The 57671-nt window shown below is 38.7% G+C and carries 62 protein-coding genes and 1 riboswitch (1 of these 63 cut by a window edge); of the genes, 18 read left to right on the top strand and 44 right to left on the bottom strand.

Features of this window, described 5'->3' with window-relative positions:
• The 4 genes from ACI3K6_RS16625 to ACI3K6_RS16610 form a co-directional block, all read left to right on the top strand.
• On the top strand, positions 1 to 14 hold the end of the coding sequence (locus ACI3K6_RS16625) for an L-lactate permease (protein WP_435555703.1). It extends 1699 nt beyond the left edge of the window; only the last 14 of its 1713 coding nucleotides appear in the window; its start codon lies beyond the left edge, outside the window; its stop codon occupies positions 12 to 14.
• Between the two features lie 177 nt (positions 15 to 191).
• Positions 192 to 1604, top strand: a complete 1413-nt coding sequence (glcD, locus tag ACI3K6_RS16620; RefSeq protein WP_435555702.1) for a glycolate oxidase subunit GlcD — start codon at positions 192 to 194, stop codon at positions 1602 to 1604.
• Positions 1601 to 2929: a (Fe-S)-binding protein gene (locus ACI3K6_RS16615; protein WP_435555701.1), complete on the top strand. Its 1329-nt coding sequence runs from the start codon at positions 1601 to 1603 to the stop codon at positions 2927 to 2929. Before glcD ends, ACI3K6_RS16615 begins: the two co-directional genes overlap by 4 nt.
• A gap of 270 nt (positions 2930 to 3199) precedes the next feature.
• Positions 3200 to 3736: a ribonuclease H-like YkuK family protein gene (locus ACI3K6_RS16610; protein ID WP_435555700.1), complete on the top strand. Its 537-nt coding sequence runs from the start codon at positions 3200 to 3202 to the stop codon at positions 3734 to 3736.
• A 151-nt stretch (positions 3737 to 3887) separates the two neighbouring features.
• Here ACI3K6_RS16610 and ACI3K6_RS16605 read toward each other — a convergent pair whose 3' ends face one another.
• The 7 genes from ACI3K6_RS16605 to ACI3K6_RS16575 form a co-directional block, all read right to left on the bottom strand.
• The gene (locus tag ACI3K6_RS16605; RefSeq protein ID WP_435555699.1) at positions 3888 to 5348 is read right to left on the bottom strand and encodes a PAS domain-containing sensor histidine kinase; all 1461 of its coding nucleotides are present in this window, start codon (positions 5346 to 5348) and stop codon (positions 3888 to 3890) included.
• A gap of 282 nt (positions 5349 to 5630) precedes the next feature.
• Positions 5631 to 6587, bottom strand: coding sequence for a siderophore ABC transporter substrate-binding protein (locus ACI3K6_RS16600; protein ID WP_435555698.1), 957 nt, complete (start codon positions 6585 to 6587; stop codon positions 5631 to 5633).
• Between the two features lie 19 nt (positions 6588 to 6606).
• Positions 6607 to 7368 (bottom strand): iron ABC transporter ATP-binding protein, encoded by a 762-nt coding sequence (locus tag ACI3K6_RS16595; protein ID WP_435555697.1) that lies wholly within the window; start codon positions 7366 to 7368, stop codon positions 6607 to 6609.
• Positions 7365 to 8315 (bottom strand): iron chelate uptake ABC transporter family permease subunit, encoded by a 951-nt coding sequence (locus tag ACI3K6_RS16590; protein ID WP_435555696.1) that lies wholly within the window; start codon positions 8313 to 8315, stop codon positions 7365 to 7367. The genes ACI3K6_RS16595 and ACI3K6_RS16590 overlap by 4 nt, the downstream gene beginning before the upstream one ends.
• Positions 8308 to 9258 (bottom strand): ABC transporter permease, encoded by a 951-nt coding sequence (locus ACI3K6_RS16585; protein ID WP_435555695.1) that lies wholly within the window; start codon positions 9256 to 9258, stop codon positions 8308 to 8310. The genes ACI3K6_RS16590 and ACI3K6_RS16585 overlap by 8 nt, the downstream gene beginning before the upstream one ends.
• Positions 9259 to 9450: 192 nt before the next feature.
• Positions 9451 to 10443, bottom strand: a complete 993-nt coding sequence (locus tag ACI3K6_RS16580) for a DUF418 domain-containing protein (protein WP_435555694.1) — start codon at positions 10441 to 10443, stop codon at positions 9451 to 9453.
• Between the two features lie 133 nt (positions 10444 to 10576).
• Positions 10577 to 11185 (bottom strand): methyltransferase domain-containing protein, encoded by a 609-nt coding sequence (locus ACI3K6_RS16575; protein ID WP_435555693.1) that lies wholly within the window; start codon positions 11183 to 11185, stop codon positions 10577 to 10579.
• 227 nt (positions 11186 to 11412) lie between these two features.
• Here ACI3K6_RS16575 and ACI3K6_RS16570 point away from each other — a divergent pair, with 227 nt between their 5' ends.
• The gene (locus ACI3K6_RS16570) at positions 11413 to 12234 is read left to right on the top strand and encodes a PRD domain-containing protein (RefSeq protein ID WP_435555692.1); all 822 of its coding nucleotides are present in this window, start codon (positions 11413 to 11415) and stop codon (positions 12232 to 12234) included.
• Between the two features lie 53 nt (positions 12235 to 12287).
• Here the strand turns inward: ACI3K6_RS16570 and nagE are convergent, their stop codons facing one another.
• The 6 genes from nagE to ACI3K6_RS16540 form a co-directional block, all read right to left on the bottom strand.
• Complete coding sequence (gene nagE, locus ACI3K6_RS16565) at positions 12288 to 13730, bottom strand: N-acetylglucosamine-specific PTS transporter subunit IIBC (protein WP_435555691.1); 1443 nt, start codon at positions 13728 to 13730, stop codon at positions 12288 to 12290.
• Between the two features lie 77 nt (positions 13731 to 13807).
• Positions 13808 to 14302, bottom strand: coding sequence for a PTS sugar transporter subunit IIA (locus ACI3K6_RS16560; protein WP_435555690.1), 495 nt, complete (start codon positions 14300 to 14302; stop codon positions 13808 to 13810).
• Between the two features lie 187 nt (positions 14303 to 14489).
• Entirely contained in the window at positions 14490 to 15863 is a 1374-nt protein-coding gene (locus tag ACI3K6_RS16555) for an RsmB/NOP family class I SAM-dependent RNA methyltransferase (protein WP_435555689.1), read from the bottom strand.
• Between the two features lie 240 nt (positions 15864 to 16103).
• Positions 16104 to 16850 carry an amino acid ABC transporter ATP-binding protein gene (locus ACI3K6_RS16550; RefSeq protein ID WP_435555688.1) on the bottom strand — a complete coding sequence of 249 codons (747 nt, stop codon included), beginning with the start codon at positions 16848 to 16850 and terminating at the stop codon, positions 16104 to 16106.
• 15 nt (positions 16851 to 16865) lie between these two features.
• The gene (locus ACI3K6_RS16545; protein ID WP_435555687.1) at positions 16866 to 17525 is read right to left on the bottom strand and encodes an amino acid ABC transporter permease; all 660 of its coding nucleotides are present in this window, start codon (positions 17523 to 17525) and stop codon (positions 16866 to 16868) included.
• 62 nt (positions 17526 to 17587) lie between these two features.
• A complete protein-coding gene (locus ACI3K6_RS16540) occupies positions 17588 to 18370 on the bottom strand; it encodes an amino acid ABC transporter substrate-binding protein (protein WP_435555686.1) in 783 nt (260 codons plus the stop codon).
• A gap of 384 nt (positions 18371 to 18754) precedes the next feature.
• Here ACI3K6_RS16540 and ACI3K6_RS16535 point away from each other — a divergent pair, with 384 nt between their 5' ends.
• Positions 18755 to 19966, top strand: coding sequence for an ROK family protein (locus tag ACI3K6_RS16535; RefSeq protein WP_435555685.1), 1212 nt, complete (start codon positions 18755 to 18757; stop codon positions 19964 to 19966).
• A 39-nt stretch (positions 19967 to 20005) separates the two neighbouring features.
• On the opposite strand, the gene deoD is transcribed toward ACI3K6_RS16535, so the two are convergent.
• The 7 genes from deoD to ACI3K6_RS16500 form a co-directional block, all read right to left on the bottom strand.
• Positions 20006 to 20710 (bottom strand): purine-nucleoside phosphorylase, encoded by a 705-nt coding sequence (deoD, locus tag ACI3K6_RS16530; RefSeq protein ID WP_335477145.1) that lies wholly within the window; start codon positions 20708 to 20710, stop codon positions 20006 to 20008.
• Between the two features lie 235 nt (positions 20711 to 20945).
• Positions 20946 to 22043, bottom strand: a complete 1098-nt coding sequence (locus tag ACI3K6_RS16525; RefSeq protein WP_435555684.1) for a GGDEF domain-containing protein — start codon at positions 22041 to 22043, stop codon at positions 20946 to 20948.
• A 40-nt stretch (positions 22044 to 22083) separates the two neighbouring features.
• Positions 22084 to 24366 (bottom strand): EAL domain-containing protein, encoded by a 2283-nt coding sequence (locus ACI3K6_RS16520; protein WP_435555683.1) that lies wholly within the window; start codon positions 24364 to 24366, stop codon positions 22084 to 22086.
• Positions 24367 to 24476: 110 nt separating this feature from the next.
• Positions 24477 to 24559, bottom strand: a riboswitch (cyclic di-GMP riboswitch).
• Positions 24560 to 24749: 190 nt separating this feature from the next.
• Positions 24750 to 25235: a GyrI-like domain-containing protein gene (locus ACI3K6_RS16515; protein ID WP_335477142.1), complete on the bottom strand. Its 486-nt coding sequence runs from the start codon at positions 25233 to 25235 to the stop codon at positions 24750 to 24752.
• A 203-nt stretch (positions 25236 to 25438) separates the two neighbouring features.
• A complete protein-coding gene (pabB, locus tag ACI3K6_RS16510) occupies positions 25439 to 27184 on the bottom strand; it encodes an aminodeoxychorismate synthase component I (protein ID WP_435555682.1) in 1746 nt (581 codons plus the stop codon).
• A complete protein-coding gene (locus tag ACI3K6_RS16505) occupies positions 27156 to 27770 on the bottom strand; it encodes an anthranilate synthase component II (RefSeq protein WP_435555681.1) in 615 nt (204 codons plus the stop codon). Before ACI3K6_RS16505 ends, pabB begins: the two co-directional genes overlap by 29 nt.
• Before the next feature lie 39 nt (positions 27771 to 27809).
• Positions 27810 to 29255 (bottom strand): HD-GYP domain-containing protein, encoded by a 1446-nt coding sequence (locus ACI3K6_RS16500; protein WP_435555680.1) that lies wholly within the window; start codon positions 29253 to 29255, stop codon positions 27810 to 27812.
• 550 nt (positions 29256 to 29805) lie between these two features.
• On the opposite strand from ACI3K6_RS16500, the gene ACI3K6_RS16495 reads away from it, so the two are divergent.
• Both ACI3K6_RS16495 and ACI3K6_RS16490 read left to right on the top strand, forming a co-directional pair.
• Entirely contained in the window at positions 29806 to 31275 is a 1470-nt protein-coding gene (locus tag ACI3K6_RS16495) for a M20 family peptidase (RefSeq protein ID WP_435555679.1), read from the top strand.
• A gap of 329 nt (positions 31276 to 31604) precedes the next feature.
• Positions 31605 to 32696 carry an HD-GYP domain-containing protein gene (locus tag ACI3K6_RS16490; RefSeq protein ID WP_435555678.1) on the top strand — a complete coding sequence of 364 codons (1092 nt, stop codon included), beginning with the start codon at positions 31605 to 31607 and terminating at the stop codon, positions 32694 to 32696.
• Positions 32697 to 32777: 81 nt separating this feature from the next.
• Here ACI3K6_RS16490 and ACI3K6_RS16485 read toward each other — a convergent pair whose 3' ends face one another.
• Together ACI3K6_RS16485 and ACI3K6_RS16480 are read right to left on the bottom strand one after the other, a co-directional pair.
• Positions 32778 to 34037, bottom strand: coding sequence for an MFS transporter (locus ACI3K6_RS16485; protein ID WP_435555677.1), 1260 nt, complete (start codon positions 34035 to 34037; stop codon positions 32778 to 32780).
• A gap of 107 nt (positions 34038 to 34144) precedes the next feature.
• The gene (locus ACI3K6_RS16480) at positions 34145 to 35368 is read right to left on the bottom strand and encodes a MerR family transcriptional regulator (protein WP_435555676.1); all 1224 of its coding nucleotides are present in this window, start codon (positions 35366 to 35368) and stop codon (positions 34145 to 34147) included.
• 126 nt (positions 35369 to 35494) lie between these two features.
• Between ACI3K6_RS16480 and ACI3K6_RS16475 the strand changes: the two genes are divergently transcribed.
• On the top strand, positions 35495 to 36277 hold the full coding sequence (locus tag ACI3K6_RS16475) for a GNAT family N-acetyltransferase (protein ID WP_435555675.1): 783 nt from the start codon (positions 35495 to 35497) through the stop codon (positions 36275 to 36277).
• Positions 36278 to 36298: 21 nt separating this feature from the next.
• On the opposite strand, the gene ACI3K6_RS16470 is transcribed toward ACI3K6_RS16475, so the two are convergent.
• From ACI3K6_RS16470 to ACI3K6_RS16435, 8 genes are all read right to left on the bottom strand, one after another.
• On the bottom strand, positions 36299 to 36643 hold the full coding sequence (locus ACI3K6_RS16470) for a PilZ domain-containing protein (RefSeq protein ID WP_335477133.1): 345 nt from the start codon (positions 36641 to 36643) through the stop codon (positions 36299 to 36301).
• Between the two features lie 81 nt (positions 36644 to 36724).
• The gene (gene lepB / locus ACI3K6_RS16465; RefSeq protein ID WP_435555709.1) at positions 36725 to 37258 is read right to left on the bottom strand and encodes a signal peptidase I; all 534 of its coding nucleotides are present in this window, start codon (positions 37256 to 37258) and stop codon (positions 36725 to 36727) included.
• 13 nt (positions 37259 to 37271) lie between these two features.
• Positions 37272 to 37832 (bottom strand): GNAT family N-acetyltransferase, encoded by a 561-nt coding sequence (locus tag ACI3K6_RS16460; RefSeq protein WP_435555674.1) that lies wholly within the window; start codon positions 37830 to 37832, stop codon positions 37272 to 37274.
• A gap of 215 nt (positions 37833 to 38047) precedes the next feature.
• Positions 38048 to 39181: a glycerate kinase family protein gene (locus tag ACI3K6_RS16455; RefSeq protein ID WP_435555673.1), complete on the bottom strand. Its 1134-nt coding sequence runs from the start codon at positions 39179 to 39181 to the stop codon at positions 38048 to 38050.
• A gap of 17 nt (positions 39182 to 39198) precedes the next feature.
• Complete coding sequence (locus ACI3K6_RS16450; protein ID WP_435555672.1) at positions 39199 to 40065, bottom strand: EamA family transporter; 867 nt, start codon at positions 40063 to 40065, stop codon at positions 39199 to 39201.
• 81 nt (positions 40066 to 40146) lie between these two features.
• Positions 40147 to 41544 carry an aldehyde dehydrogenase gene (locus ACI3K6_RS16445; RefSeq protein ID WP_435555671.1) on the bottom strand — a complete coding sequence of 466 codons (1398 nt, stop codon included), beginning with the start codon at positions 41542 to 41544 and terminating at the stop codon, positions 40147 to 40149.
• Positions 41545 to 41689: 145 nt separating this feature from the next.
• Positions 41690 to 42064 (bottom strand): VOC family protein, encoded by a 375-nt coding sequence (locus ACI3K6_RS16440; protein WP_335477128.1) that lies wholly within the window; start codon positions 42062 to 42064, stop codon positions 41690 to 41692.
• Between the two features lie 37 nt (positions 42065 to 42101).
• Positions 42102 to 42293, bottom strand: a complete 192-nt coding sequence (locus ACI3K6_RS16435; protein WP_335477127.1) for a hypothetical protein — start codon at positions 42291 to 42293, stop codon at positions 42102 to 42104.
• Positions 42294 to 42842: 549 nt separating this feature from the next.
• Here ACI3K6_RS16435 and ACI3K6_RS16430 point away from each other — a divergent pair.
• Positions 42843 to 43658, top strand: coding sequence for a hypothetical protein (locus ACI3K6_RS16430; RefSeq protein WP_435555670.1), 816 nt, complete (start codon positions 42843 to 42845; stop codon positions 43656 to 43658).
• A gap of 294 nt (positions 43659 to 43952) precedes the next feature.
• Here the strand turns inward: ACI3K6_RS16430 and ACI3K6_RS16425 are convergent, their stop codons facing one another.
• A complete protein-coding gene (locus ACI3K6_RS16425) occupies positions 43953 to 44249 on the bottom strand; it encodes a hypothetical protein (RefSeq protein WP_335477125.1) in 297 nt (98 codons plus the stop codon).
• A 131-nt stretch (positions 44250 to 44380) separates the two neighbouring features.
• On the opposite strand from ACI3K6_RS16425, the gene ACI3K6_RS16420 reads away from it, so the two are divergent.
• The 3 genes from ACI3K6_RS16420 to ACI3K6_RS16410 all read left to right on the top strand — a co-directional run bounded on the left by ACI3K6_RS16420 (position 44381) and on the right by ACI3K6_RS16410 (position 46171).
• A complete protein-coding gene (locus ACI3K6_RS16420; RefSeq protein ID WP_435555669.1) occupies positions 44381 to 45493 on the top strand; it encodes a site-2 protease family protein in 1113 nt (370 codons plus the stop codon).
• A 265-nt stretch (positions 45494 to 45758) separates the two neighbouring features.
• Positions 45759 to 45962 carry a helix-turn-helix transcriptional regulator gene (locus tag ACI3K6_RS16415; RefSeq protein ID WP_335477123.1) on the top strand — a complete coding sequence of 68 codons (204 nt, stop codon included), beginning with the start codon at positions 45759 to 45761 and terminating at the stop codon, positions 45960 to 45962.
• Positions 45959 to 46171 carry a hypothetical protein gene (locus ACI3K6_RS16410; protein WP_435555668.1) on the top strand — a complete coding sequence of 71 codons (213 nt, stop codon included), beginning with the start codon at positions 45959 to 45961 and terminating at the stop codon, positions 46169 to 46171. The genes ACI3K6_RS16415 and ACI3K6_RS16410 overlap by 4 nt, the downstream gene beginning before the upstream one ends.
• Before the next feature lie 128 nt (positions 46172 to 46299).
• On the opposite strand, the gene ACI3K6_RS16405 is transcribed toward ACI3K6_RS16410, so the two are convergent.
• Positions 46300 to 46818, bottom strand: a complete 519-nt coding sequence (locus tag ACI3K6_RS16405) for a YfiT family bacillithiol transferase (protein WP_335482462.1) — start codon at positions 46816 to 46818, stop codon at positions 46300 to 46302.
• 28 nt (positions 46819 to 46846) lie between these two features.
• Positions 46847 to 47194, bottom strand: a complete 348-nt coding sequence (locus ACI3K6_RS16400) for an avidin-fold protein (RefSeq protein WP_335482464.1) — start codon at positions 47192 to 47194, stop codon at positions 46847 to 46849.
• A 119-nt stretch (positions 47195 to 47313) separates the two neighbouring features.
• Between ACI3K6_RS16400 and ACI3K6_RS16395 the strand changes: the two genes are divergently transcribed.
• Positions 47314 to 47541, top strand: coding sequence for a hypothetical protein (locus tag ACI3K6_RS16395; RefSeq protein WP_435555667.1), 228 nt, complete (start codon positions 47314 to 47316; stop codon positions 47539 to 47541).
• Here ACI3K6_RS16395 and ACI3K6_RS16390 read toward each other — a convergent pair.
• A complete protein-coding gene (locus tag ACI3K6_RS16390) occupies positions 47521 to 47823 on the bottom strand; it encodes a GNAT family N-acetyltransferase (RefSeq protein ID WP_435555708.1) in 303 nt (100 codons plus the stop codon). The two genes, ACI3K6_RS16395 and ACI3K6_RS16390, sit on opposite strands and share 21 nt — an antisense overlap.
• Positions 47824 to 47857: 34 nt before the next feature.
• Positions 47858 to 48112, bottom strand: coding sequence for a hypothetical protein (locus ACI3K6_RS16385; RefSeq protein ID WP_435555666.1), 255 nt, complete (start codon positions 48110 to 48112; stop codon positions 47858 to 47860).
• Positions 48113 to 48420: 308 nt separating this feature from the next.
• On the opposite strand from ACI3K6_RS16385, the gene ACI3K6_RS16380 reads away from it, so the two are divergent.
• A complete protein-coding gene (locus ACI3K6_RS16380; RefSeq protein WP_435555665.1) occupies positions 48421 to 48816 on the top strand; it encodes a YkvA family protein in 396 nt (131 codons plus the stop codon).
• A gap of 385 nt (positions 48817 to 49201) precedes the next feature.
• Positions 49202 to 49801 carry a hypothetical protein gene (locus ACI3K6_RS16375; protein WP_435555664.1) on the top strand — a complete coding sequence of 200 codons (600 nt, stop codon included), beginning with the start codon at positions 49202 to 49204 and terminating at the stop codon, positions 49799 to 49801.
• Between the two features lie 19 nt (positions 49802 to 49820).
• Here the strand turns inward: ACI3K6_RS16375 and ACI3K6_RS16370 are convergent, their stop codons facing one another.
• Entirely contained in the window at positions 49821 to 50048 is a 228-nt protein-coding gene (locus ACI3K6_RS16370) for a hypothetical protein (RefSeq protein ID WP_435555663.1), read from the bottom strand.
• Between the two features lie 94 nt (positions 50049 to 50142).
• Entirely contained in the window at positions 50143 to 50655 is a 513-nt protein-coding gene (locus tag ACI3K6_RS16365; protein ID WP_435555662.1) for a PD-(D/E)XK nuclease family protein, read from the bottom strand.
• Positions 50656 to 50682: 27 nt separating this feature from the next.
• Between ACI3K6_RS16365 and ACI3K6_RS16360 the strand changes: the two genes are divergently transcribed.
• Positions 50683 to 51066 carry an alpha/beta hydrolase gene (locus ACI3K6_RS16360; RefSeq protein ID WP_435555661.1) on the top strand — a complete coding sequence of 128 codons (384 nt, stop codon included), beginning with the start codon at positions 50683 to 50685 and terminating at the stop codon, positions 51064 to 51066.
• Positions 51067 to 51110: 44 nt separating this feature from the next.
• On the opposite strand, the gene ACI3K6_RS16355 is transcribed toward ACI3K6_RS16360, so the two are convergent.
• The 6 genes from ACI3K6_RS16355 to ACI3K6_RS16330 all read right to left on the bottom strand — a co-directional run bounded on the left by ACI3K6_RS16355 (position 51111) and on the right by ACI3K6_RS16330 (position 54889).
• A complete protein-coding gene (locus ACI3K6_RS16355; protein WP_435555660.1) occupies positions 51111 to 51245 on the bottom strand; it encodes a hypothetical protein in 135 nt (44 codons plus the stop codon).
• Positions 51246 to 51427: 182 nt separating this feature from the next.
• Positions 51428 to 52654: a sigma-E factor regulatory protein RseB domain-containing protein gene (locus ACI3K6_RS16350; RefSeq protein ID WP_435555659.1), complete on the bottom strand. Its 1227-nt coding sequence runs from the start codon at positions 52652 to 52654 to the stop codon at positions 51428 to 51430.
• Between the two features lie 6 nt (positions 52655 to 52660).
• Positions 52661 to 53197 carry a sigma-70 family RNA polymerase sigma factor gene (locus tag ACI3K6_RS16345; protein ID WP_435555658.1) on the bottom strand — a complete coding sequence of 179 codons (537 nt, stop codon included), beginning with the start codon at positions 53195 to 53197 and terminating at the stop codon, positions 52661 to 52663.
• A gap of 254 nt (positions 53198 to 53451) precedes the next feature.
• Positions 53452 to 53847 carry a DUF3224 domain-containing protein gene (locus ACI3K6_RS16340; RefSeq protein WP_435555657.1) on the bottom strand — a complete coding sequence of 132 codons (396 nt, stop codon included), beginning with the start codon at positions 53845 to 53847 and terminating at the stop codon, positions 53452 to 53454.
• Between the two features lie 100 nt (positions 53848 to 53947).
• Positions 53948 to 54292: a cupin domain-containing protein gene (locus ACI3K6_RS16335; protein WP_435555656.1), complete on the bottom strand. Its 345-nt coding sequence runs from the start codon at positions 54290 to 54292 to the stop codon at positions 53948 to 53950.
• 72 nt (positions 54293 to 54364) lie between these two features.
• On the bottom strand, positions 54365 to 54889 hold the full coding sequence (locus ACI3K6_RS16330) for a GNAT family N-acetyltransferase (protein WP_435555655.1): 525 nt from the start codon (positions 54887 to 54889) through the stop codon (positions 54365 to 54367).
• A gap of 1107 nt (positions 54890 to 55996) precedes the next feature.
• Between ACI3K6_RS16330 and ACI3K6_RS16325 the strand changes: the two genes are divergently transcribed.
• On the top strand, positions 55997 to 56182 hold the full coding sequence (locus ACI3K6_RS16325; protein WP_435555654.1) for an aspartyl-phosphate phosphatase Spo0E family protein: 186 nt from the start codon (positions 55997 to 55999) through the stop codon (positions 56180 to 56182).
• Between the two features lie 6 nt (positions 56183 to 56188).
• Here the strand turns inward: ACI3K6_RS16325 and ACI3K6_RS16320 are convergent, their stop codons facing one another.
• Complete coding sequence (locus ACI3K6_RS16320) at positions 56189 to 57481, bottom strand: MFS transporter (RefSeq protein ID WP_435555653.1); 1293 nt, start codon at positions 57479 to 57481, stop codon at positions 56189 to 56191.
• Positions 57482 to 57671 lie beyond the last annotated feature (190 nt).

Raw genomic sequence — 57671 nt, 5'->3', positions numbered from 1 at the left:
TTATGGTCCCGTAAATAACCGTTTTTACAGAGTTAGGCTCATCCTGTTTAGGAATGAGCCTTACTGAGGTCAGAAGTGTTTTTTGATTATAAGAAATACTTGCTTTGCCCATTTATTATTTCGTTTTTAAACAACCTGAACGGTCATTGTATTTTAAAAAAATGGTTCACAACATGAATGGAGGAATCTATGTGCTTTCTAATATCGTAAAAAACAGGCTCTTATCGATTGTCTCGCAGGAAAATTTTCAAGACTCGCAGGTCGATAGACTGGTATATTCCTATGATTCCACACCCGACATGCAGTCTATGCCGGATGCGATCATTAGCCCTCGTAACACAAGGGAAATTTCAGAAGTAGTTAAGGTTTGCAACGAACATAAAATCCCGATTGTCCCACGCGGATCTGGAACGAATCTATGCGGCGGAACCTGCCCGGTTGAAGGCGGGATCGTTCTGATTTTTAAACATATGAATCAAATCCTTGAATTAGATGAAGAGAATTTAACCATCACGGTACAGCCGGGGGTTTTAACCCTTGATATCATAAATGCTGTCGAAGCGAAAGGTCTCTTCTATCCACCAGATCCAGGCTCCATGAAAATTTCAACGATTGGTGGAAATATCAATGAAAACTCAGGCGGCCTGCGCGGTCTCAAATATGGTGTAACCCGCGATTATGTCATCGGCCTTGAAGTTGTCATGCCTAATGGCGACATTGTCCGTACCGGCGGCAAACTGGCCAAAGATGTTGCTGGCTATGACCTGACACGACTGATGGTTGGTTCCGAAGGCACCCTTGGGATCCTTACAGAAGCCACACTCAAGTTGGTTCCATTACCAGAATCGAAAAAAACCTTGCTCGCTCTCTATCATGATCTGGAGGCGGCAGCAAGAACCGTCTCGAAAATCATTGCAAATAAAATCATTCCTGCCACTCTTGAATTTCTTGACCAATCCACATTGAAAGTGGTAGAAGATTATGCCAAAATCGGCCTTCCGGTTAATGCAAAGGCAGTCCTTCTTATTGAACAAGATGGACCGCCCGAGGTAGCTCATCGCGACATTGAAAAAATAACGGAAATCTGTAAGCAGGAAGGGGCATTTTCTGTTCAAATTGCTAAAACAGCTGAGGAAGCAACAGCCCTGACAACCGCACGACGTTGGGCTTTATCTGCCCTTGCTCGTTTGAAGCCGACAACCATTCTAGAAGACGCCACCGTTCCAAGGTCGGAGGTTGCCAACATGGTTAGGGCCATTGGTGAAATTGCTGAAAAATATAATGTTCATATCTGTACATTCGGCCATGCCGGCGATGGTAATCTCCACCCAACCTGTCCAACAGATGCAAGAAATCATGAGGAAATTGAGCGGGTGCATAAGGCATTTGCGGATATTTTTGAAAAAGCAGTAGAACTTGGCGGTACGATTACTGGTGAACATGGCGTCGGTATTGCCAAAGCTCCTTATCTCGAACTGAAGCTTGGCAAAGAAGGCGTTGCAGTGATGAAGGCGATCAAGCAGGCGCTAGACCCGAATAACATCATGAATCCCGGAAAAATGTTTGCCAAAGACGACAGACCAAAGTTGGTGATTGGAAAATGACGACAGCAAAGGAGCGTGAGGTCATCCAAGAACAGTTCCAGGCAAGAATGAATGAGGATGAACTTCTCAATTGTATGCGCTGCGGTTTTTGTCTCCCTGCATGCCCAACCTATAAAATGTCAGGCTACAAAGAATCGCATACCCCTCGCGGCCGAATTGCCATGATGAAGGCAGTTGTCGACGGTCTGATTGAACCGGATGAGGATTTCGAACGGTCTCTAGAGCTATGTCTCGGTTGCCTTGCCTGTGAATCGGTCTGTCCTTCCGGTGTGAAATACGGTCAATTACTTGAGGATGCCCGGGATATCGTAGCCCAAAACAAGAAATATTCCCTACCTGTACGTATGGTTCGTAAAACAGTATTTGACGGGCTATTTCCACATCCTAACCGGATGAAAAATATGACAGGATTGCTCGGATTTTACCAACGTTCCGGTCTGCAATCCATCGCGCGGAAAATTGGCTTCCTGGGACTAATCCCTGAACATTTAGCCTTGATGGAAAAAGTTCTCCCAGAATTGCCTTCAAGGAGCGAACTGAGAAATCGGCCGGAACACTTGGAGCCTGTGGGGATGAAAACTCATCGTGTCGCTTTTTTTAGCGGATGCCTGATGGATTCATTGTTTTTAAAAACAAACGATGCAACAATGAAATTGATGCAGCTTGCAGGCTGTGAAATCGTCATTCCCCAGGACCAGACCTGCTGCGGTGCCTTACACGGACACTATGGTGAAAAAACAAGCTCTAAGGATTTAGCGAAACGGAATATATCGGCCTTTGAAGAGCTGAACGTTGATTTTATTATCACCAATGCTGGAGGCTGCGGCGGCTTCCTCGTCGATTATGGGCATCTTTTAAAGGATGAACCTGAGTGGGTGGAACGAGCGAAGAATTTTTCCAATAAAATCAAAGATATTTCGGAAATCTTAGTGGCCGTGGACTTTCATAAAAAAGTAAAACTTGAACTGCCTTCACAAATTATCACGTATCAAGATTCTTGCCACCTGCGCAACGTGATGAAAACTGAGGCAGCCCCAAGAACCCTGTTGAGGTCGATTAACGGTGCAGTGTACCAAGAAATGAATGATGCTGGTCACTGCTGCGGTTCGGCTGGTATTTATAATATTATCGAATCAGAAATGTCGATGAAAATGCTCGACTACAAGATGGAACAGGCGAAGCAAACCCAAGCAGCTACGATTGTCACCGCCAACCCGGGGTGCCTGCTGCAAATGAAGCTTGGCATTGAAAAAGAAGGCCTATCTACAAAAATGCGAGGCGTTCATATCGTCGATTTATTATTGGAAGCAGTTGTGGAAATGTAAAATTCGGAAATGATGCTGGGGGAACCCTGCATCATTTTTTTATCTTGTCTTTCACCATATTATGTTTTTGTAAAAAAGGCATAGACAGCTTTCTTTCGAAATAGGGTTTACCAATATGGTTTTTATAAAAGATTCTTTTTTTGCTTGGTTTTATGGGGAATGATTATGTACGGATTGAAGAAATAATGCACGGGAGTAAGGGTTATTCCATAAAATGGTAGTAAATAAAAGAAGTCTTCTACCCTTTAGGGAAGGTTGTGATGTTGGATAATGGATATTTTAAGACAAGATGGACAATCGTTTCAAAATCTTCATGAGGTTGGGATGTCCTTTGAACAAGTTTTTAAACGGATTGTTGAATTTATGGAGAATGATTCATGTGGAAATTTTCGTTTAATGGTGGGGACCGACTCCCAGGTTCACAGAGCCCACACAACTTTTATTACCGGCATCGTAATTCAAAATATCGGAAAAGGTGTCTGGGCCTGCATTGCAAAGGTAATTGTCCCTAGGAAAATGACTCAACTACACGAACGAATATCACTTGAACTATCTTTGACCGAAGAAATTGTTTCCATGTTCACCGAAGAAAAAAAGAATGAACTCATTAACATTGTTCTGCCAAACGTATATCTAGGAGCTACCTTTACAATAGAAGGCCACATTGACATCGGTGCAGGCAACCGCAACAAAACAAGTGAATTTGTTAAGGAAATGGTCACCCGCATCGAATCCATGGGAGTCGAGCCAAAAATCAAACCAGACGCCTTCGTCGCCTCCAGCTATGCAAACCGCTATACAAAATAACGGTGCCAGTTGACCAGAATGTCCACCTCAGATGGACAAATTGTCGATTTTGTCCACGAGCGGTGCCTGTCACCAGTGTAGCTCGCACTGTATTTTTACCAGCCCAATGTCACTTATGTAGTCATCACCGATAACACTAAAATCCCATTTGCTATATATGTTCTAGTTCGACGCATACGGTTGTGCCCTGGCCTTTTTGGCTTTCGATTTTCATGGTGCCATTGTGTTCTTGGATGATTTTGTTGCTGACGGTCAGACCGAGGCCAATTCCTTTGTCTTTTGTTGTGTAGAAGGGAGTGCCGAGGAAATGCATGAGCTCGGTATCAATTCCGATCCCTTCATCTTTAAAGTTTATTTGCACTCGATTATCGCTTAGTTTTTTTACGTTGATGTTAACGATACCGCCACCCGGCATTGCTTCAATGGCGTTTTTAAGAAAGTTCACAAAGACTTGCTTTAATTGATGCGGACTACATAGAAGTATAATATCTTTCGCATGGAAGTTATTCATAATTTGAACATTATGCAGCAATGCTTGTGGATGTAAAATTTTAACTGTACTTTCTATTATTGAAAGAAGATTTACCTCTTCAAATTGAATGGCTTGTGGTTTTGCAAGTGACATAAACTCATTGACAATCAAATCAATGCGATCTAATTCATCGGTAATAATCGATAGATAATATTCTTGGGTTGCTCTATCACCAGAGCTTCTTAATAGTTTTGAAAAACCCTTTAATGAAGTTAGTGGATTACGAATTTCATGTGCCACACCAGCTGCTAACTGACCAATAATAGACAAACGATCCAGATTTCGAATCGCTTCATCATTTTTAATCCTCTCAGTAATATTTCTTCCAACAGAAACATAGGATTCAATTTCATTATTTTCATTAAAAATTGGAGTAATATTGTATTCTGCATATACAAGTTCTCCCGTAGTACTTCTCATTTTATGCTGAAATAGCAAAGGCTCTTCACTTTCTAATAACCGCTTAAGTTTTCTTTGAAAGGCCTTCACTCCATCTTTTTTGACAAAATCAAGGATACTCCTACCAATCTGATCTTCAGGAATAAGTCCAAAAACCTTTTGAAAGGATGGCGATACATAGACAATTTTTTGATCCTTTGAAAAAACCAGGATTAAATCTGAAGTATTATCAGTTATTAACTGATATAGCTCTTTCGTTCGCTTTAACTCTCTCTCAGTATTAAGTGAGTTAGTTATATCACGGTATATTGCGATAATTGCGATAATTTCACCTAATGAATTACGAAAAGGAGAATAAGAAACTGCAACATCTAGTTCAGTTCCATTTTTATGATATCGTTGAGTTACAATATTATGAAAAGATTTACCTCGTTTAACAGCCTCAATAGTATCAACCACTATATCTGGATTCAAAAATTCATAAAGCCGCTTTCCAATAATATCCTCCTCTGTATATCCAAAAATCTTCGTGTACATTTGGTTAACCCTGATATAGCGATCTTCCATATCCACCATACAAATTCCATCCGCTGTACTTTCCAGAAAAAGGTCAATTAACTCCTCTGAATCATATCCAACTAGCCCATTCTCACCCGTAAAAATCGGGAACCCATTCGACATCGCGATCTCCCCAAACACAAAAATATCCTCTTACTTCCATTTTACAAAACTTTTCGCCAAAAGGAAGTAATTATTTAGTAGATGAAAAAGAGAGTGACAATAGAGTGACACAATAGGGTGACAGGCACCGCCCGTGGACAAAATACCCTATTTTGTCCGCCCCAGGTGGACATTATGCTTTTGTCCAAAGGTTCTCTATCATTTTTACTAATAAAAACACCACTAATCTCATTTGTTTTGAAGATGTAGTGGTGTTTTTATCTGAATTTTAAGCTGTTGCTTTTATAGGGCTTCTTCGATTTCTTTGACCATTGCTTTTACTGATTTTAGACCGCCGCCACTTAGGTACCAGGCTTCTGGATCTAGGTACACAATTTTGTCATTTTTATATGCTGCTGTTTTCTTCACTAGCTCATTTTCCATTGTTTTTTTTGCGCCAGCTTCTCCGCCGATGGCTACGTTACGATCTATCACAAATAAGACGTCAGGATCTTTCTCCATGATATATTCGAATGACACGCTTTGTCCGTGGGTGGACACTTCAATTTTGTCATCTGCTGCTTTAACACCAAACACGTCATGAATAACCCCAAAACGGGAGCTTGGGCCATAAGCACTCATCTTTCCTTCAGCAGATAACAGGATTAGACCTTTTTGATCAAGCCCTGATGCCTTTTTATTTAATTTTTCAACGCTAGTATCGATATTCTTAAGTTCAGCAGCAACTTCATCTTCTTTTCCAAAAATCTCTCCAACCAATTTCATATTTTTCTCAAAAGAACTCATATAGTTGGCATAGTCTAGCCCAACATATACAGTTGGAGCAATTTCAGCGAATTGGTCATATAATTCGGCCTGACGTGCTGAGATAAAAATGACATCTGGTTTCAACGCATGGATCGCTTCGAAATCCGGCTCTTTCAAACTGCCGACATTCGTATACTTTTTATCTCCATACTTTTTCAAATATCCTGGAATAATAGCTTGAGGAACACCCGTGGGCTCAATGCCTAATTCATCAAAAGTATCCAAGATTCCAAAATCAAATACAACAATATTCTTCGGATTTTTCTTGATTACGGCTTCCCCATATTGATGCTTGATGGTGACTTCCTTCGTTTCTTCCGTCTTGTTCCCGCCCCCAGAATGTTCCTTACTGCTAGCTTCCTCCTTAGAACCACATGCCGCTAAGACCAGTATGATTGAAAAAATAATCCCTAGTAAACTCCATTTTGTCATTTTTATAAAGTCTCCTTTTCTATGAATTAAAATAAATACATATACGACAGCTGTCCATTTCCTGAATGGGTATGTCCATATCATAAATTTCCTTTAGCGCAGCCGACTGGATAATTTCATCTGTCGGTCCTTCCTTCACCACTAGGCCGTCCTTCATCGCCACAATCCAATCCGAATAAACAGAAGCAAAATTGATATCATGCAGAACAATTACAACGGTTTTTCCCAGCTCGTTGACTAGTCGACGGAGGGTTTTCATGATTTGAACGGAGTGTTTCATGTCTAAGTTGTTCAAGGGCTCATCCAGCAAAATATATTCAGTATCTTGCGCGATGACCATGGCAATAAATGCTCGCTGCCGCTGTCCGCCTGATAGCTCATCTAAGTATCTGTCCTGAAGGTCGGTCAAGTGCATATAGTCGAGCGATTGATCAACCATTCGCTCGTCCGCCTCTGTTAACCGTCCTTTCGAGTAGGGAAAGCGGCCAAAGAAAACGAGCTCACGAATCGTTAGCTTCACATTCATAGAGTTGGACTGCTTCAAAATTGAAACCCGTTTGGCAAAATCATTCGACCTCATTTTTCTGGAATCGGACTGATCAATAAGAACCTCCCCAGTGTCGGCATCAAGAAGCCGGCTGACCATAGACAACACTGTTGACTTCCCAGCCCCATTAGGACCGATGAACGAGGTAATTTTACGATTTTGGATTGTCATCGAAACATCCTTCACCACTGCTTTTTTTCCATAAAATTTTGACAGGGATAGGACCTCAATCATGCCGCTTTCCTCTCCTTCAACAGTAAATAAATGAAATAAACTCCGCCGGTGAAATTGATAATCACACTAAGCGTGGTAGAAAAGGTAAAGACCCGTTCGACCACCCACTGTCCGCCAATTAAAGCGATGATGCTTATTAAAATGGCTCCACCAATCAATGTCCTATGTTTATACGTTTTGAAAAATTGATAGGACAGATTGGCCGTTATCAATCCAAAAAAGGTGATAGGCCCAACAAGCGCGGTCGAAATGGAGATGAATATCGACACAATGACCAGCATTTGTTTCACAATGGCATCATAAGGCACCCCCAAATTGATGGCGGTCTCCCTGCCAAGCGACAGGACATCCAAATATTTCATATAACGCCATGCATAAGCCATAACCAATACTGAAATCCCTAGAGACAACCAGACTAAGTCGGAATTAATGTTGTTAAAGCTAGCAAACATACGATCTTGCACGCTCTGAAATTCATTCGGGTCAATCAACACTTGAAAAAAGGTTGTGATGCTGTTGAAAAACGTTCCAACAATAATCCCAATCAGCAATAAAAAGTAAATGGGCTGATCTCCTTTTTTAAATAAAAAGCGGTAAAGCACTAAGGCAAACAAAATCATCGCCACAATCGAAATAAAAAAGTTTACTTGCTTGTTGATAATCAACATGTGACCGGAGCCTAAAAAGAAGATAATTACTGTCTGTAACAACGTATAGAGGGAGTCCAATCCCATAATGCCTGGTGTTAAAATTCGATTATGTGTGATCGTTTGAAACACAACCGTCGAATAGGCAATAACAATACCGGTAATTCCCATAGCTAGGACCTTTAATGCCCGACGAGGCAAAGCATAATCATAGCTACCGTTTAGATCATGAAAAAGGTAAATAGTACAGCACCCTATGGCGATCAGGATAAGGGCCGCGATTTTCACAGAATTACGCATAGGCTTTCCTCCTGAAAAGAAGGTACAGGAAAATACAGCTGCCAATTACGCCAACCATGAGGCTTATTGAAATCTCGTATGGAAAAATAATTACCCTGCCTAAAATGTCGCAAACTAGTAAGAAATTCGCTCCGAGCAATGCTGTATGCGAAAGGGTTTTCTGTAAATGATCGCCTTTAAAAATCGAGATAATGTTTGGAATAATTAGCCCTAAGAAAGGAATCATTCCTACCGTTAGCACAACGGTTACTGTAATCAAAGCAACTAGAATCAGTCCGATATTCACAATCTGTCGATAGGCCAGACCGAGGTTTTTAGCGAAGTCTTCCCCCATTCCTGCAACGGTAAAGCGGTTTGCATAGAAGTATGAGATTATAAGTATCGGAATACTTATGTATAGTAGTTCATAACGGCCCTTCATTATCATCGAGAAATCACCCTGAAGCCAAGCAGACATGTTTTGAATAACATTTGCCCGGTATGCGAAAAAAGTTGTTACCGAGGATAAGATGTTTCCAAACATGAGACCAACCAGCGGAATGAAAATGGCATCCTTAAACTTAATTCGGTCTAGAATTTGCATGAACAAAATGGTTCCTGCCAAAGCAAAAATAAAAGCTACAAGCATTTTTTCAATCATTGAAGCATTCGTAAACAGCAGCATTGAAACTAATATTCCCAGTCTAGTAGCATCTAGTGTTCCAGCAGTTGTTGGCGAGACAAATTTGTTGCGGCTGAGCTGTTGCATGATTAATCCCGCAATGCTCATTCCGGCCCCTGCAAGTAAAATTGACAATAGCCTAGGAAGCCTGCTGATCAGAAAAATTTGAGTTTCATCCGAATGAATGTTCAACAGATTCTTTGGTGAAATCGAACTGACACCCACAAACAATGAGATCCCGGATAAAATGATTAGTGCACACAATAGATATCTTTTTTTCATAGCTTTCCTCTAGAATTTTTATTGATGATATTGATAATCATTATCATTTACATCACATGGATGATTATACCATCTCCTCTTTTTTAGTCAATGGCTAAATGGGAATTTTTATCAATTACATTTTAAAATAGGACATCTAGGCTATCTCTACATAAAAAAATACCCTATCTTTAATAAAGATAAGGTTCATTTTTACGATTTAATCGGCATCCGCTTTAAATAAGTAACCATCCTCCACATCCATTCAAATGGCCCAAAACGAAAATAACGCAGCCAGATGGTGCTGAAAACGAGCTGAATGACATAGATTCCTAAACAAACGAACAGTGTTTGAGTGTAAGTAATCGGGGCATTTAAGAGCCATTTGGAAATGAAGATAAAAGCAGTTTGTGCTAGATAATTCGTCAGTGCCATTCTGCCTAAATTTTTTAAAGGCGCCAATATTTTTTGAATCGTAGTGAATTGTAACAGCAAAATCATGAATCCAACATAAAACCCTGAGACGATTGGACCTATTGTGATTCCCAAATTGATAAAATGCCAAGTTTTTTCATATTCTAACGATGAACCTGTGCCAAAGGTTGTTGGAGCAAACTGGTATTGATAGATGATTCCGACCACACTTAATAGGAATGATATGCCTGTAAAAATAGCAATCTTTTTCTTGTGTTCCTCGAGCCGCTCAAATACTTGATATTGTCCGGCAGTCATTCCAAGTAACATTAATGGGACAACCATGAATAATTTTATGGAGTAATATCCGATCACCATTAGCATCAGTATTGAAAAGGTTAGATTTATTGACCTGTTACACTTATAAAACGGTAAAAGGATGAGTCCGCTAATGGCATAAACAGTCAGCGCCTCCCCTGGATGAAACCGAACATGGACTAGTCCAAATATAAATAAAACAACAATACGCCTAAAAAAAAGTACATACCCATTCTTCCCTTTTTGATTGGCTCGGGTGATAAACAAATAAACCCCCACCCCAAACAAAAACGTAAAAATAGAGTAAAATCGTCCCTCCACAAACAGATATAAAAACCGCCAATACACGGCATCTACTGATCCCGAAGCTGGAACCTGTGCCTCCAACAAAGGACCTATATTCACCAACACAATCCCCAACAACGCAAACCCCCGCAAATAATCCAACACATCAATCCGTCGACCCAACTCCATCACAAAACTCCTTTAGTGCCTTTCCCAATAATCCTATAAACCACGAACATAAACGCAATAACATGTCCACTTCAGGGGGACATTTGTCCACGGGCGGTGCCTGTCACTTTTTTTCACCTTTTTTTCACCTTTTTTAACTCGGGAACCTGTAAATTAAAAACCTTTCATTTTGATTGTGTTGATATACATATGGCACCTGCACTTCCAACACTAGGTTAAAGGCGGTGTGGTTCTCTAAAAAATAGATATAGTCCTCAGATGGATAATATAAAATCAAGTCTACTTCCCGTTCTATTTTTTCCACAGACAGTAATATATTATTAATAATCCTTCTAAAGACCTGAACGGAAAATGGGTTAAAGAAGTAAAAGCGATTGTCCTGCGGATGAATCTCGTATTCCTCCGCCAAGCAGCAACAAAACTGGACCTTATCTGGCTGACTCTTTGTTTTGTGTAAGTAACTATTTCTATTTTCCATCGCATCTCGATAGAAGGTCTCATCCATCTCAATTCCTGACACATGAGTATGAAAATAATGATGGAGGTAAAAATTTAACCGCCCTTTTCCACAGCCAAAATCAACTACCCGATCAGTACTGTTTAGAACATAATGCTTAAACAGTTCCTCTAAAGCAGCATATGGTGTCGGCTCATAGCGATGGTAATGAAACGATTTGTGAAATCCCTGCTGCTCTTCCCCGGTTTTGATATTTAACAATTTATCATAATAATATTCTTTCACGATACGACTCCTATAAAATGTCATTCCATTTTTCTTTAGATTAAACTATTTTCTCTAAAAAAGACACTAATCCAACCAGATTACATGATTTTAACAAAAGGAAAAACAGTGTCGCTTTCGAAGTGCTTTGAAACACTCCTCTTTATGTAAAAACAGGCGAATTTATCCTAATGCCTAGCCCTACCATTCTCCCGCCTAAACAGCGGAATAACAGGAGTTGGTTCCAGTTGAAAATCAAAAAAATCCTTAACAACAATGCTGTTGTCATTATTGATCAAAACGAAGAAAAAATTGCTGTTGGTGCTGGCATTGCCTATCAAAAAAAGAAAAATGATATCATTAATCCTACTAAAATTGAAAAGCTCTTTGTAATGAAGGAAAAAGAGAGGTTTCAGCAGCTTCTTCAACAAATCCCCGAGGAACATTTCGCGCTATCAGAGGAGATTATTTCCTATGCTGAAGAAATACTGCAGACTAAATTAAACGAGCACATTCATATCGCGCTTACTGACCACTTGTCTTTCGCGATGGAACGGGTCAGCGATGGAATCCATGTTAAAAATAAGCTGTTCCACGAAATCAAAATGCTTTATAAGAAGGAGTTTGACATTGGGCTGTGGGCCATACAGCATATTGAACAAAAAACAAAGCTCAAATTGCCAGTCGACGAGGCTGCCTATATTGCCCTGCATCTTCATACAGCTAAGCTTCAAGGCGGTGATATTAAGCAAACACTGCGGCAAACAGCCATTCTTCGAGACATGATTCAAACTATTAAAGACTTCCTGGGGACTGATATTGACGAGAATAATCTGTCCTACCAACGCCTTATTAGCCATCTTCGCTTTACTTTAACAAGAGCCTACAATCACACGGCACCAACCATGGATGATGAAATGCTAAAAATGATCGTAGAAAAATTTCCAAAATCGTACAGTTGTGCCAAACGGATATCAATGAATCTTTCCAGTCAGCATAATATTCGGCTTCCAGAATATGAGCTTGGGTTCGTTACCCTCCATATCGAAAGGCTGCGAACGGCCACTTAATTTAAAAAGCTTGGATGGCGTTGTACCGGCCAATCCAAGCTTTTTATTTAAATTTATTTCCTGCGGATTTTCTCTACTTCATCGGCCACAAATTGAACATTGGTACCAACAATGACTTGAATGCTATTGGGTCCAACCACTTTAATCCCCGGCACCCCAGTTGCTTTTATCTTCTTTTGATCAACGGCATTCATATCCTTAACTTCTATTCTTAAACGTGTGACGCAGTTATCAACAGACGTGACATTGGCATCCCCGCCCAAGCCTTCATAAATTTGAGCTGCCAATGCAGCAAATCTACCATCTCCTGATATGCTAGCTTCAACAGTCTCCTCATCATCCTCTTCCCGTCCCGGAGTAGCTAAGTTGAATTTCACAATGATAAAGCGGAACAAGAAGTAGTAAATGACAGCAAACACCAAACCTTGAACCAGCAGCATATATGGCTGATGTGCCAGCGGCAATCTTGAACTTAAAATAAAGTCGACAAGTCCTGCACTGAACCCAAACCCAGCAGTCCAGTGGAAAGCTGCCGCAATCATCAAGGAAATACCGGTTAAAATGGCATGAACCAAATAAAGCATGGGTGCCAAGAACATGAAAGCAAATTCAATGGGCTCAGTTACACCGGTAAAGAAGGAAGCGAATCCAGCTGCCAACATTAAGGACGCCACCTGCTTTTTCTTTTTTGTCTTAGCAGTGTGGTACATGGCAAGACCTGCCGCTGGTAAACCAAACATCATAATCGGGAAGAAGCCGGCTTGATATCTGCCTGTAATACCAAGAGTTCCTTTACCGGACCAAAAGTTACCGATATCATTAATGCCTGCCACATCAAACCAGAATACGGAGTTCAAGGCATGGTGCAATCCAGTTGGTATCAATAACCGGTTAAAGAAACCATACAAGCCTGCACCTAATGCACCTAATTTTGCAATGGCTTCACCAAATGATACTAAACCTGTAAAAATCCATGGCCATACAAAAAATAATACTAACGAAACAACCAACATCGATACAGCCGTCATGATAGGAACCAGACGTTTTCCACTGAAGAACGCCAAGGCATCCGGCAATTTCACATGACTGAAGCGGTTATACATCATCGATGCAACAATACCAGAAAGAATTCCGACGAAAGCATTTCCGATTTTTGCAAAAGCAGGGTCAACCTTTGCCGCATCTATTCCCTGCAGCATGGCGACAGTTTCAGTTTTCAGCAAGGTGGTGACGACTAGGAAAGCTACCAAACCGCTCAGGGCAGCCGAACCATCCTTTTCTTTCGCCATCCCTAGCGCAACGCCGACTGCAAAAAGAATCGGGATATTGTCAATAATAGAGCCCCCTGCTTTAATCAAAAACGCAGCAATAGGACTTCCTGCCCCCCAGCCTGTCGGGTCAATCCAATATCCAATCCCCATTAAAATAGCAGCTGCAGGTAAAACAGCAACAGGCAACATCAACGAACGGCCAATTCTTTGTAAATACCCTTTCATTTCATTTCCCCCCAAAAAGTAATAATAAATAATTCCGGCAAATGATGCAGGTATTCAATAAACTGTCTGTCTGAAAGCTACCACCTCCTTTCCTGTTGAACTAGTAAAATAACTGTTTTTCCGGCAATGGCTGTTTTTTCATTTGTTCTATTTATTTGTTTGTCACTACCATTGGTCATGACAATTGGTGTTACCGTGCTATCAGCATGCTCTTTGATAAATTCCCAATCCACTTCCATCAGTGGCAGGCCGACTGAAACTTGGTCTCCTTCCGCTACTAGAGCAGTAAAGCCCTCCCCCTTTAGAGACACCGTTTCCAAACCAATATGAATAAGGATCTCTGAACCATCCTCGGCAAGAATCCCTAGGGCGTGTTTCGACGGGGCCACCTGAATGATCTTCCCCTCAACAGGAGCTAGAATCTTTCCGCCACTTGGATATATAGCAACCCCTTCCCCAATCATTTTTTGACTGAAAACCGGATCCGGCACTTCCTCAAGAGGAATGATTTCTCCATCGACCGGTGCATAAATGCTTATTGGACTCCCTTTTTTGAATAAGTTAAACTTCATATCCACACACACCCCTTAGGTTTTTGAAAAAACAAAAAAGGCATGGGGGTATAACAAAAGGACACAAAAATCCTTTTATTTTACCACCATGCCTGATCGAATCAGTAACATGTGATCACTATGTAATTAGCTTTTATTATAAAGTAGTTTTCAAGTATTGTAAACGGTTTCATACTAAAAATTTAACTCAATAAACTCCGGTCCACCGCAGCCCCTTAGGGTAATGGTTTTTCAAAAAGTGATCAGAACATTTCCCCCATCCGAGTGAATAGCCATCTACTTCAACCAGATACCAACCTTTTTCACCTTCTGCTTGGAGGGACTCCCCCCTTAAATAAGCCTGAATTTCCCGTGAATCCACGGCAAGATTCCATTTGTGCTTAACCTGATCCCCCTTTAATGAAAGGGCTAAGGCATGAGATGGTTCAAAGCGATTTCTCTTGATTGTGCCCAAATGCCAGCCGGGCCGAACAACTTTAAGGTTGTCCAGTGATAGCATTTCCTGTGGCAAAATATATAATTGTTCGCCAAATAACAGGTAGTCACCTGTTGGTTTTTCGGTTAGCGATGTGTCCGCAAATTCCAAATAGCTCTTTAGAACTTTACGATCATTCAAGGTTTTAGCATATTGCCGCTTTGCTGGCTCTTCACCGTCTTTTTTTCGTAAAACAGCCATAAAATGTCCTTCACCACGGACTTGGTGTGGCCAGATCCTTATCGACTTATCCAGATGTGGTGCAGGATCGGATACCCAGTCGGCACGACCGTGAGCAAATCCTTCAAAAACAATACTTTCTTCCAATTCGAAGTTAGGTTCCTTCTTTAAAAATTCACTGATCGTTCCTTCATTCTCCTCTGGTGAGAACGTGCAAGTGGAGTACACCAGCCTGCCACCTGGGCGAAGCATGGTTGCAGCATGACCTAGAATTTCCTGCTGCCTTCCCGCACATACCGCAACATTCTCGGGACTCCATTCGGCGCATGCGTCTGGATCTTTACGGAACATTCCTTCTCCAGAGCACGGAGCATCTACTAAAATTCGATCGAAATAAGCCGGAAATCTCTGGGCTAGTCGAGCAGGTGTTTCATTTGTGACCACCGCATTTGTAATCCCCATGCGCTCCACGTTTTGTGAAAGGATTTTAGCCCGAGCCGGGTGAATTTCGTTCGTCAGCAAAAAGCCTTGTTGTTTCATTTTAGAAGCTAGATGAGTGGTTTTACCACCCGGAGCAGCACAAAGATCTAGGACCCGTTCACCTGGTTTCGGGTCCAACAACTCACCTGCAGCCATCGCACTTGGTTCCTGAATATAATATAATCCCGCCTCGTGGTAAGGATGCTTTCCGGGACGGTCCTCCTCTGAATAATAAAAGCCCTCCGTGACCCACGGAACCTTCTCCAAAGCAAACGGACTTACTGCCTTGAATTCCTCAATAGGAATTTTTAATGTATTCACTCGCAATCCCTGCGACCGGTGTAACTCATAGCTATGTAAAAATTCCTCATATTCCTCTTGTAATAGTTCCTGCATTTTGAGAAGAAACTCTTTCGGTAACTCCATTTTCAACACCTCAAACAAACATCAAATTGTCCTCAATGTATAACGAAATTTGACGGTAGTCAAGTTATTGATTGGTGTCGGCTTTTTGATTACGGGACTTTTTTGCTATTTTGTTGAATTCAGCCACTTTGTTGTTGAATTTACGCCTATTTTTGTTGAATTCATTCCCTATTTTTGTTGAATCCCCATTCTTCATTTCTTTCGAACAGACAAAAAAAACCAGCTCTACAGAACTGGTCTTTATTTTAAGCCCCGATTTAAAAACGCCTTCGTCCGTTCGTTGCTTGGGTTGGTAAATATCTCACTCGGGTGACCTGTTTCAATGATTTCGCCATTGTCCATAAAAATGGCTTTGTTGGCAACCTCTTTGGCGAAACCCATTTCGTGTGTGACAACAATCATCGTCATGTGCTCTTCGGCAAGGTCTTTCATAACCTGAAGAACTTCACCTGTCAACTCAGGATCCAAAGCTGAAGTTGGTTCGTCAAATAACAAAATTTCAGGATTCATCATCAAGGCACGAGCGATGGCCACCCTTTGTTTTTGCCCGCCGGAAAGATTCGCCGGATAGGCCTCAGCTCGATCAGACAACCCAATTTTCGCCAAAATTTCCTTACTTCGCTGCTGCACAGAACTCTTCGGCTCCTTTTTTACCATTTTCGGTGCGAGCTCCAGATTTTCCTTTACGGTTAAATGTGGGAATAGATTAAAGTGCTGGAACACCATCCCCATTCTTGATGTAACCCGTTTAATCTCTTGTGGTGAGGAATAAATGCCGTCCTTTACCAGATAATCACCTGATACATTAATGCTTCCGCCCTCAATTTTTTCAAGATGCACGAGGCTACGGAGCATGGTGCTTTTTCCAGATCCAGATGGACCAATCACAGCAACGACGTCATTCTTATTTACATCAAAGGTAATTTGCTTCAGAACATCCAGATTTCCATACGACTTTTTGAGGTTGGTTACTTCGATGATAGCCACTTCCACCACTCCTTTCTATTCAAATTTGAATCGTCTTTCAATCCATTTAAAAAATACAGTTAAGATCAGCGTCATCAATAAGTAAATCAAACCAGCCACGACAAATGGGGCAATCGTAAAGTCCCTGTTTACGGCTGTTTCAGCAAAGTGCAATAACTCCGGTACAGCGACTGCATATAACAAAGCAGTGTCTTTTACCAACGTTACCGATTCATTGGCAACTGCCGGTAGAGCAATCCTGAACATTTGCGGTAAAATAATCCGAGTCGTCATTTGCCATTTGTTAAAACCAAGCACTTGCGCTGCTTCATATTGCCCTTTATCAATCGCCAGCAGCCCGCCGCGGAAAATCTCAGCAAAATAAGCTGCATAGTTTAATATAAACCCTAAGCATGCTGCCACAAAACGGTCAAGCACCAGATATTGTCCAATTCCAGGAATCATCGGCAATCCAAAACAAATAAATAACAGCTGCAGTAACAGCGGCGTCCCCCGCATCATATAAACATATCCCTGCGCCAGCCAAGACAGTGGTTTAAAGTTGCTTCTTACTGCCAATGTCAATAAAAATCCAAGTGGAATGGACACAGCAATACACACGATAAATAACAGCACTGTCATTTGTGCGCCATCAAGCATCGGACCAAGGATTGAAATGAAATAATCTAACGACATAGTAGGCTTCCTCCAAAAACAAAACAGGGTTTCCCTTGGAAATCCTGCTTTGTACTAAATTCTTACTTTAATATTTTATCTTCTCCAAACCATTTTGTTGAAATATCAGCAGCAGTGCCGTCTTCGTTCATTTTATCAAGTGCATTTTGCAGCTTCTTCAGCAATGCATCATTGCCTTTTTTTACACCTACACCATATTCCTCAGGGGCAAGTGACTCATCAAGAACTTTAAAAGCACCCTTTTCTTTTGTCATGTAATAATCAATGACCACTTCATCAATAACAACGGCATCTAAGCGGCCGCTCTTTAAGTCATTCAATGCCATAACATTATCGCCAAACTCGGTAACAGTCTTAATTTTAGACTTGATTGGGTTGGCATCTAATGCATCTGATGCCGAAGAAAGAGATTGTAGACCGACAACCTTACCTTCCAAATCAGACAGCTTTGATAGTTTTGAATTAGAGAGTGTCACAACGACTTGAGCATTTTTTAAATAAGGTTTTGTAAATAGAACCTTCTTCTTACGATCATCCGTAATAGTATAACCGTTCCAAATTAAGTCAATCCGGCCACTGCTTAACTCAGACTCTTTTGTTTTCCAATCGATTGGCTGAAATTCAACTTTCATACCCATTTTTTTGGCGGCTGCCTTCGCATAGTCAATATCGAAGCCGACAATATTATTCTTCTCATCGCGGAAGCCCATTGGCGCAAATTTATCGTCAATTCCAATTACCAATGTTTTATCATCGCTTTTAGAATCCGTTGAAGAACCAGAACACGCTGTTAGTACAGTGAACAATGCACCTATTAATAAAAATAAAGCTGCTAAACGCTTCATAATCTGTTAACCACCTTTAATAGAATATCAAAATCCTTTAGTACGTTACCATATTATCATACTACCACATTATAACACTATAATATTCCGAAATACAACACAAAAATGTCTATTTCAATTAGCAAAATAAGCTTTTCCAAGAAGTACCTGAATTTTTCCAACCGTATTTTGACTGTAACGGTTTAGACTCCATTGCTTTACTCCTCTAATTGCTTAAATTCAATACATAATGCTTGTATCCATTTTGAAAAAAACTTCCATAAAAATACAGCCATTTTTTCAAATTTTCCCTCGCTTTTTATAAATATAAGAAAAACGGGTTTCTTCTTTTTTAAAACATGGGTAAAATATCTTGTAGATTGAATAATTTTCTGGAGGAACCGGATGCTCAAGGAATTTATTGGCATAACATCACCAAAAACCAAAAGTTTAAAGCTTTTATATAGTTTAATTCGTAAACTGGGACCTGTAAGAATTAATACTCTTTCAGAGCTTACCGGGTATAAGCATTCAACTTGCGCACGTTTGCTGGATGAACTGGTTCAAGAGGGATTAATTTATGACAGTGGGATTGGGGAATCGAGCGGCGGTCGGAAGCCGTTAATGTATGTGATACATCCTCATAAGAACTATGTGATCGGTGTGGAACTTACTAGTTTATATACTACCATATTATTGCTTAATCTTAATTTAGAAATCGTAGGCATTGAAAAATTAAAGATGAGCTCAGAATGTACTGGCGAATATACACTGGATTATATCACTTCATGTATTGATTCATTACTGGCAAAACACCAAATTGCAAAAGAGCAATTATTAGGAATCGGCATTGGAGTTATTGATCCTATCGACCGTGAGCAGGGAACCTTTAAGAATCCCCATTTATTTACTGCTGGGGGATGGGAAAATCTTAATATTATTGAATACTTGCAGAAAAAAAACGAGATCTTGGTGTTGCTTGATAATGGAATTAACCTTGCTGCCTTAGCCGAATATCGAAAAAATCATTGGAAAGAGACTGATAATCTCACTTTTGTCTCTAATGATTTAGGTATTCGTTATGGAGCCATCTTTCAAGGCAGAATGGTCAGTTATAAAAATGATATTGATGATGCATTCGGGCATATGACTGTTGATATTCATGGTCGCCGCTGTACCTGTGGGTCTTTTGGCTGTCTGCAAGCCTACTCTAGTATACCGGCAATCCGAGATGAAGTCGTCCGAAAAATCAAAAGAGGAAAATATTCTATCTTGCAAGAAAGGGTAACAGATTCTGGAGAGATTGACTTCCATCATATCTTAGAAGCGATTGAGGAAAAGGATCCGCTTTGTCTCGAGGTTGTCCAAGATGCGGCCTATTATTATGGTGTTGGTCTTAGCAACCTGATTTTGCTACTGCGGCCTGATGTTGTGATTTGTGGTGGGGCCTTAATACCAAAACCGCTCTTTTTCGATGTAGTCTCACAAACGGCGCAAAAGCGATTACGTCACAATACCCAAATTCAAACTAGGATCATTAAATCCACTACCGCTTATGAAATCGTTGCACAAGGAGCCGGCTGCATGATCCTTGATTATTTTACAGAAGAATATTAAAAAGGAATTTGCCTTATAGCAGCAAATTCCTTTTTCAATTTATTTAATTACTGCATCCAATGCAATCTCAATCATATCATTAAAAGTGGTTTGACGTTCTTCTGCCGTCGTTTCCTCGCCGGTTAACAGGTGGTCACTTACTGTTAATACGCCAAGAGCATTGACTCCATAACGGGCCGCAATCGTGTACAGCGCGTTTGTTTCCATTTCAACCGCAAGCACTCCATGTTCGCCCAATTTTTTATAAAGATCCATGCTTTCCCGATAGAATACATCTGATGAGAAAACATTACCCACCCGAAGGTTTAAGCCTTTTTCAACACCCGCATCGTAGGTTTTCTTAAGAAGATCCCAGCTTGCACATGGTGCGAAATCAATTCCAGAAAACTCCAAGCGGTTAATTTGTGAATCAGTGCTCGAAGTCATGGCAATAATCACATCGCGAATTTTAACATCTTTATTTAAAGCTCCACAGGTTCCAACGCGAACTAAATTCTTAACACCATAGAAGCGAATCAACTCATTTACATAAATCGAAATAGATGGATGCCCCATACCTGTTCCTTGAACCGATACTCGCTTGCCCTTATAGGTTCCAGTAAAACCAAGCATCCCACGGACGTTATTATAGCATTCCGCCCCTTCCAAAAATGTTTCGGCAATATATTTTGCACGTAAAGGATCTCCTGGAAGCAGAATGGATTCAGCAATATCTCCTTCTTTAGCACCAATATGAGTACTCAACAACAATTCCTCCTTATGTAAAAACAAAATTAGTAAATCTCTACTTTAATACTTTGTCGTATAAAGTGTAATTTATTCCATTCGGAATGTAAATAGATAAAACCATAAGTGATAAAAAGTGGGTAACCTTTCTTATTTCCACTGGATTCATTCCTTTGTATTTTTTGTACTTTTTATATTTATTAAAAAAAGAGCACAAAAAAAACCTACCTTTCCTCTTGGCAGGTGAGAATTTTTATTCTGTATTCTTTGCAATAACCGTCTGATTTTTTCCATTGTGTTTGGCTTCATATAAACAGTCATCCGTCATCTTAAAAAAGTTTTCTTTCCCACGCCCCCTATCATAAGAGGACAATCCAATACTTACTGTAACTGCCTTATGATCTAATTCCTCATGAATCATCTGGCTCACACTTTTCCGCAATTGTTCCGTCAATGCAAATGACTCAGCAATACTTTTTTCGGTAAAAATAACCGAAAATTCTTCACCGCCATATCTTGAGGCAAAATCGTTCAGTGTAATATGAGCCTTAATTTGGTCGCTTACGCGTTTTAAAACAATATCCCCCACCCAGTGTCCATAATTATCATTGACCTTTTTAAAATTATCAATATCAATAATGGCCAATTGGAGGGGCAATTGATTGTTTTCACTTTGTTCAATTAACCCTTCAAGATATTCATGAAACGTTTTATGATTATATAAATCGGTTAGAGGATCTATCTTACTGGCCCTGTCCATCAAAATATTTTTCACTAGCAATTCTTCTTGTTCTTTATTTGACTTTTCCAAGTGAATAAAAAATTGTTTCCCTCTACTAATAATACCTAATGAGATAATTGTAAAACAAATGTAGACACCAATATATAATAATAGGTCAGGTGCCGTTAAATCACGTGAGAAAGGTTTATGAAAGAAGAACATCCCTACAATGGAAATTAAGCATAATGCACTTGTAAAATAAACTTTTTCATATTCAAGGTATAATGCCGAAATAACGATTGCAATAAATAGAATAAAATGAATACCATTCACATATGGATAAAGCCAAATGTAAACCAATAATGATAATAATAATCCCAATAAACCGAAATATTCATTCCACCGTTTAAATAAACGGTATAAAATTTCAATCACAATCAACAAGGAGGTAATCATCATTGACTGCAGAAAAAGCAACTGCTTTACGTTCCTTATATAATTTTCAGTCCCTGAAGTCGTCAATAAGCCTATACATGTTAGAATCGATCCAACTAAGATTGACCACCAACTTATTTTCCGGATCAATTTATTTAACTTGGGTATCTCCATTAACGTATCTTTTTCGTTCATAATGGTTCCTCTCTATTTCTTGATAAAAGCGCGAAACTGTTTACCCTGCTGCATGATCCCATTGCGCACCCTTCACGGCCATATCATGAAGCAATATCCCAAAGCTAAAAGAATCCAGAGGTTTTGAAAATAAATAGCCTTGTCCGTAGCTACAATTAAGCGCTGTTAATATTCTTGCCTGATGCTCGTGTTCAATTCCTTCGGCAACGACCTTTAAATTTAAGTTTACTCCTAAGTCAATGATTGTTTTCACCAATGATTCTCGCTCGGAATCAGCCATTACATCAATAAACGATTTATCAATTTTTAGCGTATTTATCGGTAATTCGCGTAAAATATATAAAGATGAATAGCCTGTCCCAAAATCATCAATCGCCGTTTTTACTCCCATGGTTTTTAACTCATTTAGGATCTCTGTCGATTCTTTTACGTTTTGCATGATGCTTTCGGTAATTTCCAATTCTAGATATTCCGGTTGTAGACCTGTATCACGTAGGATATTTTGTACGGTTTTGATAAACTCATAATGTTGAAATTGTCGAACAGAAACATTTACCGATAGATACACAGGCGATAATCCCGCATCTTGCCAAGCCTTATTCTGTTGGCAGGCATTTTTCAGTACCCACTCGCCAATCATGACAATTTGCCCAGTTTCCTCAGCAATCGGGATAAACTCGGCCGGTGAAATCCATCCCAAGTCTGGGTGCTTCCAACGTAATAGGGCTTCTACACCTTTTATTTTTCTCGATTTCATTTCAATAATTGGCTGATAATACACCTCAAGCTGTTTTTTATCAATGGCTTTTCTTAGTCCATTCTCAAGCTGTATTTTGCGGGAATTCTTTTGATTCAATTCTTCATTAATAAATTTATAATTGTTTCGCCCTCTTCCTTTTGCCAAATACATGGCTACATCAGCGTTTTTATGAATCGCTTCTGCAGTATTTCCATCTTCGGGATATAAACTAATCCCAATACTTGGAGTTATAGCTACCTCATGTTCACCTATAACAAAAGGCTCGGAAAATTGCCGAATAATGGTTTTAGCCTCATATTCACATTTATTCCTGTCCGCATCAGGAAGAATAATAATAAATTCATCCCCGCCCAACCGATAAATATGATCACGCTCTCCTATAGTACCTTTTAGCTTTTCGGCAGATTTTTTTAAGACTTGATCTCCAAATAGATGCCCCAGGGAATCATTTATATTTTTAAAACGGTCCAAATCAATTAATAGAAATCCAACAATACGATTGTTTTCACTTGCCATCTCCATTATTTGGTCCAGATCCTCATTAAAGCTTGCCCGATTATTTAAGCCGGTTAATTGATCGAAATAGGCCAAAATTTGGTATTCACTCATGATGGTTTCACTTCTTTTAATAATAAAAATCTGCCTGGTCAGAATGATGGGAAAGATAATGGATAACCCAAAACTTAATAGGTTGACATGCCATTGATAGCTTTGAAGCTCCAAAATAATTAGAAATAGAACACTGACCATTGGAAAAAGAGACTCTTTGGCTTCAGGAGGTTTTTCAAGCTCCCATTTAAGTTCGGAGGATTGATCCTCCGCATATAGTCCAACCAGACCGATGACCATTATTGCTAGTAAATATAAAACATCAACCACATTTCCTGGAATATATGTATGGTGTGATAATTGAAATACATAAATGGTATCGGCAATAATTTGAATAAAAAATCCAATCGTAAGTGGGAAGATGGGAAATTTCTCATTATGATGCTGCGATAGTTGAAATAGTAATATGGTAATAAACAAAATCGTTAAATCAGTTAACGGTAAAGCCACAGCGAGAAAAGTCGCTAGGAAAGATTGACTAACAGCCCCCAATATAGGCTTAATTAAGTAATGAATACTAATCACCGTGGCACTTATCATGAAAATAAAAATATTAAATAAATGTGGATTTTTCAAAAAAGGGCCACTCCACAATTTCGTTTTATACATTAATGCAATGGAGTAAAAGATATAGCCCGCTTGCCATATAAACGAAGTGAATAAAGGAAAGTCGGTTTTTCCGGTAGTTACCTGGACAAAGAGGTAAACAAAATTGGACACTACAATCAGGAAGGATCCGATACAAAGTAGCATCCAAAAATATTTGCTTTTATCTGATATTTTCCGATAGGCTTTAAAGAGCCAAATACCGCTTAGGATTCCTCCAAATATAGGAAAAACTGCTACACCTATCGCCCTCAACGATTCAATATCTTTAAAAATCAGCGTCCAGCAAAAGTATAAAAAATTGGTCAGTAATAAGGCGATTAATGCTGCTCGTCCAGATGTAATCATCGTAATCCCTCACGTTATAAGTATGTACGTACGTTCACAATCATTTTTTCAAAAACAAAAAGAGCTATTTCCACTTTGGAAATATCTCTTCGGTTTGCAAAAGTTAACCCTTCGGTAACTCAGCCACCATAGGTTATCCCGTAGGTCTGCAGTTTTGCGTCCTCATCTTTCAATGAGTTTGCCCTGATCAAATATATTTTATTTTAACATTGATATATAGAATAATATAGTGTTTTTTAGTATACAAGTATGGTATTTATTAGTTCATAATACCTAATTTCCGCCACATGTACTAATGGTAAATACAACCATATAACCTTTGAAGTTTATATTAAAAAAACTTGTCACCCGCTTCTTTACGAGCAGGTGACAAGCCTTTACTTCTAATCATTTTGTTGCTGTTTCACTTTATTCCTCTTCAAAGGAATCACAATTCTAGTCAGCAGTTCGCTTTCTTCTACTTCGCCGGGAGAATTATAATAATATTCATAGTAGACATCGCTTCTTTCATATCCATGGTCGGCAATCCAATTGATGATTTCCTGATAGGCGGACTCCATTTCGGAATAGGGCCCCTTATACATGTAGGAAGCTACCTTACCAGGAGGAATCAGACCTGCCCTTATTTTGTCACGGTCTGGGAACAAACCAGCTACCGGGAAACCTACCTCTACCTCAACATTCTGGATATCCATGTTATAGTAGGCTGCATAAGGAGCACCAATCGGACCTTCTCCAAGCTCATTCAAATATGAGGTTATTTGCATGAAGCTTTCACCAATCAATTTTGGCAGCAGATCCATTGTCGTTTTTACCCTAATCGTTAATACAGGCTGAATCATTTGTTCAAGCAGCTCAATATTGGCCATTATTATTTCCCCCTTTTTCAAAAAACTTTGCTCATTTCTGAACAAGTTGGATTACCAAAATCTACTTTTTTGAAAAATCTATGGGAGCAAGGGATAAAAATACTTTTTGCGAGTCATATTTTACCAGTCACTTATATTTATAGTATAAAACAAAAAAAGGCACATGAAAAGGGCAACACCTAATCTTGGTAGTTGCCCCCTTCCTAATGCTCTTGTACCTGTACATCGATCCATTTCCGTACACTATTAATAAAACACACCCGCGTGCATTTTTTCAAATCGGCTTTGGTGAGAATTTTTTCATGGATTTTCCCAGATTTAATTAGCCTATTCCGATAGGTTCCTGCAAGAAGGCCACTTTCCACTGGAGGCGTCCAATACTGACCATCCATTTCTATGACAATATTCCCATTAGTGAATTCAGTCAGCTCCCCGCTCTCATTCCACAGTAACACATCAAAAACATCTTTCGGCTTATTCTGCTGAAAGTCAGAATAAATCATTCGGTTCGTTGTTTTATGATATAAAAAAGGAGAATTTTTATCGATAGGGTGTTTAGCCACCATGACCTGCAACGGTTCATCCATTGGCATAATAGACTGGCCTTCCATTATTAGTGAACCGTCACGTGATAAAAGCAAGCGAACCTTATAGCAGCCTAGTTGATTTTGCATGGCAAACTGCTGCAAAGATTCTTCCACGTTCTCTTTTTTATAAATGAAACCGAAATACTGTGCAGAATCTTCCAATCGTTTCAGATGTTCTGCCAGTAAAAAATACGTTCCATTCTCTAGTAAAATGCTTTCCAGCAATTGAAATGGCGGACGATTCTCACTCAACAATTTCGCTTTTGCCAAGATTTCTTGGTACTCTCCTTCGGCAGTAGAATCCCAAGTAACACCTCCGCCCACCCCATAGGTGGCTTCGCCGGAGTGCTGATCAATGATGACCGTTCTGATTGGAACATTAAAAACAGCTTCCTTCTGAGGAGTAATAAAACCTATTGCACCGCAATACACTTCACGTGGTGCTGTTTCTAACTCAGCAATAATGTTCATCGTACTAACCTTGGGAGCACCGGTAATGGAGCCACACGGAAACAGTGCCTTAAAGACATCAAAAATGGTGACCTGCTCGGAAACCTGCGCTGAAATGGTCGAAGTCATTTGATGCACCGTTGGGTATTGTTCAATATCAAAAAGGCTTTCCACTTCAACCGTTCCCGGTTCGGCGATCATCCCTAGATCATTGCGCAATAAATCGACAATCATCACATTTTCAGCACGGTTTTTTTCGGAGTGATAGAGCCAATTGGCATTGGTGATATCCTCATTTAAGGTCTTTCCCCGTTTTACCGTTCCTTTCATTGGCCTGGTGACGATTTTGTCCCCTTTCAAATGAAAAAATAATTCAGGTGAAGCGGATAAAATGCTGTGGTCCCCTGTATGCAGATAGGCACAATAGTTTGAGGTTTGCCCCCTTTTTAGCTTTTCAAAAAAGGCCATTTCATCTCCCTGAAATTGCGAGGTTAACCGGATTGTATAGTTAATTTGATAAGTGACGCCATCCTCAATCGATTGTTTTATCGAATCAATAGCAGCGTTATACTCTTCTATTTCGATAGAAGGCTTCCATTCTGACAAAGAGTACGTACCTGAACTGTTTAACGACAGATGGTCGGGTTCTTGAAAAATGCCAAACCAAAGTAATGGCAATTTGTTCCCTTTGTGGACCATGTACGCAGGATCAAAGGCAGGGGCACTTTCATAAGAAAGAAACCCAGCAGCATAGAATCCCTGTTCAACAGCGTCCTCCACCAACCGAAGACAAGGCTCAACCTCTTCAATCGTGTAGGCTGTAATCACACGATGAGGATTTTGAAACGTATAGGGTATTATTTTTCCATCAGAATGCGAGAATTCAAATGAGAGAATAGGTTCTGTTTTCATCAGTTTCTTCCTTATATTGCTTTGTATGTTTAAAGAAATTCTTTAGCATCTCTAAGCCATATTCTGTGAGAATAGCCTCTGGGTGAAATTGAACGGCTTCGATTGGGTATTGGTGATGGCGAATTGCCATGATCTTGTCATCCTCACTTCGGGCGGAAATTTCCAAGCACGATGGCAATACGTCCTCGTCCACGACTAATGAATGATAACGGGTGACCCGCATGGGAGATGGCAGGCCGTTGAATAACCCTTTTTTGTCATGGATGATGCTTGAGGTTTTTCCATGCATAGGCTTGCTTGATTTTTTCACCAACCCTCCAAAGGCCTGAGCAATAATTTGCTGACCCAGGCATACACCCAATATTGGAATCTCTTGATAAAAGGTTCTGACTACCTCTAAGCAAATTCCTGAAGAATCCGGGTTGCCTGGTCCTGGTGAAATGAGGATCTGGTCTGGTTTCAACTGACGGATTTCCTCCAGTGTAATGGCGTCATTCCGTTTGACAATCACCTGTTCACCAATTTTTCGAATATATTGCACTAAATTAAATGTAAATGAATCATAATTATCAATTACGAGTATCATAAGATATTTCTGTCTCCATTTCTCGTAGTATTGGAGTTATTATAATGCAGTAAGCTTATGAATCGTTTCTGGGTCTTTGATAAATTGGGATGGATACTCATATACTAATGGATTTCGTTCGCATAACCTCTCCCATGCCATCACACACTGTGGATCAAAATGAGTGCCACTATTTTCTTTAATGTATTCCATGGCTTTTTGGTGCGGCCATGGTTTCCGGTATGCTCGCTCAGAAGTTAAAGCATCATAAACATCTGCCACTGCAACAATTCTTGCAAAGTATGGAATCTTTTGACCTTTTAATTGGTCGGGATATCCAGTCCCATCCCATTTTTCATGATGGGATCGGATGATTTCCAATTCATCCTTCATGAATCCAAGATCTCTACACATATCATACCCATCAATCGGATGTCTTTCAATTCTAACCCGTTCCTCTGCAGTTAATTTGCCTGGTTTATTTAAAATCGTATCCGGGACTCTTATTTTTCCAACATCATGGACGAGCCCTCCCTGAACAATAATTCGAAGCTGTTCCGGCTTTAAGTGAAGTTCTTCTGCCAGTTTAAGAGCATACATGGTTACACGCAATGTATGCCCTGCTGTGTAGGTATCTTTCTTTTCTGTAGCTGTAACAAGAGCTTTAACACTTGGAATAATACTATGGGTAACCCGTTCAAACGGATCATTTGTAAAAAGGGAGCGAACGGAATTGACAAGCGTCCCCTTTACCGAATATTGCTTATACAAACCTATTATCATCACAATCATCGATGCTAGTAATAAGAAGTGATAAATCCACCAACTAGAGGCCCATAAAACCCCTCTTACCATGATAATTTGAGAGACAGTAATCCAGCCGGAACTGTACACTATGGCTATTTGCAATGGAAAGCGCGAATAACGATATGAATAATAATAGCGATAAATCGTAAAACCATTTAATAGAAAAACCACTGCTGTAATGAGGATATTAAGTGGTTTTACATTTAATGGGATCAAATTTGCCAAGTTTGGATACATAATTCCTACTGTTCCAAATATACACAACATAACAGTCCAAACCGAATGAAGGTACCGCTGATGTTTTGAGAAAAATTCAATAACACGATTGTCAGAAGGCAGAGCCGATAAGGACATCCAACTAGCAGCCAATAACATGCTTAATTGCGCCGATATACCTGGCAAGCGGGTACTTCCAAGTAAAAAATGCGGCGTTGATAATCCATGAATCGAAAATAGGATAGCTAAGGATAAAAAGGATAGAGATAGAAAGCTGACCTTAATATTCCGAATTCTGACTCCGACAACCCCGATGGCAATTGAAATCATACTCGCTAAAATCGATACCACGCTGACAATATAAAAATGCCCATTGGGAAACATATACATCGTGTCTTTTAGAACACCAGAATACAAAACTTCAAATACAAGATAGGGAATGATCACTGCTGCTAATGGCCCAAGATAGCTGTGTCTTTTCATAAAAACCCTCCATAAAACCTAGTCCATTAGTCTATAGTAGCATAGCGTGTTAGTAGTGAATAGAAAACTTTATCTTGAAATAGTTTTTTCCAACATTTATAGAAGGGAGCTAATTATTCACCCATTTAATACCTGATCATTTAGATCGTATATCTTAGCCATTTTTGCGCGTTTTAAGGGGCTGATTGGATGGAATAAAATCGGTATTCGATTCGGTATCGACAAGAATATTCGATATATCAACATAAATTCACCTGTTATCAACAAAAATTACCAGGTATTCAACACAAATGACCAACCTATCAACAACTGCCAATTTCTAGACACAACTTGTCCACCCACTGTGGACAAATACTCCTAATTTGTCCACGAGCGGTGCCTGTCACCACAACTGCCACCACAACATCGGTAAAAATGAAAGGGCCAGTTCCTCCAAGGAATGGCCCTTTTCACATACTCTAGTGAGCCTGCTCATAGTATTAAAACAATAGTCAAAATTTTAAAAAAATATTATAGAATAGAAGTATATGATTATGTGGGGGGAATTTATTTGAAGAAGAAGATAGTATGGATTTTGCTTGGCCTTATCCTTCTATTCATCATTGTAACTGGGTATAACACTATTACCATTAAATCAAAACAACCATCGCCTCATCCTGCTAATACCACTCTTAATCAAGAAGAAGCGGTAGAGCATTTAGCGAAAGCTATTACCTTTAAGACCGTTTCCTACCAGGATCGCAGTCAGTTTGATTTCAAGGAATTTGATAAGTTTACCGCATTTTTGCAAACAAGTTATCCGACTGTTTTTCAGAAGCTTGATTTTGAAAAGATAAATGGCTACGGCTTAGTTTTCAAATGGAAAGGGTCGGATTCTAGTAAAAATCCAGTCGGCCTGACAAGCCATTATGATGTGGTTCCCGTGTTAAAAGATACGGAATCGAAGTGGGATCAGGATCCATTTAGCGGAGCAGTGGTTGACGGAAAGATCTGGGGTCGAGGAACGTTAGATGATAAAATCGGGGTAATCGGTATTCTCCAAGCTGTGGATTACTTATTGGCAAATGACTTTACACCCGACCGGGATCTTTATTTCATGTTTGGTTTTGACGAAGAAATCGGGGGAGATGAAGGGGCGAACAAAATCGTTTCTACCTTAAAAAAGCGGGGGATCATGTTTGATTACGTCTTAGATGAAGGCGGAGCAATCGTGGAAAATATGGTTCCGGGCGTGAAGCAGCCGGTCGGTGTTGTCGGCATTTCTGAAAAAGGCTCGGCAACTGCCCAATTGACCATTGAAGGCAGTGGCGGCCATTCCTCCCAGCCAAAAGATCACACCAATATTGGCCGTATAGCAAGTGCCATCGTCAAACTGGAAGATACCCAATTTAAAGGTGAGCTCCGAGGACCGGGAAAAGATCTATTTGAATATGTGGCTCCTGAAATGAGCTTCGGTATGAAATATGTGTTTGCCAATAAAATGATTTTCAAGCCGGTCATTGAAAAAATCTTATTGCAAAAACCTGCGTCAGCAGCATTAATTCGCACTACAATTGCTCCGACTATTTTTCAATCAGGCGAGCAATATAATGCCTTACCGGAAAGGGCAACGGCTATTATTAATCTGCGCTTAATGCCTGGGGATTCTTTGCAGGATGTTAAAAAATTTATTGTCGACGCGATCGACGATGATGATATTAAGGTGACAGTCACCGGCAGTGAAGCCTCAAAAGTGTCCTCCATTGACGGCTGGCCATTTAAATCGATCCAGCAGGCTGCCCGAAATATTTATACAAATGCGGTCGTAGCCCCATACCTCATGTTTGCCGGTTCTGACGCCAAACATTATGACCAGATTGCCAAAAATACGTATCGCTTCCTGCCAGTTCAGATTACCTCCGAAGACCTAAATCGAATGCATGGAACCAATGAACATATCAGTATAGAAAACTATTTAAACGCCATTAAATTTTATGTCGAAATACTGAAGGAAGCCAGTAGGATGGAAACGGTTGATTAATTTATGTAGCTGAATATATACAAATAGGCTGTTACTCGAGCAGAGTAATTCAAACTTGAATTAGCTCTGCTTTTTAATGTGGTTGACTGTACGAAGACTCCCCACTGAAGAAGCTATCTACATTTTTTTAACAAATTTTTGCATACAGCAATCAACTTTTCTATAAAAAGTTTAATACTTTCGTGATATACTATCAATGTTTATAAAGATACCCTTCCTTATTGACAGGAAAGAAGCAATATTTAGATAGAAAAAGTTCTAGTCTATAAATTTAAATATTTTCAACTATAAACAACGATTTATTCTGTAAAGAAAAAGTAGGTGTTAAATTGCGTTTAGTATCTATAGGGAACTGCCATCCTGGAATGGTAGTCGGAAAGCCCATTTATACAGAACGTGGAAATGTTCTTATCGCAGCAGGAGTTACCCTGACAAATAGGATCATCCATCGTTTACAACAAAGAAATGTATCCGTTTTATATATTCATGATGGCTTAACCGATGATTTAGAAATTGAAGATGGTGTACCCATTGAACTTCGGGCAGAAGCGAATATTAGAATTAAAGAAACATTTGATGAACTAGTTAAAGGAAATAGTCGTGGTGGAAAGAAAATCAAACATTTCAACGTTGATAGATTGCTGAATGTTCTTGACAGCTTGCTAAATGAAGTGCAAAGAACGAAAAAAGTGTCTAAATTATTGACTGATGTGTATATTCACGATGATTATACCTTTGCTCATTGTACGAATGTTACCATTTACACATTTGCGATGGCAATGGAATTAAAATTGACGAGAGGAGAAATGAAGGCCATCGGCATGGGAGCCATGTTGCACGACATTGGAAAATTACATGTTCCTCGAGAAATTCTTAATAAAAAAGGGAGATTGACAGCAGAAGAATTTGATTTGATTAAAAAACATACTGACTTTGGTTGGGAAATTCTCCGCAATGAGCCATCTATTTTTACTTCATCTGCTATTTGTGCCTATCAGCATCACGAGAAATTAGACGGAACAGGATATCCAAAAGGATTGAAAGGGGAAGAAATCTCCCGTTTCGCTAGACATTTAGCCGTAGCAGATGTATTCGATGCATTAACTTCAAATCGAAGTTACCGAAAAGCGATGCTCCCACATGAAGCGATGGAAATCCTTTATGCAGGAACACACTCCCAATTTGATCCCTTTTATCTTAAAGCATTCCAAAAAGCTGTGGCTACCTATCCTGTTGGTGTAACTGTCACCTTGAGTACTGGAGAAACGGCTGTTGTATCGGAATATAAATTTAACGTTCCTGACCGTCCAACTGTTCGTGTGATTAAAGATCCTTACGGAAACATATTGGATCAACCATATGAGATCGCTTTATCGGATCAATTGAATATTACAATTACAGGGTGCGATGCTATTCTCTAATAAACAAAAGGTTCCTTTTTCAAGGAACCTTTTATTTATGAAAACGGTAGATCCAATAAAAAAGCCGTTCAACAACTTTTTCTAGGCTCTGGAGTTTATTACAATCTCAACACGAACTTTAGGTGTTGACCGCATCGTAAACAGCAGAAACATAATCCCACCTGCAATTGGAATAATGAAGGCTGAAACGTGGTTTAGGAGAAGGCCTGCGGTGATCATCGCTAAAGGTAACATCGTTTTCGCGATGCTAATGCCGATACTAAGCACTCGCCCCCTAAATTCATCAGGAATTTCCTTTTGCATAAAATAAGCCAACGGTACATCGATCAAGGCAATAACGGCACCTATCAGTAGCATCACGATGCAGTAATAGATGACATAAAAGACCGGATGTAATAAATAACTTTCCAGTAATACCGGAAATCCTATTAGGATCATACATACTGCCAATGTAATACTCAAATACTTTAGAAAAATCCCATAAGAAATCTTGTTGGTTAATTTTTTTACCATTAACGCCCCAAGGATGATCCCCACGGGCAAAGCGCCCTCGATGATGCCAAATTCTTTTGGACTCAGTCCCAGCACCGTATTCAAAATATAGGGCAAAGGTACCATAACCGCAAAGCCCATAAAGAAATTAAGCGAAATGAGCAAAATAAAAAGGTTGATTAGATTCTTTTTTTCCTTCAAATATTGAAACCCTTCTTTGATATCTTTGATAAATTGGACCTTTTCCGTAGCCTGCTCACCCACTTGAAAAAGTTTAAAATTAATCAACATCAACGATAATCCTGAAAGAATGAAGGAGATTCCATTAAAGATAATAAAGGTTCTTATATCAAAAAGGGCAAACACAATTCCTCCAATCATTGGCCCCATGATGGAAGAGACGGAATCAATGATTTTACTGATCGAATTAATACTCATCAGCTTTTGTTCAGATACCATATTCGGCTTTGCTGCCTCCATTCCCACCCCAAAAAATGTTGTGAACACCGTCAACAAAAAGGTTGTTACATAAATGGTGATCAGATTTAAACCAACTATACTACTAAACCAAAACACCGCTACTAATAGGAGCCCATTTAACAAATCCATTGAAACAACCAGCCGTTTTTTGTTCCATTTATCGGCAATCACACCCGCAAATGGATTGATTAACACCATCGGAATAATTCCCAAAATCAAGGTGACTGCAAAGCTTAAAGCAGATCCTGTTAATTTTAAAACATATAAACCCAATGCAAATTGGTAAATCGATGTGCCAAATAAGGAAATCGTCTTCGCTGACGAATAAATGTAAAGATTTTTCCATTCTGTTCGATTTATGGAATTCATAACATCCACCTCACCTTTTCTTTAATAAAAGTGTAAGATGTCGGGTAAACCCAGCCGCAATAGGTGGATTTCATACTTTTTCAGCTGAAAAACAAAAAAAGATAGGGTTAACCCCACCTTTTTCCGAAAAATAAATAAGAATAGATTTCTTCTCCCTGGACAAAAAAGTCTTCGAATCGTCCGCCACGGTCAATCGGTTCAGAAAGCCTTTCATCCAGTGTTTCATATCCCAATTCAGCAATTTTTTTTCTGATTTTGTTCACCATGAAATGATCCCGGTATTCGGAAGCAATTTTACTTTTTGGACTGAAATTTTTAAAAGTCAAATACGATCCTAATAGATACCCCTCCCGCTTGATGAGGTGATCTACCTCCCGAAGCAGAAACGCTTCATGTTTAAAGCTGTAATTGCTCGTTCCCGAGGAATCAATCAAAATATCGACGGTTTGGTTGGGGATAGGAATTTCCAGAAAGTCTGCACAAATAAAAAGGATTTTTCGCTTGAAATCACTTCTCTCCAGCAGGCTTTTTAAAAACTGATGCCGCTCCAGATTATGATCCACAGCAATGTAGAGACAATCCTCCGGTAATTCCTGAAGAATATTTCGAAGGAAAAAACCAACCCCTGTTCCCAGCTCAAGCAAGACCTTCTTGTGCAAATCGATTTGATGAAGCTTCCGTTTCGATACATGCAAGCTAATATTGAGATTTTCCAGAAATGTCGTGTCCGTTTCCTGAATATATTCATGGACACTGTTTGCTAGTGCACTTTCACTTTCGGGCCTTACCGGATTTCCTACTATTAATATCCCGGATTCTATGAGGTAGACCTCTCCACACTCACAGGAAAGCTTGCCATCCATGATCTGATTTCGACTAATGGTCCCGTCCAGAAGTGTGAGAGGCTCATGGCATTTATGACAGCAAAGTAGATTTAAAACACTTAGATCGATGCCCGTTGAATCGCGTTCCCTTAAAGATTTAGCGGCAAGCTGATCTATTTTTCCCTTTAACTTTTGGCTAATATTTTGTTGATCCTTAATTTCCTGTTCCACTTTTTCTACTTTATTTAAAAACAACGATTGGTAGTAAAGCTCCGTTTCATAATCTGTCAGGTTTCCAAAGCTTTTATAATGAAATATTGTTTTGATTTCATTTAGACTAAATCCCATCCCCTTAAATTCCAAAATAAGCTCCAGGTCCTTTTGACAGTTCTCGTCAAATTCGTATTGGCCGCCCTTCTTTTCTGGAACAATTAACCCCAAATCCATGTAATGCCGGATTGTATCGATACTCAAGTTATTTTCCTTACCAAATTTCCCGATTCTCATCATTCATCACCAGTGATTTTTTATTCTTACCATACAATTCTCGGTAAATCTTGAAAAGTCCTACCATTTTTATCTTGAAATTTTAGAATTATGTGTATACTCTAGTAACACAAAGGGGGAGTTGACATGATTAGAAAACTTACTGAGCAGGATCATCAACAGATAATGGCTTTTTTAAGTGAGGAGCCTTCTATTAATCTTTTTATCATCGGTGATATTGAAGCCTTCGGTTATTCTTCAGAATTTCAGGAGCTTTGGGCAGAGTTTGATGCTGAAAACAATATAAAAGCGGTGATGCTCAGATTTCATCAATCCTTTATTCCTTATGCTAAGGGGGAATTCGATATCGACGGGTTTGCTGCCATTATGAAACAGTACATCCAACCTATTTCACTTTCAGGCAAGTCCGATATCGTGGAAAAATTTGAAGGCTACGAAGGTTTGAAATTGGGTGCAAAAAGGATTACTTTCTTTGCTGAATGCCGTTCCGACGAAAATCTTAGTACTACTGATGTCGAGGTAAAAAAGGCTACCATTGCGGACGTTGATCAAATCATTGAGCTTCGCAGTTTAATAGAAGAATTCCATATAAATAAAGATGCACGCAAAATGTTAGTTCAGGTGATGGAGTCTAACTCTGGCAGAACCTATTATACTGGAGACAAAGGCATGATGACTGCATGCGTTTCTACCACCGCAGAAAATTCCATGTCAGCGATGATTGTCGGAGTTTGTACCCGGAAGGAATATCGCCGTAAGGGCTTGGCAACGGCTATCATGCAAAAGTTATTTAAGGAAGTCTTGAGTGAAGGAAAAATCCTGTGCCTTTTTTATGATAATCCCGAAGCAGGGCGCATTTACAAAAGACTTGGCTTTAAAGATATTGGGATGTGGACGATGCATCAGTAAAAATTTAAGGGATACCGTTTTTTACGTTATCCCTTGATTTTGATTAATATGATTAAAATTGAATTGGACACCGTATTCAAAGAATTGATTGTCTAAACTCCGTTTTCTAATAACCTTTCCGTAAAAAACTAACTCTCTGCCATTTAAGGTTAGCAAGATTTTATACATATTTAAGTAATTCACCGGGAATTCCACTTGGCTGGCACATCTCATTCCACCCGCACTCAAATCAATAACATAGACGACTTCCTCGTTTTCTGATATCATTTTTTGATCAAACGAAGTACTGACAAGTTCGATCGAGGCTTTCATGGGAATGTTGAATTTTACTCGGTCATATACTCTTCGACTTATCTTAGTTTTCATCGAATCACCTGGTGAGTTTTTTGTAGAAATTACATATATGGAATTATAATCTATTTCTCTCTAAAAAAATAGGTTTGCATTTTAATCTGTTCTTCTTATTTGTGAAAAAGGGAAAAAGACAAATTCTGATTGCCCAATAATTTCTGCTTTTTGGATAAAGCCTAAACCGTTCCTGCTATCCATGCTGTATAGTCTGTTGTCCCCCATCACGAAATATTGGTTCTTTGGAACTTTGATTGGTCCAAAGTCACCTGTTAATAGATTGCTCACTCTCTTTGCTAATTTCCGATTTTCCGATAGATATGGTTCGTCAAACAATACCCCATTTATAACTAATTGATCGTTTTCCATTTCAATGGTATCTCCAGGTAGACCGATTAGTCTTTTTACGTAGTTTTCATCTTCCCCTTTTATAATAATGATTTCCCCTCTTTTGAGGTCACCCCATTTATTCACAAAAACCCTTTCTTGGTTATGTAGTGTTGGTTCCATTGATGCCCCTTCCACTTCATAGGGGGAGAAAAAAAATGTCCTCACTACAGCAGCGATTCCAATCGCAATGATCATCGATTTCCCCCAGCTTTTCAACTCACGTTTTGTATGTGATTTCACCAGTAATCGCCTCCTTTCATGAATAAATGTCTGCTTTAAGAAGTCCGTAAAGCTCTATATCAACAATTCCTTTGCCTGACCACAATGTTGCTTGTCTTAGTAGTCCTTCTTTACTAAAACCATTTTTTAAAAGGACTCTTTTTGAATTCTCATTTTGCGGCATGACTTCAGCCTGAATTCGGTTAATATCTGCTTTTTCGAATAAAAATTCTATTAATACTCTTACGGCTTCAGTGGCAATCCCTTTGCCCCAATAGGATTCATTAATTAGATAGCCTACCGTGACCATATTGACTTTTTGATTGAAATCAAGCGCCTCAATGATCCCAACCAACTCATTTTGCTGAAAGATTCCCCATTTGACCCTAGTTCTTTTTAAGAAATCCCGCTCAAAATGGCCAATCATTTTTCTGACGGTTTCTTTATTGTGCTTAGGAATGATGCCGCAAAAATCAAATATCCGTTCATTGTCGTAAATAGCAAATACTGCATCGAGGTCCTGTTCAGTGATCTTTTTGAGAGTGAGAGATTCAGAGGATAAGGTCGGCATCTCTTGAAAAATAGCTTCCATGTTCATTTTAATTGGTTCACCTCATTGATATGTACGTCACTGTTTCCAGTATAAACCAATTTTGTGATTTGCTCTACTTTTTTATAGGGGCAGGTGGCTATCAGACTTCTCTCGGCACTTTTTATGGCTACCTCCCCTTGATGGACTCTTCTACAAGACTACTTCTCCATTTTTAACCAAAACAGGCGCGTAGAACCTCTCTACACGCCTGAAATCTACCACTACCTCATTATTTTAAGCATCCGGCAAACATTTTCTACAGCAAATGCCAAATTAGCTTCCCCAAACATTAAAGCTTCATCTAAAGAAGTTACTCCTTTTAAAATTCCAAAAATCCCGGTGATCCCATGTTCATATAGAGCCTCGGAACCGTCCCCCACCTTGCCGGCAAAGGCAATGACAGGAACAGAATGTTTTTTCGCAATGGTGGCTACCCCTGATGGTGTCTTGCCGAACAGGGTTTGACTATCCATGCTGCCTTCTCCAGTAAAAACATAGTCTGCGCCTATGATTCGCTCCTCTAGCCTGCTATACTCAATGACCAGGTCAATTCCTTTTTTCAATTTTGCATGTAAGAATGCCATAAGACCAGCTCCAAGTCCGCCAGCGGCCCCTGCTCCTGGCATCCACGCAATATCATGATTTAATTGTTGCTTTATCATGTTGGCATAGTGGGTGAGATTTTGATCCAACACCTTGACCATCTCAGGAGTTGCGCCTTTTTGCGGTCCAAAAATGACTGAGGCCCCGGTTCCACCGATCAGGGGATTTGTGACATCGCAGGCCACATCGATTTGAGCGATTTTTAACCTCTCATCCAATCCGCTTATATCAATCGTATGTAAGCGGTGTAGGGCCCCGCCGCCAAACTCTAATTCACCACCATTTTCATCCTTAAAGGAAACACCTAAAGCCTGGAGCATTCCGACTCCTCCATCATTGGTCGCACTACCGCCGATTCCTATTAAAAATCGACGGACTCCTTGATCCAGGGCATGTTTGATTAGTTCCCCGGTACCATAACTAGTCGTGATAAGCGGATTTCGCTCCTCCGATGTCAGTAATTCCAAACCACTTGCTCTGGCCATTTCAATGACAGCCGTTTGCCCCTCTGACAAAAGACCATATTCCGCAAATATCTGTTTTCCTAGTGGACCGATTACTTCTGTTTGAATAAGTTCCCCATTAAACAGGTTTACTAGAGATTCCAACGTCCCTTCTCCACCATCAGCCATCGGAACCAACACACATTCCGCATCAGGAAAGACCTTTTTTATACCTTTTTCCATAGCAAGAGCAGCCTTTTTCGCTGTCATACTTTCTTTAAATGAATCAGGTGCCAGCACAAACTTCATAACCATCTATCCTTTACTTACCATTTTAAGACTAATAGAATTGTTCCAGCAGTGATGACAATTCCGCCAATAATCGTATGCTTTTGCGGCTTTTCTTTTAAAAAAATAAAACTTAACAGCATGGTAAGAACAACACTAAATTTATCAATCGGAGCCACAATAGAGACTTTTCCGATCGCAATAGCGGCAAAATAACATAACCAGGATAGCCCTGTTCCAACTCCCGAGAGGATTAGAAACAAATAACCTTTTTTCGAAATTTCTTTCATTTCCTTATGAGTTCCTTGGAAAAAGACAATCGCCCAGGAGAACACCAAAATCACAATGGTCCGTAGAAAGGTCGCCACATTGGAATCTACCTCAATCATCCCCAGCTTTGCTAATATAGACGTTAGAGCCGCAAATAAAGCAGATATAATCGCGTACAAAATATAGATTTGTGAACCGGTAAATCGTCTCTTTTCTTCATTTTTTCCAATCAAAATAAATGTTCCTACGGCAATGATTGCCCCTCCTGCCATTACAAGGGGGTTGGCCGGCTCTCTTAAAACAAGAACGGAGAAAGCAATGGTTAGGACAACGCTGGATTTATCAATAGGAACAACTATAGAGACATCCCCTATTGCCAATGACTTAAAGAAAAATAGCCAGGAGAACCCCGTGGCCAAGCCAGACATGACTATAAACCCAAATTCTTTTCTGGAGATCAGCACGATATCTCCAAAATGGCCGGTAACCATCACGACCAGGAAAGACATCAGTAAAACAACAATGGTCCGGATTGCGGTGGCTAAGTTAGAGTTCAAATTCTCTATTCCAATTTTAGCTAGAATTGCTGTAAGCGCCGCAAATATGGCTGCTAATAATGCTAAAAAAATACTCATTGTTTTCTCCTTTTTCTTGTTCCGCTATAGAGTTTAACAAAAAAAGGCCAGGTTATTTGGCCAAAAACGAAGAGCAATTCCTTATTTCAAAAACCGTCGAACTAATTTTAAATTCTTATCATTGTATGGCGGGAATAACAATGGTAAATCAATTTTCGTGCTTTTCTTGAGAATGCTTTTGGCATGTGAAAAGGTCGTAAAGCTATAATGCCCGTGGTAGGCTCCAATCCCAGAGTTGCCTACACCGCCAAAAGGCAATTCAGGGTTTGCCAGGTGTGTGACTGTTTCATTAATGCTTACCCCGCCAGAAGATACTTCCGTCAACACCTTTTCTTCAACTTGTCTATCCGATGTAAAAAGATATAAGGCCAATGGTTTCGGAAGTTGGTTAATAGAGATTATGGCATCATCTAATTCCTTGTACGGTAAAATGGGCAGCAGCGGCCCAAATATTTCATCCTCCATTGATGGTGAATTCCAAGTGGCTTCAATCAAAGTTGGTTCAAAAAAGCGGGTTTCGGAATTGGTAGCTCCTCCAAAAATGATGTGATCCCTTTCTTTTTCAAGAATGTTTTTTAATCGGGCAAAATGTTTATCACTAACAATTCTCCCAAAATCGGGACTCTTTTCAATATTGGTTCCGTAAAACTTAGTAAGCGTTCGCTTCATTTCATCAATCAATGCATCTTTAACACTTTCGTGTACCAATAGATAATCCGGAGCAACACAGGTTTGCCCTGAGTTTAACGTTTTTCCCCAAACGATTCGATTAGCCGCCACTTTAATATCAGCACTTTGATCAACAATAACAGGACTCTTCCCGCCCAATTCAAGGGTGACAGGCACCAATTTTTTCGCAGCTGCTTCCATGACGATTCTTCCAACAGGAACACTTCCGGTAAAGAAAATATAATCAAAGGATGCATGGATTAATGATGTGGTCGTTTCGACTCCGCCTTGGACAGAACGTATATAGGCTCTATCAAAAATGGTATCAACCATTTCCGTTATGACAGCTGAAACATTAGGAACAACTTCTGAAGGCTTTAAAACAACACAGTTTCCGGCTGCAATCGCACCAATAAGGGGTTCAATCAACAGCTGAAAGGGGTAATTGAAGGGTCCAATAATAAGAACTGTCCCATAAGGCTCGTACCTGATCATGCTTTTTGATGGAAATAAAGCAACCGGTGTCTTCACCTTTTTAGGTTTTGCCCATTTTTTTAATCTCTTCATGGTATGGGTAATGCTATTTAACACAAATCCGACCTCGGAAGCGTACGACTCGAAAGGATGCTTTCCAAGATCTTTCCTTAGCGCTTCGTTAATTTGGGACTCGTACTGCATAATCCCCTTTTTTAATCTCTCTAGCTGCTGCAAACGAAAATCGATATTTTTTGTTTCTTGGGAATGGAAGTATTGATAATGCTCTTGAAGAATATCACTTACATTTTCTGGGGTTAATTCAGGGAAAATCATGACATTCACCACCTTCATTACTATTTTTGGCGAATCTTTATCATTTATTATAGACGTTAAAACTTCGTCTAGCTATGTTTTGGTCACCTTTTAATATAAAAAAAAGACACATTAAGTGCCTCCTTATAACTGAAAACCATTTATTCTATTTTTCCGTCACCGCAAAGTAATTCTCTTCATAATCAGCAAAATTAAATACTCTGCCTGTAGGCATGGTTACAATATCGCCGACTTTAATATTTTTACTAGACAAATCACTATGGAACTGATCAAGATTTTGTGTAAAGAACATTAAAGATGGAGTGCCAAGGTTTAATTCAGGTGCCATTTTGGCAACGAATTCCTTATTGTGCAGAATGAGCGTAGTTTCTGCGTTCTCTGTTGGGGCAATTTCAATCCATCTCATCTGACCATTATCTACCTCAGAAATCACCTTGAAGCCAACTGCTTCGGTCCAAAACTTCACTGCTTCATCTTGATTGTTCACATACAACATAATCTGTCCAACTTGATTAATCAAATCCTTCACTCCCTTTTTTATATTCCCTATTTATTGGCTAAACCAACCAAATATAAACCCCTAGTGCCAGTAAAGCCAAAAAAATAAATACGACATAGATCAAAGTTAAGTTAGTAGTATTCTGCTTGGACGATCCACTGTAATTTTCATCCGGCTTTTTCGTAACTACCAGGGTTAAAATCAATGAAATAATTAGGATTAGCACAACTAAGCCCATTATAAGTTTCATGGCTGCACCTCTTATTCATTCCTCTGATTGCTAACATCCTATAAAAAGTCAAGGCAAACAGTAAAAGCCCTATACCAAAAAGGATACCTCCAGCCACTAAAAAGCTATGAATATAGGTATTTACGATAATTTGGTAATAACCAGTATCCGCCCCATCCTGATCTACTAACAAAACTTCTGCAACTGATGTTCCAAAATGAACATTTAAAAAATCAGGATTAGTCCTCTCAAGTCCTTTAAGGAACCTATGGACATTAAAATCGTAATATTTTGCTTTGTTACTCTATCCCCTCCCTTTATATGGCTTTCCTCCTTGCTGTATTCCAAAAAAATTTCACCATTTACACAGAGCCAATAGTTTATAATTCGCCAATAGACCGGAAATCCCCTCCAGAAAGATTCATAGTTTAAATTCGTTTCCATTCAGAAGACAAGCTTAATTCCAATGGAAAGCTGTATGAATCCAAGCTTTAATCTTGAATCCCCTGCCTAATATGGTATGTTATAAATAAACTTAACTGGAACATTTTTCAAAAAGGGGGATTTCTTTTGAGAAAAATAACTATTATTTACATACTATTAATAGTTTTATTATTATCGGCATGTGGTTCAGCAAAAGTACCCATGCACACAAATGGACATCAAATGATGGATATGAAACCGGCTAGCGGAGAGGATACGTTATCAGAATGGATCACACCCGAGAGTATGAATCCCAATCAACCAGTACCTATTTCGATCCTTATAAAAGACAAAAATAACAAGCTGATAAAAAATTTTGAAACGGTTAGTACGAAGAAAATGCACTTAGTGGTCGTAAGTAAAGACCTTTCTTACTTCGCTCATATCCACCCAGCTTTAAAGGAAGATGGAAGGTTCGAAATCACGACGAAATTCCCATCAAGCGGGGATTACAAGCTTATTGCAGAAATGACACCGGTCGGGGCTAGTGATTACAGTATTGAAAATCATTGGGTAACGGTACAGGGAACTCCGCCAGAGCCAGTAACACTGGAACCAGACAAAACGCTAACAAAAGTGATCGACGGAACCAAGGTTACGCTATCTTTTGATGAGAAACTTACGGCAAAAAAAAATATCGATATGAACTTTACTTTACATGATGCCGCATCAAATAAACCAATAAAAAATTTACAACCCTATCTAGGAACGGTCGGTCATGCAGTAGCTATTGATCAGGAGGTAAAACAGTTCATGCACATTCACCCCTTATATCCAAAAGGTAAAGGCCCTAAAGTGGTCTTCATGACCTATTTCCCGACCAAGGGTGTTTATAAAGTCTGGGGGCAATTTAATGTAAATGGCCATATTTTGACTGTTCCATTTGTCCTCAACGTAGAATAGCTAAGGAGGCGGCCATCCAATCAAATCGGAAGTGGCCCCTTTTTTTTTACAACATAACAGCTGACAAACACCCACTCTTTAATTAAAGAGGTTTACGATTTTTTCATTCTCTTTAATAATTTAACTAGAAAAAAACCGATTGCCACAATACAAAGTAATATAAAAAAAGGAATAATTATATTATTAATCATGAAGAATCCTTCCTTTCACATCTTTTCATCTCAACATTTTTATACAATTTTAACTTAATCTATCATTTACCAAAAATGATAAAAGGGCATGTTATTACCCACATTAATGAAAAAACGGCGCAATAACCAGCATTATTACTGACAAGGAGACCAAGGTTACGCTAACCTTTCTCGGCAGCTTTTTTCTTCCTCCACCATTGTAAAAACCGGAAAACTGCAGCTTATTTCGATAAAAAACCAAAAGTAAAATTAAGATAGATATACCGACTAGCCACCCCCCACTTGTTTGATCTACATGTAATCCTAGGCTCTTATAGATTAACTCAGCGATTCCCCCCATTACTCCACCAAGAATGACAAGGATTATTGTTACCCGGATTAACTCCAAAATGACTCTCAACAGGATTCATTCCTTTCAAAACACATAAAAGCTTCCTTACTAGTATTTAGTATACTACATTTCCAATTTTATCCTGTATAATTTATTCAGGCATACATTGATATAGTTTTATTTTTAAAGGGGTTGTTCATTTGACGAATACGAATCAACACGGGGGTAAGAAAACTTTCCTTGGGGTAATAAGTACAATCGCAGTGTTATTACTTGGTAAATTAAAATTTGTGTTAGCTATCCTTAAATTTCTAAAACTTCATACGCTTATCAGCCTGGTTATTTCTCTAGGAACCTATGCACTTTTTTTTGGTTGGAAATTTGCAGCAGCTCTGATTTATCTGTTGTTTGTACATGAAATGGGTCATGCCTATGCTGCTAGAAAAATTAAGTTACCAGTTAGTCCGGCCATATTTATTCCATTTATGGGTGCGGTCATCGGCCTAAAGGAACTGCCGAAAAACGCAAAAGATGAGGGATTCGTTGCCTATATGGGACCTTTATTTGGATTATTGTCCTTTTTGCCGGCCTTTCTGTTATATGATCTTACACACGAACCTTTCTGGGCTTTATTGATTATTTTGGGCGGGACAATTAATCTATTTAATTTAATTCCGATAACCCCGTTAGATGGCGGGAGAATTGCTGCCGGGATCAGTACTAAGCTGTGGGCACTAGGTATCATCTTATTGTTGGCCTATTCGATAAAGACTCTAAGTGTCTTAGGTTTTTTTATTGCCTTTTTGGGAGCCTCCGAATGGTACAAAATTTATAAAAAACAAAAAAGCCTGCAAAATGATAAAAAGGAAGTTCAAGAGCTGGATCTTATGCTCATTATGTTAAAGCAGCAATCAATTGATTTGGATTCAATTCAAGGAGCGATTGATCAAGCAAAAGGAAGACTGGTCAACAAGGAAATGATTGAACAAATAAATATACTAGATTCAGAAATTAAAAAAATGAAAAGAGAGCTTTTGCTTCAACATTTATCAGGCATCCATACATTAAGTGATGAAGAAGAAAATAACAACCAGCAAACGATTGAAACAATCCGTAGAACTCTGGAGGAAAAAATCTCTGCTTATAAACAAGAAGTTGAAATTACGGAAAACTATTATCAAACCAGTAAAAAAACAAAATGGCAGTTGTTTTCCATTTATATAGGTTTAGTTCTTGCTCTGACGTTTAGTTATTATTATGGGAATAACCTTCTCTTGAACCATCCAGAGATTCAAGAAGCCATGAATAGATAAACACTAAATATACTCTTATAAACGTTGTACTTTTGCTGTACAAACATTAAAACATAGGAATTAAAGAAACAGGGTAATCACATATGAATTTACCCTGTTTTTCTTTTAGGGATACCATCATAATTTTTGAAAGTTGATAAAACGATTTGATTATCAATAGCTTTACTTCAGGATAAATGTAAAAACAATTTGACATTTGGATACACAATAATTAAAATTTAAATGTAAAAAGTTTTTTACATTTATTCGATTTTAGGTGATTTGATTGAAAAATAGCATTAGAAATGTACGAAAAGAATTAAGACTCTCGCAAGAAGAACTAGCCAATAAGTGTGGAGTTACAAGACAAACCATAAATGCCATTGAAAATAATAAATACGACCCCACTTTAACATTAGCATTTAAGCTATCTATGAATTTAAATACAAAAATTGAAAAATTATTCCATTTTGAGGAGGAGAAAAAATGAGATTACGCAAAGCAGATGAAATGGAAAAATATCAAAGTGATCAATCCGCAAAATATGGATTTATTTTTTATACCCTATCCCTATTGATTTGGTCTTTATATGATCTATTTAGCAAAGGAAATTCTGGATGGCAATTTACCATTTTATTGATAGGTTCTGCAGTTTATTTTTGGTCAAGAGTGGTTTATAGCAAAAAAATGAATTCATAACGAATAATAATTCCAAGAAAATAGGGTAAGAATTCATTAAGATTTCTCACCCTATTAACCATCATTTGCTTTTTTCATTCTGAAAGGAACAAGTTAAAGAAAAAATAAATATAATAATATCTATTGCTTTACCAGCCCTTACGGCTAATTAAAGAAGTAATATGGGCAAGATGGTGCCGGCCATGCCAAGCATAGATACCGATATTTTTTCCCACCGTTATTTCCCCTGATTCCGGATGCACGAAAGTTTTTTTCATATCCTCAGGATTTAGACTATGTAATAGTTTGACCCAACGTTTGTGCAATGTTTCAAGAAGCGTTAAGGAAATCTCAATCGGCAATGAGTAATCTGGAAGTTCGGCCCATTTCCCTTCATTATAAGGCTTGATGACTGGGTTTTCTTCAGTAAGAGCTAGTTTAAAACGGACATAAGCGTTCATATGACTATCCGCAACATGATGAACCACTTGACGAACTGTCCATCCGCCATTCCGATAAGGAGTGTCCAATTGATTATCATCCAAACTACTGACAGCTTCTCGCAATAATGCTGGTAAGCTCTCAATCTCACTAATCCAATCCTTAGTAATAACCCCCGTGATCTCTCCATCAAATTGAAATTTTCCTATTGGATACCTTTCATCCATTGCAATCCCTCCTATGTATTCCTCTAAATTAATATTTTAAGGGTTCTTCAATAATTGAATTCCCCTCTGTTGCTTCATTATCAAGCCACTTCCATTTCTCATATAGTCTAATACGCCCATCAGCTAAGATTTCAGGAGTCGATACACATTCTCCTCCTCTAAGTTCATCTTTTGTATTCACATGGTTATATCGAAACTGTAAAGATCCATCCTCTTTCACCATTCCAATCAGCAATCCTTTTACGATTTCTCCCCCGCCATATGTTGCTGAGACGATCGTTCCCTCTTGACTATATTTAAAAAAAGTCTTTGAAGAAACTTCTCCGTTTGCTGTATTTTCAATTGAAACAAATGTACGGCCATTATAATTTATCAATGTTTCTCCTCACTTTTTAAGAACTCGAACCCTTTTAATCTTCTTAAGTATGAAAATTAGTCCTTTTCGTTTTTCACAAATTACATATAATATAGAAATTTAGTTTAGTAGGTGAAAGCATGACCACAACCATCACTACCGGGATTCACGGAGCAACGTATTCTGGTACACCCTTACCAATGTTTGGTCCTTGGAATCAGGTTATTCACCACCATCCATATAGTGTACACGTGGGACATAACGTTTATTACATGGTTCCTATTTTATTCGGACATCCGCCTGCGTTCCCTTATCTGGGACCTTATGTCCCGTTTCGATATTCAACCCTACAATTTCAGGCAAAATAGAGGTTCGGATTCATTTCCAAATTCTACTGCACGTCCTGTATCTTTAAATCCTAGGCTGGTGTATAACTGTTTAGCACGCTCATTCGTCGGTACGATGCTTGTAAAAATTTCTTCCCATGGAAATTGCTTCATTTGATTTATGATCTCAAGCATTGCTGCCTTGCCATAACCCTTTCCTTGATAACGATAATCAATCATCAATCGTGTTATAAAGTAAACATTTAGAATCGGAGAAAGCCCAAACATAGTAAAACCGACCATCTTATCATCCTCATTGTAAATAGCCTTGGTTAACCCAATCGAGCTCTACTTTTGATTAAGCAATGGAAAAAGCATTTGAAGCAACATTTTCTTCAAATAATCTATATTGATCTGATTCCTCCGATTTTAAAAAGACGCATTGAAAAAAGTTTTCACTAGTAATTTCTTTTAAAGTTATTGAACTCTTCGTTGTTTCCCCTTTTTTTCCCATTTGAAGGAGTTTTGAAATTCTTCTTTTTTTAAATTCAATATACTGGATAAAATATCCTTCTAGAAAAGAATTATAACGACCGGCTTGTACTTTTTTCATGAACGGGCTTTATGAACTCCTCATAACGACCGGGCTTGTACTTTTTTCAATTGAACGGGCTTTATGAACTCTTCATAACGACTGCACTTGTACTTTTTTCAGTTGGACGGGCTTTATGAACTCTTCATAACGACCGCACTTTTGCTTTTTTCACCTGAACGGGCTTTATGAACTCTTCATAACGACTGCACTTGTACTTTTTTCAGATGAACATGCTTCATTCCCCTATCATATCGACCATGCTTCTACATGTCTCTATTCCAATCTATTACAAACTTCTTTATAATTTTTTAAAAGGGGGAAGTTCGATGGATAAGCCCATTACAAAGTTAAAAACCTTTGCAAGGAAATTAAAAAAGAATTTATTTGTCCTATATTTATCCTATAAAGATAAAAGAGTGCCTTGGTATGCAAAGCTTGTTGCCATATGTGTGGTTGCATATGCTTTTAGCCCAATCGATCTGATTCCTGATTTTATCCCGGTACTAGGTTATCTTGATGACCTCATTATCGTACCGCTAGGCATCATGCTAGCAATGAAGTTGATTCCTCCTGTTGTGATTAATGACCATAGAGCACGAGCGGAAGAAATGAAAAAAGCTGGGAAGCCTAAAAATTGGTTCACAGCTTTTCTTTTTATTCTAATCTGGCTTTTATTTGCTTATTGGGTTGGAAATTTGCTATTCTTTCACGATAAAAATTAAAACAAGAATAAAATTAAAAGTGCTGACTCTAAAATTACCTTTTGAGTCAGCACTTTTATTGTACTTTAAATTCTCTAAATAAATTAGCAATTATAATTCTTTGCTTATCTGCCTGTGTATCCCCCTATCCCCCTGATCCTTTCTTCACTTTGACAGCTGAGATCAATCACTCCTTGCAGGTCTGAAACAAATTACATCCTAGGTCTTAGATAAAAATAAATCTCACGATTGTTCAAGGATTCTTAGCAATATAGGATTATAGAATTAGATTGCAAGGGACGGAATCTTTTCATTTTAATCAATGATTTTATTAAAATAGGGCTTTTTGAAACAGAATCACATACAAAATTCTATTCGCAGGGAGTTTTGAAATGGGGGAATCAAGATGGAAGTTTATATCATTCTTTCTGATACGGGAACTTTATTTACAAAAATGATAAAAAGATTTACGAAACATCCATTAAACCACGCTTCAATCTCTTTTTCGAAGGAACTAGTAGACGAGACTTATAGCTTCGGCAGGAAACGAGCCAATAATCCTTTTATCGGGGGCTTTATTAGGGAAAATATGAACGGAGAGTTATTTCAAAGTGCAACATGTGCCATTTATAGTTGTTCTGTTTCAGAAAGGGAATATAAGCAGATGAGAAAGCTTGTCCAACAATTTGAAAAGCAGCAGCAAGACTATAAGTATAATTTAATCGGGCTTTTCGGGGTTCTGCTTAATAAAAAAATGAATAGAAAAAGAGCCTTCTTTTGTTCAGAATTTGTCGCAACGGTTTTAAATCGAGGCGGCATTGACATAAAGGGTAAACACCCAAGCTTAGTCAAACCTAATGATTTGGGAGATTGTGAAAATTTTCGATTGCTTTATAAGGGACAACTCATCTCCTATCTTCTACAATATTCGAACCAACCCACACAAGAAATTGCCAATGATACAAAGAAACAACGTAAAATATTAATATATTCAAGAGTATGCTAACTAAGCTGTTTGTTTTTTATTACAAACAGCTTAGTTTTATTGATAAATAGTTTTTAGTCATCTTTGTTTGTAGATGATTCCCATTTTTTAAGTTCTTTAATTGTTTTTTCAAATCAATTAGACCATTTTCCGTTGTTTGGATATAGTCGGTTCGCTGAGCAATGGGTATTGTTTTGCCCGTTCCCAATTTTGATGGTTTTTGCAGGAGCAGTCCTCGTTCCTTAGACTCTATCAGAACTTTCTCCATTTCATCATTCCTGAACTCTTTCAAGTTTTCCATGTCATTTACTTCAATTTTCAAGTAGAGTAATTGCTGCTCGAGTTGCAGGTAGTAGTTTTTATCACTCTGTGGCTGCCACCAAAAACCTCAGAATCCTCCAGTTGCCATTAAAATGTTTTTGAAGTCCCATGTAAAATCTCTGCCATGCAAAACCGTCCCAATCTACCACAGGCTTTGTTCTATAAGCATTAATACTACTATCAAGCTTCTCCAAGTGCACTAGATAGTCAATGAAAATAGGATGACTTACGCCATTTTCCCGGCCACGCTCTAATACTTCAAGTATCCTTTCGCGTGTAAACGGAAAATAGCCTGCATCCTGAACTGAGTGGTAATGACTTTGATCCGCTATCTTATAATAGATTGGCAATTGAACTAAATCAGGATAAGCGATCCTTACTTCTTCACGATACCGGTTCAGCTGATCTGAGTGGTTTTTAGTATATGTTTTGTCTTCTATTAAAATGGCATATGTATCGTTTACGATCGCAAGAATATCTAACGCTTGGAATTGCCTAATAATTTCAATACTTTTTATTATAGGAACAGGATACCCATGAACGTTAAAAAGCATTGTTATTTATGTGCCAGTGCTTAGAATTTGGACGGTCCATTTTTTAGTGAGCTTGTTTATGATAAAAAGACTAATGATTTTGCGGCGAACGACAAGTCTTATACAACCCCACTTCTGAACATTTATACTGACGATGTTTGGAAACAGCTTAACAGTAATTCCACTTATGCGGCAAACAAAGCCGCCGATCAAAATTGTAAAGAAGCCTATTCCGTTTATTTTAAAGGTGCCAAACACTTAAGTCTTACCGATTTATCACTTGTTTCTCCTATTCTTGCTAATACACTCCAAGGCGGTAAGGCAACGATTGATAAATATTACTGCCTGGAAGCTGAAAATAAACTTATTCTTCAATTCTTTGATTATACACTGAAGGGGAAGGAACGCTTTACATCTGAAGGTATACGATAACGAAAAACCTGCTTACACTACGTAAGCAGGCTTTTCCGTTTTCACTATTCACTATTTTGAGTGGTATTAAAAAAGTTGGCTTGTTCTTTTTCATTTGCTTTTGACTTATGATTGTTTTTACCCATTTTTCCATCTGATTCATAACTTAAATTTTTCAGTGTCTTTTTATCTTTTTCCATCAATACTTCCCCCTTTCAAGGGTAGTTTATCCCTCACAATCTTTATTTATTAAATTAAAGGTAAAGAGAGAGGTTTATTAGCATATATTAAACCCATTTATAATCACTAAGGCTGCATCACTTTTTCAGGCTAACGGGATTTGTGTGCTCTCCTCCATAACGACCTAAAAATCAATATGAGTTTATCTCTCCATTTTATTAATGAACCCTGACTTGGATTTTGCCACAAAAGACCAACCTTCTACAGAAGGTATGCTTTCTAACATATTTTGGCTTTCTCTAGAAATAACAGTGGTATGGTCTCTATTCGCAGGATTCCCGGTTAATCCATTCTGTCGATTTTCAGTAATGTTCCTTGACACTTTCCCTTGATACATAGTTTGTTTTTTATAACCATTTAAATTTGGAACAAATTTTTTACTGTCAATAGGGACATTTACTTCAAGTTTTGTTGGGTGTAAATAATCAACTATTTTTCCAGACTCATCATAAGTCTCATATTTAACTAATATTCCTGTATCTTTATCTACCCAAAACCGAAAAGTAGCAGCTTTATGTTTGACCTTCGCGTAACTGTTTAACATCCCTTTAATAACAAGGGTGTTATGGCCCAATAATTCTTCATTCTGCTTTTCAATGTTCCATTTATTTAGATCTCTAGTGTAGTTAGAAGCAATTTCATAGGGAAATAAGGAACTTTGAGCCTCGCCAATTAAGGGCCTTTCCCTCATATTTGTTACATTAATTCCGTCATTATCTACACGAAAAGCCTCCCCTATTGTTAATGTATTGGAGGAGAAATTTTCCAGTTGGTAGTCCATTTCCAAATAATCACCTTTGCTTTCATCTAAGTCCCACAATTTTCCTCCAGTATAATAATGATAGAGTACCTGGCTCGGTCCATTGTCTAAGTTTGTTATTTTACTAAAGCCCCCTGCATTCTTATGTAAACTTAATTCATACTCAATAATCATAGTAAGCGGACTATTATCATAATGCATTTTAAATGAACCTTTGGCCGTCTCAAAATAGTCAACAGTATTCAGCATTTTGGTTAAGATTTCTTCTTTCGTCATATTCTTGATATTTTCTTTCTGTTTAGGCGGCACAATGATATCCTTATTTGCCTTTTTGATCTCCTCTTCATGGTAGCTTGCCTGGTTATTCTGGGCTTTTTCAAAAAAGTGCATTTGTTTTCCGACAAAGTAGGCAATTCCTATAAAAAGGATGGTAGTAACGGTGACACTCAAAAGGACATTAAAACCGTTTAGGATGGAGGTTTCCCGTTTTTGAACTCTGCCCTGCTTAATCGACTCTAATACCTTTTGTTGATGGGCTTCGGTGAAATGTATATCCTGGAAAACTGTTTTATCCATTTTGCTTTTTATTTTATTCCACTTATTTTCCATTATGTTTCACACTCCCTCTAAATCATCTTTTAGTTTTAGGCGACCCCTATGCAATCTAGTTTTTATCGTATTTGGATTCGTTTTTAATAAAGTAGCTATTTCTTCAATGGAAAACTCATGATAATAGTATAGAATAATGACTTCCCTTAACTTTACGGGTAGCTTCATCACCTGATATGAAATCCGATCATTTTCATACTCAGGCCTTTGTTCCCAGCCAGAATGCGTATTTTTGAAGGTAAAATAATCTACCATTACTATATTTTTATAAGACCAGCTTTTTAGAACATCTTTACATTTATTTATGGTGATTTTGATGAGCCACGTTTTATAAGATGACTCATTTCGAAAAGTATCCATTTTTTCATAGCATTTTATAAAAACATCTTGCGCTACATCCTCAGCAAGGTGATTTTGCTTTAGGTAAGAGTAGGCAATTCTCATGACATCATTCCCATAGGTCACCATTAACCACTTTAGTTTTTCCTCACGAGTGAAGGAATCAGGCGGTTCTAGGTTAGACCCATTTACATCTTCAAGCATATTTATCCTCACAGCCTTAGTTTTTTTGTAATATAGACGATTCCAAATCTGGAAAGGTTCTATTAAGCAAATTTTTTGTTATGGAAAAATATTAGGAAAAAAATCGAAAGGAAAACGATGATTTAAAGAGGAAAGTAATCAGATATTAATGTAAATTTCATAGAGAATCGAGGTGTCTAAAGAGGGAATAGTTTTTCTAGTATGACAAAAAGGACATTCCTGAATATACAGAGATGCCCTTTTCACTAATTTTGTTAGAAATTAAAGTCTAGAATCATCTTACTCGCTTCGCCGGTAAATCTATAATTATAGGTCCCTTTTAAGCTTTTTAAGTCCCCGGTAGCTTTGATGATGGTTCCTGGAGAATCTAGATTTCCTTTATCAAAGATACCTTGTTCTATAGCCGTGAATGTCCCCTGTTTTCCCTTATAAGTTCCTTCGAAATGCAGATACCCGGAAATTTTTGAAGTGGCCAAGTGAACATCGTCTATAGAGGAATCTATATAAAATAATAAATATTCAACAAAAGCTTTTCCTGCTAATTCACCTTCAATATCATATTCGACATGGGCAATATTAACAGGAAATTCCTTTCTAGTGTCATCTACTGGCTTTTCATCCCATTTACTTACTCTAAATGATACCTCCATTCATAAATCTCCCTTCACTATTAGTAGTTATTCACCTTCAGTATAATATCCAAAAAGTGCCATTATCAATAATATTTATAAGAAATTAACATTAAACCACTTATTTATCGATTAAAACTCTATCTCCCTTGCTATTAGGCTGCGATATGACTAAAAACTCCACATCCCCATTTGATTCATTCATCATTTGATGGGGAACCAAAGGTGGGATTTCGATTCCTTCATTAGGATTTAAAATAATTCGCTCGTTATTCACTTCTATTGTGGCTCTACCAGATAAAACAAAGAAAAATTGCTGTGCTTGTTTGTGATAGTGCCTTACTTCTGAAGTATTTGCCGGCATGCGTTCATGGATGACACTTACATTATTATTTTTAACTAAATGCCACCCATCACATTGGTCTCCCCATATGTAATGTTCGGCGTTCTGTTTACTTATCTTCATTTCTGCTACTCCTAACATTAAATAGATAAAATACATTTATCCCCAATAAAGAAATACACTTGAACCACGGTTCTATAAATAGATCCAAAACCTCTTTATAATGTTACCATCTTCCATAACATAGTCCGTGTCTGGAACACCACCATTATTCATGATTGTTTTTGCCGATCCGATATTACTCTCGTCGCAGACAACAAGGGCTTCTTGTATTCCTAATTCCCTGGCTTTTTCTAAGGCAAGGGATAAGAGTTTTGTTGCATATCCTTTTTTCCTCTCAGATGGACGGATACCGTAACCAATATGCCCTCCACTGTTAAATAACTTATCTGTCAGTCGGTGACGAATATTTACTGCTCCAATGATCTTTTTATTTTTATTGATTAACCAGAAGGTAGAATCAGGAACCCAATTGGCTGGGATATTTTTACCCTGCTCTGCATCAAGTAAAGATTGTATCATTTCCGGAAAATTTGCAGGATCCTTACCAATGACCCAAGGAATCATTTCCTCCCCGCTATCTTTCCATTCCTGGTAAAACTCTTGATATTCAGATTTTAATTCCACTGTTGGTTTTGTTAAAAATACTGTTGGTTCCATGTGATTCACCTTCTTACTAAAATTTAAGCTTTCCTATAAGCCCTGCGTTCAGCATATTCCCTACATAAATCACAAACATGAATTGTATTAATAAAGCTTTTTCTGGCTCCCAACTTATCTCAAAACTTCGGACACAACACTAGATTTTTTTCTCCTGTCCGTTGATGCTCTGACTTCAGACACAACCATCGGTGGTTTTCTCTCGTCTGTCCGAAGTTGCTCTGACTTTAGACACAACCATTGGCGTTTTCTCCTCTTCTGTCCGAAGTTGCTCTGACTTCAGACACAACCACCGGTGGTTTTCTCTCGTCTGTCCGAAGTTGCTCTGACTTCAGACACAACCATCGGCGTTTTCTCCTCTTCTGTCCGAAGTTGCTCTGACTTCAGACACAACCATCAGTGGTTTTCTCTCGTCTGTCCGAAGTTGCTCTGACTTCAGACACAACCATCGGCGTTTTCTCCTCTTCTGTCCGAAGTTGCTCTGACTTCAGACACAACCATCAGTGGTTTTCTCTCGTCTGTCCGAAGTTGCTCTGACTTCAGACACAACCATCGTTTTTTTCTCCTCTTCTGTCCGAAGTTGCTCTGACTTCAGACACAATTATAGGTGGTTTTTTCTCGTCTGTCCGAAATTGCTCTGACTTCAGACACAATCATCGGTTGTTTTTTCTCGTCTGTCCGAAATTGCTCTGACTTCAGACACAACCATCGGTGGTTTCTCCGCTCCTGTCCGAAGTTGCTCTGACTTCAGACACAACCATCGGTGGTTTTCTCTCTTCTGTCCGAAGTTGCTCTGACTTCAGACACAACCATCGGTGGTTTTCTCTCGTCTGTCCGAAGTTGCTCTGACTTCAGACACAACCATCGGTGGTTTTCTCCTCTTCTTCCGAAGTTGCTCTGACTTCAGACACAACCATCGGTGGTTTTCTCCCGTCTGTCCGAAGTTCCTCTGACTTCGGACACCAACCATGAATTTATTACTTAGTGAGAACCCGTTACTTGCTTTTAAAACATTCCTCTCTCTGTTTTTTAAGAATTTGTTAAGGAAAAACTTCTAAAATATTACAGTATTAATTATTTATACAATAGTAAAATGGGGCAAATAAAATGCTTAAAATACTTCTTATCCATCAAAAGAGAAAATTAAAAAATCATATGGAACTATTACGAAATGAAATGATGCGACTTGGACTAAAAGAAGGATTAAGCAATAAGCGAACCGTTCAAGTTAGTAAAAAGTTGGATCGGGCTATTTTAAAGTACCAATCACTTAACAAATTACTTAAAAAATGATTGACCTTACACCTTGCCAGTCACTTGCAGTTTCCTTTCATGCACCTTTTCATTTTCTGCACGATGTTCTTTAATGAGCAGTCCGCCTGCTAATCCAAATAGAGAAAAGATGACGGGAATCATAAAGCCATAATGGTAACCAATTTGGCTCCCGGCTGATTGAAAATGATCGATGATTTTCCCAAAAATACTTGGTAACAGGATCGCACTAATAAATCCGCCAGTATTTGCGAAGCCTGAAACAACCCCCACTTCTTTCAACGGAAAGGCATGGCGCACAAAGGCAAACGTTAAAGGGTTTGCTCCATTTCCAAAACCAATTATGAAAAAAAGAACAAATAATAAAACAACTGGCGGTTTGCCGCCAAACAATGGGAACGCAGCCCAACCTAAACACATGATCAAATGCATAACAACATATGGGAGCCTGATCGTCCCTAAACGATTGGTGACCCAACTGATTAGCAGGGAACCACTTATTGCCCCAATAAGACCCACCATGACAAGCTGACTTGCATTCGATCTTGTCATCTCATATACATGCATCCCATAGGGGACAGCCCATGAACCAATAAAGCCCACATATGTACCAACCACTCCAAAGTGACATAAAAAGGCAGCCCATGCCTTTCGATCTAAGAAAATCCGTCGCAGCAAATCAAACGTTTTTTCATGATTCTGCTTTTTCCCCACAGGCGTAATGACAGTATAGTTCTTTATAAACTTTTTTGGTTGTACGGCGATGACATAATATAGAAGGATTCCACAAAGAAAAATAATGATGCCCGTAATAAAGAAGGGTGGCCTCCAGCCCAGCATCATAATCCATGCTGAAAAAGGAACGCTTGCCAGTAAAAAACCAAGGCTTCCCATTATGCCAGCAAAGCCTATTAATCTGACAAACTCATTGACTTTAAACCATTGGCTTAAGATTAAAACCAAATTGATCCATATCGCTGCATCCCCTATACCGGCCAATAACCTTGCTAGTAAAAGGGCGTATTCATTCCAGGAAACACTATATAATAGTGTACCTAGCCCACTAATCATCGTTCCAAGAATGAGAAACAAATTGGGGCCGTAACGATCGGACAAAATGCCAATCGGAATTTGCAAAGCCGCATAGGCAAAAAATTGAACACTTGCCAGCAAACCAATCATGGATGCTGAAACATCAAATTCTTTCATTAATTTATCTGGAATTAATCCAGGGGCTGTTCGCTGACTGATAATCAAAAAATAGGCAAATAGAACAGTACCAAATACTACCCATCTAAACTTACTCTCTTGTTTTTCCAAAAAATTTCGTCTCCCTGTATTCTACTAAGGATAAATCCCATGTATAAAAATAAGCTTGAGTCAAAAACTCTAAACTTTTATAAATCTTAATTCAAAAACACTAACATTTGTAGTTTTTATTTTTCCTATGTCAAAAAAACAGTCTGCTACTTGAGTACTATAAACAAAAAAAAAACGGAATACAATGGGT

This window comes from Neobacillus solisequens (assembly GCF_051233465.1).
Classification (GTDB): domain Bacteria; phylum Bacillota; class Bacilli; order Bacillales; family Cytobacillaceae; genus Neobacillus.
This window is presented reverse-complemented; position numbering and strand designations above follow the sequence as displayed.

What these genes read in the sequence shown, in the direction of transcription:
- ACI3K6_RS16350 (WP_435555659.1), bottom strand. Translation starts at nt 52,654, where the DNA reads ATGGAAAATAAGTGGAATAAAATAAAAAGCAAAATGGATAAAACAGTT.
- ACI3K6_RS16445 (WP_435555671.1), bottom strand. Translation starts at nt 41,544, where the DNA reads ATGATTTTCCCTGAATTAACCCCAGAAAATGTAAGTGATATTCTTCAA.
- ACI3K6_RS16515 (WP_335477142.1), bottom strand. Translation starts at nt 25,235, where the DNA reads ATGGCCAATATTGAGCTGCTTGAACAAATGATTCAGCCTGTATTAACG.
- ACI3K6_RS16355 (WP_435555660.1), bottom strand. Translation starts at nt 51,245, where the DNA reads ATGGAAAAAGATAAAAAGACACTGAAAAATTTAAGTTATGAATCAGAT.
- ACI3K6_RS16395 (WP_435555667.1), top strand. Translation starts at nt 47,314, where the DNA reads ATGACCACAACCATCACTACCGGGATTCACGGAGCAACGTATTCTGGT.
- nagE (WP_435555691.1), bottom strand. Translation starts at nt 13,730, where the DNA reads ATGAAAGGGTATTTACAAAGAATTGGCCGTTCGTTGATGTTGCCTGTT.
- ACI3K6_RS16540 (WP_435555686.1), bottom strand. Translation starts at nt 18,370, where the DNA reads ATGAAGCGTTTAGCAGCTTTATTTTTATTAATAGGTGCATTGTTCACT.
- ACI3K6_RS16500 (WP_435555680.1), bottom strand. Translation starts at nt 29,255, where the DNA reads ATGAAAAGACACAGCTATCTTGGGCCATTAGCAGCAGTGATCATTCCC.
- ACI3K6_RS16560 (WP_435555690.1), bottom strand. Translation starts at nt 14,302, where the DNA reads ATGAAGTTTAACTTATTCAAAAAAGGGAGTCCAATAAGCATTTATGCA.
- ACI3K6_RS16585 (WP_435555695.1), bottom strand. Translation starts at nt 9,258, where the DNA reads ATGAAAAAAAGATATCTATTGTGTGCACTAATCATTTTATCCGGGATC.
- pabB (WP_435555682.1), bottom strand. Translation starts at nt 27,184, where the DNA reads ATGAAAACAGAACCTATTCTCTCATTTGAATTCTCGCATTCTGATGGA.
- ACI3K6_RS16580 (WP_435555694.1), bottom strand. Translation starts at nt 10,443, where the DNA reads ATGGAGTTGGGTCGACGGATTGATGTGTTGGATTATTTGCGGGGGTTT.
- ACI3K6_RS16600 (WP_435555698.1), bottom strand. Translation starts at nt 6,587, where the DNA reads ATGACAAAATGGAGTTTACTAGGGATTATTTTTTCAATCATACTGGTC.
- ACI3K6_RS16535 (WP_435555685.1), top strand. Translation starts at nt 18,755, where the DNA reads ATGCTCAAGGAATTTATTGGCATAACATCACCAAAAACCAAAAGTTTA.
- ACI3K6_RS16455 (WP_435555673.1), bottom strand. Translation starts at nt 39,181, where the DNA reads ATGAAGTTTGTGCTGGCACCTGATTCATTTAAAGAAAGTATGACAGCG.
- ACI3K6_RS16335 (WP_435555656.1), bottom strand. Translation starts at nt 54,292, where the DNA reads ATGAAGATAAGTAAACAGAACGCCGAACATTACATATGGGGAGACCAA.
- ACI3K6_RS16410 (WP_435555668.1), top strand. Translation starts at nt 45,959, where the DNA reads ATGAGATTACGCAAAGCAGATGAAATGGAAAAATATCAAAGTGATCAA.
- ACI3K6_RS16330 (WP_435555655.1), bottom strand. Translation starts at nt 54,889, where the DNA reads ATGGAACCAACAGTATTTTTAACAAAACCAACAGTGGAATTAAAATCT.
- ACI3K6_RS16615 (WP_435555701.1), top strand. Translation starts at nt 1,601, where the DNA reads ATGACGACAGCAAAGGAGCGTGAGGTCATCCAAGAACAGTTCCAGGCA.
- ACI3K6_RS16435 (WP_335477127.1), bottom strand. Translation starts at nt 42,293, where the DNA reads ATGAAACTTATAATGGGCTTAGTTGTGCTAATCCTAATTATTTCATTG.
- ACI3K6_RS16380 (WP_435555665.1), top strand. Translation starts at nt 48,421, where the DNA reads ATGGATAAGCCCATTACAAAGTTAAAAACCTTTGCAAGGAAATTAAAA.
- ACI3K6_RS16470 (WP_335477133.1), bottom strand. Translation starts at nt 36,643, where the DNA reads ATGAAAACTAAGATAAGTCGAAGAGTATATGACCGAGTAAAATTCAAC.
- ACI3K6_RS16375 (WP_435555664.1), top strand. Translation starts at nt 49,202, where the DNA reads ATGGAAGTTTATATCATTCTTTCTGATACGGGAACTTTATTTACAAAA.
- ACI3K6_RS16525 (WP_435555684.1), bottom strand. Translation starts at nt 22,043, where the DNA reads ATGAACGAAAAAGATACGTTAATGGAGATACCCAAGTTAAATAAATTG.
- ACI3K6_RS16590 (WP_435555696.1), bottom strand. Translation starts at nt 8,315, where the DNA reads ATGCGTAATTCTGTGAAAATCGCGGCCCTTATCCTGATCGCCATAGGG.
- ACI3K6_RS16370 (WP_435555663.1), bottom strand. Translation starts at nt 50,048, where the DNA reads ATGGAGAAAGTTCTGATAGAGTCTAAGGAACGAGGACTGCTCCTGCAA.
- ACI3K6_RS16325 (WP_435555654.1), top strand. Translation starts at nt 55,997, where the DNA reads ATGCTTAAAATACTTCTTATCCATCAAAAGAGAAAATTAAAAAATCAT.
- ACI3K6_RS16605 (WP_435555699.1), bottom strand. Translation starts at nt 5,348, where the DNA reads ATGTCGAATGGGTTCCCGATTTTTACGGGTGAGAATGGGCTAGTTGGA.
- ACI3K6_RS16385 (WP_435555666.1), bottom strand. Translation starts at nt 48,112, where the DNA reads ATGAAAAAAGTACAAGCCGGTCGTTATAATTCTTTTCTAGAAGGATAT.
- ACI3K6_RS16505 (WP_435555681.1), bottom strand. Translation starts at nt 27,770, where the DNA reads ATGATACTCGTAATTGATAATTATGATTCATTTACATTTAATTTAGTG.
- ACI3K6_RS16610 (WP_435555700.1), top strand. Translation starts at nt 3,200, where the DNA reads ATGGATATTTTAAGACAAGATGGACAATCGTTTCAAAATCTTCATGAG.
- ACI3K6_RS16340 (WP_435555657.1), bottom strand. Translation starts at nt 53,847, where the DNA reads ATGGAGGTATCATTTAGAGTAAGTAAATGGGATGAAAAGCCAGTAGAT.
- ACI3K6_RS16480 (WP_435555676.1), bottom strand. Translation starts at nt 35,368, where the DNA reads ATGAGAATCGGGAAATTTGGTAAGGAAAATAACTTGAGTATCGATACA.
- ACI3K6_RS16475 (WP_435555675.1), top strand. Translation starts at nt 35,495, where the DNA reads ATGATTAGAAAACTTACTGAGCAGGATCATCAACAGATAATGGCTTTT.
- ACI3K6_RS16555 (WP_435555689.1), bottom strand. Translation starts at nt 15,863, where the DNA reads ATGGAGTTACCGAAAGAGTTTCTTCTCAAAATGCAGGAACTATTACAA.
- ACI3K6_RS16595 (WP_435555697.1), bottom strand. Translation starts at nt 7,368, where the DNA reads ATGATTGAGGTCCTATCCCTGTCAAAATTTTATGGAAAAAAAGCAGTG.
- ACI3K6_RS16405 (WP_335482462.1), bottom strand. Translation starts at nt 46,818, where the DNA reads ATGGATGAAAGGTATCCAATAGGAAAATTTCAATTTGATGGAGAGATC.
- ACI3K6_RS16545 (WP_435555687.1), bottom strand. Translation starts at nt 17,525, where the DNA reads ATGTCGTTAGATTATTTCATTTCAATCCTTGGTCCGATGCTTGATGGC.
- ACI3K6_RS16520 (WP_435555683.1), bottom strand. Translation starts at nt 24,366, where the DNA reads ATGATTACATCTGGACGAGCAGCATTAATCGCCTTATTACTGACCAAT.
- ACI3K6_RS16365 (WP_435555662.1), bottom strand. Translation starts at nt 50,655, where the DNA reads ATGCTTTTTAACGTTCATGGGTATCCTGTTCCTATAATAAAAAGTATT.
- ACI3K6_RS16450 (WP_435555672.1), bottom strand. Translation starts at nt 40,065, where the DNA reads ATGAGTATTTTTTTAGCATTATTAGCAGCCATATTTGCGGCGCTTACA.
- ACI3K6_RS16485 (WP_435555677.1), bottom strand. Translation starts at nt 34,037, where the DNA reads ATGAATTCCATAAATCGAACAGAATGGAAAAATCTTTACATTTATTCG.
- ACI3K6_RS16345 (WP_435555658.1), bottom strand. Translation starts at nt 53,197, where the DNA reads ATGCTTGAAGATGTAAATGGGTCTAACCTAGAACCGCCTGATTCCTTC.
- ACI3K6_RS16460 (WP_435555674.1), bottom strand. Translation starts at nt 37,832, where the DNA reads ATGAACATGGAAGCTATTTTTCAAGAGATGCCGACCTTATCCTCTGAA.